The sequence below is a fragment of the Streptomyces mangrovi genome, from assembly GCF_900114215.1.
GTDB classification, from domain to species: Bacteria; Actinomycetota; Actinomycetes; order Streptomycetales; family Streptomycetaceae; genus Streptomyces; species Streptomyces barkulensis.
The window spans coordinates 1-56,408 of sequence record NZ_FOSG01000011.1 but is presented as its reverse complement, the minus strand read 5'-3'; the positions used below and the strand labels follow the sequence as shown (position 1 = coordinate 56,408).

At 73.3% G+C, this 56,408-nt stretch carries 52 protein-coding genes (1 of these 52 running past the window's edge); 25 read left to right on the top strand and 27 right to left on the bottom strand.

The features are described 5' to 3' along the window. A protein-coding gene (locus BM237_RS16805; RefSeq protein ID WP_093850493.1) for a DUF4139 domain-containing protein crosses the window boundary here: on the top strand, nt 1–87 show its 3' end. Its footprint begins 1,569 nt before the window's first position; 87 of the gene's 1,656 nt are visible here — the last part of the coding sequence; its start codon lies off the left edge, out of view; its stop codon occupies nt 85–87. Between the two features lie 100 nt (nt 88–187). After that, a complete protein-coding gene (locus tag BM237_RS16800) occupies nt 188–469 on the top strand; it encodes a Thoeris anti-defense Tad2 family protein (protein ID WP_093850492.1) in 282 nt (93 codons plus the stop codon). Between the two features lie 44 nt (nt 470–513). Here BM237_RS16800 and BM237_RS16795 read toward each other — a convergent pair whose 3' ends face one another. Beyond that, nucleotides 514–1,815 (bottom strand): alpha/beta fold hydrolase, encoded by a 1,302-nt coding sequence (locus tag BM237_RS16795; protein WP_093850491.1) that lies wholly within the window; start codon nt 1,813–1,815, stop codon nt 514–516. A 171-nt stretch (nt 1,816–1,986) separates the two neighbouring features. Further along, complete coding sequence (locus BM237_RS16790) at nt 1,987–2,727, bottom strand: SDR family NAD(P)-dependent oxidoreductase (RefSeq protein ID WP_175541043.1); 741 nt, start codon at nt 2,725–2,727, stop codon at nt 1,987–1,989. A gap of 159 nt (nt 2,728–2,886) precedes the next feature. Here BM237_RS16790 and BM237_RS16785 point away from each other — a divergent pair, with 159 nt between their 5' ends. Both BM237_RS16785 and BM237_RS16780 read left to right on the top strand, forming a co-directional pair. After that, nucleotides 2,887–3,066: a hypothetical protein gene (locus BM237_RS16785; RefSeq protein WP_342746242.1), complete on the top strand. Its 180-nt coding sequence runs from the start codon at nt 2,887–2,889 to the stop codon at nt 3,064–3,066. Between the two features lie 157 nt (nt 3,067–3,223). Next, a complete protein-coding gene (locus BM237_RS16780; RefSeq protein WP_093850489.1) occupies nt 3,224–4,714 on the top strand; it encodes an MFS transporter in 1,491 nt (496 codons plus the stop codon). 78 nt (nt 4,715–4,792) lie between these two features. Here the strand turns inward: BM237_RS16780 and BM237_RS16775 are convergent, their stop codons facing one another. Beyond that, nucleotides 4,793–5,770, bottom strand: coding sequence for a TIGR03557 family F420-dependent LLM class oxidoreductase (locus BM237_RS16775; RefSeq protein ID WP_093850488.1), 978 nt, complete (start codon nt 5,768–5,770; stop codon nt 4,793–4,795). Between the two features lie 201 nt (nt 5,771–5,971). Then, entirely contained in the window at nt 5,972–6,427 is a 456-nt protein-coding gene (locus tag BM237_RS16770; RefSeq protein WP_093850487.1) for a tellurite resistance TerB family protein, read from the bottom strand. 714 nt (nt 6,428–7,141) lie between these two features. Between BM237_RS16770 and BM237_RS16765 the strand changes: the two genes are divergently transcribed. From BM237_RS16765 to BM237_RS16740, 6 genes are all read left to right on the top strand, one after another. Beyond that, nucleotides 7,142–8,581, top strand: coding sequence for a glycoside hydrolase family 10 protein (locus tag BM237_RS16765; RefSeq protein ID WP_425443703.1), 1,440 nt, complete (start codon nt 7,142–7,144; stop codon nt 8,579–8,581). Nucleotides 8,582–8,807: 226 nt separating this feature from the next. After that, entirely contained in the window at nt 8,808–9,284 is a 477-nt protein-coding gene (locus BM237_RS16760) for a VOC family protein (RefSeq protein WP_093850486.1), read from the top strand. A 363-nt stretch (nt 9,285–9,647) separates the two neighbouring features. Further along, nucleotides 9,648–10,079, top strand: a complete 432-nt coding sequence (locus BM237_RS16755) for a hypothetical protein (RefSeq protein WP_093850485.1) — start codon at nt 9,648–9,650, stop codon at nt 10,077–10,079. 113 nt (nt 10,080–10,192) lie between these two features. Beyond that, nucleotides 10,193–10,687, top strand: coding sequence for a hypothetical protein (locus tag BM237_RS16750; RefSeq protein ID WP_093850484.1), 495 nt, complete (start codon nt 10,193–10,195; stop codon nt 10,685–10,687). Nucleotides 10,688–10,807: 120 nt separating this feature from the next. Next, nucleotides 10,808–11,548: a DsbA family protein gene (locus BM237_RS16745; protein WP_425443702.1), complete on the top strand. Its 741-nt coding sequence runs from the start codon at nt 10,808–10,810 to the stop codon at nt 11,546–11,548. Beyond that, the gene (locus BM237_RS16740; protein ID WP_093850482.1) at nt 11,545–12,441 is read left to right on the top strand and encodes a cytochrome c biogenesis CcdA family protein; all 897 of its coding nucleotides are present in this window, start codon (nt 11,545–11,547) and stop codon (nt 12,439–12,441) included. The genes BM237_RS16745 and BM237_RS16740 overlap by 4 nt, the downstream gene beginning before the upstream one ends. Nucleotides 12,442–12,487: 46 nt before the next feature. On the opposite strand, the gene BM237_RS16735 is transcribed toward BM237_RS16740, so the two are convergent. The 4 genes from BM237_RS16735 to BM237_RS16720 all read right to left on the bottom strand — a co-directional run bounded on the left by BM237_RS16735 (nt 12,488) and on the right by BM237_RS16720 (nt 15,796). After that, nucleotides 12,488–13,078 (bottom strand): tyrosine-type recombinase/integrase, encoded by a 591-nt coding sequence (locus BM237_RS16735; RefSeq protein ID WP_093850481.1) that lies wholly within the window; start codon nt 13,076–13,078, stop codon nt 12,488–12,490. 128 nt (nt 13,079–13,206) lie between these two features. Next, complete coding sequence (locus BM237_RS16730) at nt 13,207–13,872, bottom strand: helix-turn-helix domain-containing protein (RefSeq protein WP_245793676.1); 666 nt, start codon at nt 13,870–13,872, stop codon at nt 13,207–13,209. A 151-nt stretch (nt 13,873–14,023) separates the two neighbouring features. Continuing rightward, on the bottom strand, nt 14,024–15,076 hold the full coding sequence (locus BM237_RS16725) for an NAD(P)-dependent alcohol dehydrogenase (protein WP_093850610.1): 1,053 nt from the start codon (nt 15,074–15,076) through the stop codon (nt 14,024–14,026). 153 nt (nt 15,077–15,229) lie between these two features. Then, nucleotides 15,230–15,796 (bottom strand): rhodanese-like domain-containing protein, encoded by a 567-nt coding sequence (locus BM237_RS16720; protein WP_093850480.1) that lies wholly within the window; start codon nt 15,794–15,796, stop codon nt 15,230–15,232. Nucleotides 15,797–15,877: 81 nt separating this feature from the next. On the opposite strand from BM237_RS16720, the gene BM237_RS16715 reads away from it, so the two are divergent. Then, entirely contained in the window at nt 15,878–16,168 is a 291-nt protein-coding gene (locus BM237_RS16715) for a metal-sensitive transcriptional regulator (protein WP_093850479.1), read from the top strand. A gap of 63 nt (nt 16,169–16,231) precedes the next feature. Here BM237_RS16715 and BM237_RS16710 read toward each other — a convergent pair whose 3' ends face one another. Next, on the bottom strand, nt 16,232–16,591 hold the full coding sequence (locus tag BM237_RS16710; RefSeq protein ID WP_093850478.1) for a rhodanese-like domain-containing protein: 360 nt from the start codon (nt 16,589–16,591) through the stop codon (nt 16,232–16,234). A 64-nt stretch (nt 16,592–16,655) separates the two neighbouring features. Beyond that, entirely contained in the window at nt 16,656–18,026 is a 1,371-nt protein-coding gene (locus BM237_RS16705; RefSeq protein ID WP_093850477.1) for an MBL fold metallo-hydrolase, read from the bottom strand. A 185-nt stretch (nt 18,027–18,211) separates the two neighbouring features. Here BM237_RS16705 and BM237_RS16700 point away from each other — a divergent pair, with 185 nt between their 5' ends. Continuing rightward, complete coding sequence (locus BM237_RS16700) at nt 18,212–18,607, top strand: DUF302 domain-containing protein (protein ID WP_093850476.1); 396 nt, start codon at nt 18,212–18,214, stop codon at nt 18,605–18,607. Nucleotides 18,608–18,665: 58 nt separating this feature from the next. Here BM237_RS16700 and BM237_RS16695 read toward each other — a convergent pair whose 3' ends face one another. Continuing rightward, entirely contained in the window at nt 18,666–19,844 is a 1,179-nt protein-coding gene (locus BM237_RS16695; protein WP_093850475.1) for a lactonase family protein, read from the bottom strand. 143 nt (nt 19,845–19,987) lie between these two features. Between BM237_RS16695 and BM237_RS16690 the strand changes: the two genes are divergently transcribed. The 3 genes from BM237_RS16690 (at nt 19,988) to BM237_RS16680 (ending at nt 23,214) form a co-directional block, all read left to right on the top strand. Further along, complete coding sequence (locus BM237_RS16690; protein WP_093850474.1) at nt 19,988–20,665, top strand: hypothetical protein; 678 nt, start codon at nt 19,988–19,990, stop codon at nt 20,663–20,665. Nucleotides 20,666–20,824: 159 nt separating this feature from the next. Next, nucleotides 20,825–21,733, top strand: a complete 909-nt coding sequence (locus BM237_RS16685) for a hypothetical protein (protein ID WP_093850473.1) — start codon at nt 20,825–20,827, stop codon at nt 21,731–21,733. A gap of 851 nt (nt 21,734–22,584) precedes the next feature. Next, nucleotides 22,585–23,214 carry a histidine phosphatase family protein gene (locus BM237_RS16680; RefSeq protein ID WP_093850609.1) on the top strand — a complete coding sequence of 210 codons (630 nt, stop codon included), beginning with the start codon at nt 22,585–22,587 and terminating at the stop codon, nt 23,212–23,214. 72 nt (nt 23,215–23,286) lie between these two features. Here BM237_RS16680 and BM237_RS16675 read toward each other — a convergent pair whose 3' ends face one another. The 3 genes from BM237_RS16675 to BM237_RS16665 all read right to left on the bottom strand — a co-directional run bounded on the left by BM237_RS16675 (nt 23,287) and on the right by BM237_RS16665 (nt 28,439). Beyond that, a complete protein-coding gene (locus tag BM237_RS16675) occupies nt 23,287–23,805 on the bottom strand; it encodes an HAD domain-containing protein (protein WP_093850472.1) in 519 nt (172 codons plus the stop codon). A gap of 169 nt (nt 23,806–23,974) precedes the next feature. Then, on the bottom strand, nt 23,975–27,160 hold the full coding sequence (locus tag BM237_RS16670; RefSeq protein WP_093850471.1) for a glycoside hydrolase family 3 N-terminal domain-containing protein: 3,186 nt from the start codon (nt 27,158–27,160) through the stop codon (nt 23,975–23,977). A 277-nt stretch (nt 27,161–27,437) separates the two neighbouring features. Continuing rightward, nucleotides 27,438–28,439: a Gfo/Idh/MocA family protein gene (locus tag BM237_RS16665; protein ID WP_093850470.1), complete on the bottom strand. Its 1,002-nt coding sequence runs from the start codon at nt 28,437–28,439 to the stop codon at nt 27,438–27,440. Nucleotides 28,440–28,707: 268 nt separating this feature from the next. Between BM237_RS16665 and BM237_RS29590 the strand changes: the two genes are divergently transcribed. The 4 genes from BM237_RS29590 to BM237_RS16645 all read left to right on the top strand — a co-directional run bounded on the left by BM237_RS29590 (nt 28,708) and on the right by BM237_RS16645 (nt 31,453). Further along, nucleotides 28,708–29,052, top strand: coding sequence for a DUF1232 domain-containing protein (locus BM237_RS29590; RefSeq protein WP_107415236.1), 345 nt, complete (start codon nt 28,708–28,710; stop codon nt 29,050–29,052). Nucleotides 29,053–29,202: 150 nt separating this feature from the next. Then, nucleotides 29,203–29,958, top strand: coding sequence for a LamB/YcsF family protein (locus BM237_RS16655; protein ID WP_093850608.1), 756 nt, complete (start codon nt 29,203–29,205; stop codon nt 29,956–29,958). Between the two features lie 20 nt (nt 29,959–29,978). Beyond that, nucleotides 29,979–30,578 carry a 5-oxoprolinase subunit B family protein gene (locus BM237_RS16650; protein WP_093850469.1) on the top strand — a complete coding sequence of 200 codons (600 nt, stop codon included), beginning with the start codon at nt 29,979–29,981 and terminating at the stop codon, nt 30,576–30,578. Continuing rightward, nucleotides 30,575–31,453 (top strand): 5-oxoprolinase subunit C family protein, encoded by an 879-nt coding sequence (locus BM237_RS16645; RefSeq protein WP_093850468.1) that lies wholly within the window; start codon nt 30,575–30,577, stop codon nt 31,451–31,453. Before BM237_RS16650 ends, BM237_RS16645 begins: the two co-directional genes overlap by 4 nt. Before the next feature lie 66 nt (nt 31,454–31,519). Here BM237_RS16645 and BM237_RS16640 read toward each other — a convergent pair whose 3' ends face one another. The 4 genes from BM237_RS16640 to BM237_RS16625 all read right to left on the bottom strand — a co-directional run bounded on the left by BM237_RS16640 (nt 31,520) and on the right by BM237_RS16625 (nt 39,470). Continuing rightward, nucleotides 31,520–31,807: a hypothetical protein gene (locus BM237_RS16640; protein ID WP_175541039.1), complete on the bottom strand. Its 288-nt coding sequence runs from the start codon at nt 31,805–31,807 to the stop codon at nt 31,520–31,522. Between the two features lie 110 nt (nt 31,808–31,917). Continuing rightward, a complete protein-coding gene (locus BM237_RS16635; protein ID WP_093850467.1) occupies nt 31,918–34,476 on the bottom strand; it encodes a SpoIIE family protein phosphatase in 2,559 nt (852 codons plus the stop codon). 47 nt (nt 34,477–34,523) lie between these two features. Beyond that, a complete protein-coding gene (locus BM237_RS16630; RefSeq protein WP_093850607.1) occupies nt 34,524–38,564 on the bottom strand; it encodes a hybrid sensor histidine kinase/response regulator in 4,041 nt (1,346 codons plus the stop codon). A gap of 285 nt (nt 38,565–38,849) precedes the next feature. Then, on the bottom strand, nt 38,850–39,470 hold the full coding sequence (locus tag BM237_RS16625; protein WP_093850466.1) for a dihydrofolate reductase family protein: 621 nt from the start codon (nt 39,468–39,470) through the stop codon (nt 38,850–38,852). Nucleotides 39,471–39,615: 145 nt separating this feature from the next. Here BM237_RS16625 and BM237_RS16620 point away from each other — a divergent pair, with 145 nt between their 5' ends. Further along, nucleotides 39,616–41,151, top strand: coding sequence for an ATP-dependent DNA ligase (locus BM237_RS16620; RefSeq protein ID WP_093850465.1), 1,536 nt, complete (start codon nt 39,616–39,618; stop codon nt 41,149–41,151). Nucleotides 41,152–41,251: 100 nt separating this feature from the next. Continuing rightward, a complete protein-coding gene (locus BM237_RS16615) occupies nt 41,252–41,707 on the top strand; it encodes a DnaJ family domain-containing protein (RefSeq protein WP_093850464.1) in 456 nt (151 codons plus the stop codon). Between the two features lie 98 nt (nt 41,708–41,805). Here BM237_RS16615 and BM237_RS16610 read toward each other — a convergent pair whose 3' ends face one another. The 4 genes from BM237_RS16610 to BM237_RS16595 form a co-directional block, all read right to left on the bottom strand. Then, nucleotides 41,806–43,266, bottom strand: a complete 1,461-nt coding sequence (locus BM237_RS16610) for a GH1 family beta-glucosidase (protein ID WP_093850463.1) — start codon at nt 43,264–43,266, stop codon at nt 41,806–41,808. A gap of 103 nt (nt 43,267–43,369) precedes the next feature. Further along, on the bottom strand, nt 43,370–44,296 hold the full coding sequence (locus tag BM237_RS16605) for a carbohydrate ABC transporter permease (protein ID WP_093850462.1): 927 nt from the start codon (nt 44,294–44,296) through the stop codon (nt 43,370–43,372). An 18-nt stretch (nt 44,297–44,314) separates the two neighbouring features. After that, nucleotides 44,315–45,331, bottom strand: a complete 1,017-nt coding sequence (locus BM237_RS16600; RefSeq protein ID WP_093850461.1) for a carbohydrate ABC transporter permease — start codon at nt 45,329–45,331, stop codon at nt 44,315–44,317. Between the two features lie 136 nt (nt 45,332–45,467). Beyond that, nucleotides 45,468–46,766, bottom strand: a complete 1,299-nt coding sequence (locus BM237_RS16595) for an ABC transporter substrate-binding protein (RefSeq protein ID WP_093850460.1) — start codon at nt 46,764–46,766, stop codon at nt 45,468–45,470. Between the two features lie 285 nt (nt 46,767–47,051). Between BM237_RS16595 and BM237_RS16590 the strand changes: the two genes are divergently transcribed. Both BM237_RS16590 and BM237_RS16585 read left to right on the top strand, forming a co-directional pair. Beyond that, nucleotides 47,052–48,068, top strand: a complete 1,017-nt coding sequence (locus tag BM237_RS16590; RefSeq protein WP_093850459.1) for a LacI family DNA-binding transcriptional regulator — start codon at nt 47,052–47,054, stop codon at nt 48,066–48,068. A gap of 226 nt (nt 48,069–48,294) precedes the next feature. Next, nucleotides 48,295–49,110, top strand: coding sequence for an SAM-dependent methyltransferase (locus BM237_RS16585; RefSeq protein ID WP_093850606.1), 816 nt, complete (start codon nt 48,295–48,297; stop codon nt 49,108–49,110). Between the two features lie 99 nt (nt 49,111–49,209). Here the strand turns inward: BM237_RS16585 and BM237_RS16580 are convergent, their stop codons facing one another. From BM237_RS16580 to BM237_RS16570, 3 genes are all read right to left on the bottom strand, one after another. Next, nucleotides 49,210–50,115 (bottom strand): Sco1979 family transcriptional regulator, encoded by a 906-nt coding sequence (locus BM237_RS16580; RefSeq protein ID WP_093850458.1) that lies wholly within the window; start codon nt 50,113–50,115, stop codon nt 49,210–49,212. A 135-nt stretch (nt 50,116–50,250) separates the two neighbouring features. Further along, nucleotides 50,251–50,484 carry a DUF397 domain-containing protein gene (locus BM237_RS16575; RefSeq protein WP_093850457.1) on the bottom strand — a complete coding sequence of 78 codons (234 nt, stop codon included), beginning with the start codon at nt 50,482–50,484 and terminating at the stop codon, nt 50,251–50,253. 304 nt (nt 50,485–50,788) lie between these two features. Further along, entirely contained in the window at nt 50,789–51,889 is a 1,101-nt protein-coding gene (locus tag BM237_RS16570) for a GDSL-type esterase/lipase family protein (RefSeq protein ID WP_245793675.1), read from the bottom strand. Between the two features lie 462 nt (nt 51,890–52,351). On the opposite strand from BM237_RS16570, the gene BM237_RS16565 reads away from it, so the two are divergent. Both BM237_RS16565 and BM237_RS16560 read left to right on the top strand, forming a co-directional pair. After that, on the top strand, nt 52,352–54,055 hold the full coding sequence (locus tag BM237_RS16565) for an ATP-binding SpoIIE family protein phosphatase (protein ID WP_093850456.1): 1,704 nt from the start codon (nt 52,352–52,354) through the stop codon (nt 54,053–54,055). A 58-nt stretch (nt 54,056–54,113) separates the two neighbouring features. After that, on the top strand, nt 54,114–54,509 hold the full coding sequence (locus BM237_RS16560; RefSeq protein ID WP_093850455.1) for a hypothetical protein: 396 nt from the start codon (nt 54,114–54,116) through the stop codon (nt 54,507–54,509). A 47-nt stretch (nt 54,510–54,556) separates the two neighbouring features. On the opposite strand, the gene BM237_RS16555 is transcribed toward BM237_RS16560, so the two are convergent. Then, a complete protein-coding gene (locus BM237_RS16555) occupies nt 54,557–55,657 on the bottom strand; it encodes a polysaccharide deacetylase family protein (protein WP_093850454.1) in 1,101 nt (366 codons plus the stop codon). Between the two features lie 185 nt (nt 55,658–55,842). Beyond that, a partial coding sequence (locus BM237_RS16550) for a GMC oxidoreductase (protein WP_139238122.1) occupies nt 55,843–56,408 on the bottom strand: 566 nt, incomplete at its 5' end.

Here is a 56,408-nt window from a genome sequence, read left to right as displayed (position 1 = left end):
TACACGCTCCGTCTGGCTCCCGGCGAGAGGCGCGAGATCACGCTGGAGTACGAACTCACGGCCTCGGACGGCGTCGTGGGACTGTGACGGCTGTGAGGCTGTGATGGATTCGACGGACGGGTCTTCCCATAGCGCATCCGGCATCCGGTGTTCAAGAGCCTCCCTGGTGGTCCGCTAGGTTCGCCGTATGGACTTCTCCGCAGCCCTGGAGCTTCTGAGGGACGGCCGCCGTATGGCGCGCCGCGGCTGGATCCAGCCGGGCAAGTACGTCTACCTGGAACCGGAGTCGGTCTGCGTCGGCCCCGACGGGCGGAGCCGGCCGCTCGCCGCTCACCTGCGGTTCGTCACCGCCGACGGCACCGTGCAGGCCGGGGTGCAGCCGTCGCACGCCGGGCTGCTGGCCGACGACTGGTACGACGTCGACGCACCGGAGGAGGCCGGCGGGCACCGAGCCGACGGCGGGGGCTGAGCGGCTCCGCTGTACGGAGGCCGGCCTCCGGCCGGGGGCGGCCGTCAGATCTCGCCGCGCACCATGGCCAGCAGCCGGTTGTGGACGGCGGGGTCCACCCGTACGCCGTCGTGCGCGTGGGCGTTGGTGATCCAGGGGCGCAGGCCGCGTACGGCGGCGGCGGTACGCAGGGAGTGCTCGCGGTCGACGTACAGGTCGTCGTGGTAGACGGCCGCCGCCACCGGCACCCGGTTGGCGGCCAGGCGGTCGGCGTCGTACAGCGCGGGCCAGTCGGTGCGCCCGGCGAGCAGGTGGGCGGCCTTCGCCAGCGGCTCCAGCGCCGGGTCCTCCTCGAAGTGCCAGGGGTAGACCATCTCCCCGGTGAAGCGCAGCGGCCCGCCGCGCAAGGCGTCGAAGGCGGGGAACTCCTCCCGGACCCGGTGCGCGGACCAGGCGGTGGGCCGGCCGCCCTGGGCGTAGATGGCCTCGTGCAGGGCGGCGTACAGGGGGCGTTCGGCGTAGGAGACGGCGGCCTCGACGCCGCGCAGGAAGGTGTCGGACAGCTCCGGCCCGCGCACACCGGGCACGAACGCGGTCTCCAGCAGGTAGTGCAGGGAGTCGAAGGAGGAGACTCCGCCGAAGACGGTGCCCAGGGTCTGGAAGCGGCGCACGGTCAGCCGTTCGCCGGTGGGCAGCCGTACGTCCTCGCCCTCCAGGTGCCCGGCCACGGCGTCGGCCAGGCGCTGGTCGCCGGGGTAGCGGTCGAAGTAGCGCTCGTTGTGGTCCGCCACACGGGCGTAGGCGGCGCGGTAGACGTCGTCGGCGTGCGCGGTCAGGGAGGGCAGGCCGCCGGTGATCATCACCTTCTCCAGTCCCTCGGGCGCCAGGGACAGGTAGGTCAGGGCGCAGAAACCGCCGAAGCTCTGGCCGAGCACCGTCCAGGGGCGGTCCTGCTCCCCGTCGGCGGCGAGATGACGGCGCAGCAGTTCGGCGTCGCGGACGATGGAGTCGGCGCGGAAGTGCGCCAGGTGGGCCGCGGTCGCGGCGGCGCCGGGGAGGGCCGCGAGGGTGCGGCGGTCGGCCGGGGTGCTGCGGCCGGTGCCGCGCTGGTCCATCAGGACGACGCGGTGGTCGCGCAGCGCCTCGCGCAGCCAGGCGCCTGAGGCGTTCGGCCGTTCGGCCCGGTGGCCGGGGCCGCCCTGGAGCCACAGCAGCCGGGGCAGGTCCTCCCCCTCCCGCCCGGCGGCGGTCACCTCGCGGGCGAACAGGGTGATCTCCGGGCCGTCCGGGCGGGCGTGGTCCAGGGGTACCCGGAGGATGTGGTCGGCGCAGACGAGCCCGTTGTGGCGGTAGACGGCCGTGTCCATGGTGCTTGAGGCTCCTCGTGCCGGGGTCGGGGGTGCCGGGGCGTGTGCCGGGCGGCGTCGTTCGCACCGTACGCGGCGCACGCCCCCTCCGGGGGCACGGGCCCCTGCGAGCCGGGCGTACGCCGGGCGGCCCGACCGGTTCCGCGTGTCCGGGCGAACGGGCCGCGCCGCTCAGGTCCGCAGGTGGGAGGCCCCGTTCAGGTCCAGTACGGCGCCCGCGCTCCACTGGGCCCGCGGGGAGGCCAGCCACAGCACCGCCGCGGCCACCTCCTCGGGCGTGGCCACCCGCCCGTACGGGCTCTGCGCGCGGATGGCCTCTCCTTCGGGGCCGGTCAGGCGGTGGGTGACGCGTTCGGTGTCGATGAAGCCCGGCGCCACCGAGGTGACGGCGATGCCGTACGGGGCGAGGGCGACGGCCAGGGACTGGCCCAGCGCGTGGACGGCGGCCTTGGTGGCGCCGTAGGCGGGGTGGTCGGGCTCGCCCCGGAACGCCCCGCGCGAGCCGACGTTGACGATCCGGCCGCCGGTGCCCTGGCCGATCATGTGGCGGGCGGCGGCGTGGCTGAGGTTCGCCGTGCCGAGCAGGTTGACGTCCACGTGCCGCCGCCAGGACTCGCACCAGTCGTCGTACCCCGTGGTCGCGGGCGGGTGGGGGGTGTTGACGGCCGCGTTGTTCACCAGGACGTCCAGGCCGCCCAGGGCCTCGGCCGCCGCGTCCGCCAGCTCCGCGGTCTGCCGCGGGTCGGCCAGGTCCGCGCCGAGCAGGACGTGCCCGTCGCCGGGCAGGGAGGCCAAGGTGGCCTCGGCGTCCTGGCGGCGGCTGCCGTGGTGCACGGCCACCGTGTCCCCGTTGGCGGCGAACGCCCGCGCCACTGCCCGGCCCAACCCCCGGGACGCGCCGCTGACCAGCACGCGCCGGCCGCTGCCGGGGAACGCGGTGCTGTCCGCGGCCGCCCGGTCGGCGGCGGATGTCTCGGGTCCGTCGGGGTGCTGCACGCGGGGCTCCTCGGTGGGTCGGGGGTGTGGCCGTCGGGCCGTCGGGCGCCCACACCCTAATAACGCCGCCGTCTGGTGCCCCTGCTGGGGCGCCGTGCCCGCGCCATGCACGACTTCCTGCGGGACCGGGCCGCCCACGGCGTCCAGCCGTGGGCGAGGCTGTGGGGCGAGGGCCACGGGGAGACGTGGCGGCGCGACGCCGAGTACGTCGAGCGGCGCGAGGGGCTGTGGCTGGACGCCCTGCTCGGCGGTTGAGGCCGCCGGAGGGCCGGGCTGCGGGGGCGCCCGCGCCACAGCCCGGCCGTCCCCGTGTGCCATCCCCGCACGGGCGCGTGTGCAGCACCCGGCGCAGGGAAACCGTGAGGAGCGCGCCGAGGCGCACCCCCTCGGCACGGCACCGAAGGGAGAGGCGATGGCGACTGGCAGCCCCGTGGAATCGTCGGCCGGTACGGGCACGGTCACGACGTCCGTACCGGCCCGGCTCGACCGCCTGCCGTGGTCGCGCTGGCACTGGATGATCGTGATCGGGCTCGGCACGGTGTGGATCCTCGACGGCCTGGAGGTCACGGTCGTCGGCAACATCGCCGGGCGGCTGGCGGAGGAGGGCAGCGGACTGCCCATCACCTCCGCCGAGGTGACCGGCATCGCCGCGGCCCTGTACGTGGCCGGCGCCTGTTCGGGGGCGCTGTTCTTCGGCTGGCTGACCGACCGCTACGGCCGCAAGAAGCTCTTCATCATCACCCTGGCCGTCTATCTGGGCGCCACCGCGCTGACCGCGCTGTCCTTCTCCAGTTGGTGGTTCTTCGCCTGCCGCTTCCTGACGGGCTTCGGCATCGGCGGCGAGTACGCGGCCATCAACTCCGCGATCGACGAGCTGATCCCCTCCAAGTACCGCGGCCGCATCGATCTGATCATCAACGGCAGCTTCTGGCTGGGCGCGGTGGGCGGTTCGCTGCTGTCCATCGTGATGCTGGACACCGACGTCTTCGCCCTCGACGTCGGCTGGCGGCTGACCTTCGCGCTCGGCGTCGTCTTCGGCCTGGCCATCCTGCTGGTGCGCCGCCATGTGCCCGAGAGCCCGCGGTGGCAGTTCATCCACGGGCAGGGCGACGAGGCCGAGAAGCTGGTGAGCGAGGTCGAGGAGGGCATCCGCGCCGAGAAGGGCGCCGAACTGCCGCCGCCGGCCGGTGAGATCACCATCCACACGCGCCGCAGCATCGGCTTCGGGACGATCGCCCGCACGGTCTTCTCCCACTACCGCAAGCGGGCGGTGCTGGGGCTGTCGCTCTTCATCGGCCAGGCGTTCCTCTACAACGCCATCACCTTCGGCTTCGGCGCGATCCTGACCACGTTCTTCGACGTGGGCACCGGCTCGACCGGCTACTACTTCGCCGTCATCGCCGCCGGCAACTTCTTCGGCCCGCTGCTGCTGGGCAGGTTCTTCGACACCGTCGGCCGCCGCGTGATGATCTCCGGCACGTACATCCTCTCCGGCCTGCTGCTCTTCGCGACCGCCTGGCTGTTCGACGGCGGCCATCTGAGCGCCACCACGCTGACGGCCTGCTGGTGCGTGGTGCTGTTCTTCGCCTCGGCCGGGGCCAGTTCGGCCTATCTGACGGTCAGCGAGGTCTTCCCGATGGAGACGCGCGCGATGGCGATCGCCTTCTTCTACGCCATCGGTACGGCCGCCGGCGGCATCAGCGGCCCGCTGATCTTCGCCGAGCTCACCGAGTCCGGCGTCGTCGCGGACACCGCACTCGCCTTCCAGATCGGCGCCGGGCTGATGACCCTGGCCGGGCTGGTGGCCGTCCTCCTGGCGGTGCCCGCCGAGCGGCGCGCGCTGGAGGACATCGCCGTGCCGCTGTCGGCGCAGGTGACGCCCGCCCCGGGCAAGCGCGAGTGACCCCGGCCCCCCTGAACGGCGGAGGGGTGCTGCGGCGGTACCGCCGCAGCACCCCTCCGCCGTTCAGGGGGGCGCCGCTCAGGAGTCGGCCGGGCGCGGCGACAGTGCGCGGATGCGCTGGTCCAGCTCACCGCTGTAGAACTCCAGGAAGCCGTCCGGGTCGGGGCCGGCGTTCATCAGCACCAGCCGGTCGAAGCCCGCGTCCACGTACCGCTGCGCCATCTCCACGAACCCGGCCGGGTCCGGGCCGCAGGCGAAGTTGGCGAGGATGTCCTCCTCGCGGACGGTGGTGGTGGCGGCCGCGAAGTTGACCGGGTTGGGCAGCTCGCTCATGACCTTCCAGCCGGTGACGGCCCACCGTGTGGTCTCCAGGACGGCCCGGGCCGCGGTGTGCTCGTCGGGAGCCCAGGCCACGGGCACCTCGGCGTAGGCGGGGCCGGAACCGCCGGCGTCGTGGTAGTGGCGCAGGATCTCGGGCTTGGCCTCGGTCGCGAACAGCCCGTCGCCGAGCTCGGCGGCGATCCGCGCCGACGGGCGGCCGCTGGCGGCCACCGCGATCAGCGGAAGCTCCTCGGGGAGGTCGAAGACCCGCGCGTCCTCCAGGTGCAGGTGCTTGCCCTCGTAGGACCGGTATCCGCCGCGCCACAGCAGCCGGATGATCTCCAGCGCCTCGCGGAACATCTCGTGGCGCGCGGCGACGGCGGGGAAGCCCCGGCCGACGACGTGCTCGTTGAGCCGCTCGCCGGCGCCGACGCCGAGGACGAACCGGCCCTCCGAGAGCAGGGCGAGCGTCGCGGCGGCCTGGGCGATGATCGCCGGGTGGTACCGCACGGTCGGGCAGGTCACGCCGGTGGCCAGCCCGATGCGCTCGGTCCTCGCCGCGATGGTGCCCAGGACCGTCCAGGCGAACGGCGAGTGGCCCTGGTTGTCCAGCCACGGGTGGTAGTGGTCGCTGATCTCGACGAAGTCGAAACCGGCCTGCTCCGCGCGGACCGCCTGCCGGACGAGTTCGGCGGGCCCGAACGCCTCCGCCGCCAGTTTGTAGCCGATCTGCATCTGTCCCTCTGTCCCTCGCCGTACGTCGCCGTACGTGGTGCCGTTCGGTTGCCGCTCGCGGCGGGTTCCCGCAGTACGCGGCGCGAAACGGCGCGGTGGGCCATGTGGACGAGGGACGGCGGTGGGAGAGGACCGGGCATGGAAGCACGGGGTGCGGGGGCGCGGGGGTGTGATGAGGTGCGGGCCCCCGCGCTCACCGGTTCACAGGTCGAACTCGTGCGGGGGCAGGTCCAGTGCCCGGCAGACCTCACGGACCACGGCCCGTTCGGCGAGGTCGAAGCGGCCGTCGGCGCCTGCGATGACGATGCCGATCTGGACGACGGCGCGCGCCTCCAGCGGCTTTCTCCTGACCCCGGCGATCTCCCGGAGGGCGTCGGCCCTGCCGCTCTCGCGGTCGGCGGCGATCGCGTCCAGCCGGCCCTCGAAGAGGCCTTGCAACTCGTCGGCGGGGAAGTTCTTCAGTACTTCGTTGTTGGCGATCAGATAGGCGACACGGCGCCGCTCGGCCGGGTCGACCGTGCCGTCGGCCGCGGCGACGAGTGCGCACATCGCCATGGACGCGTCGCGGAACGCGCCGCCTCTGAGCTCGTTCCTCCTCTCCTCCAGCTGGGCCTGCATCGTCTGTGCGGATTCCTTGAGGCGGTTCCACAGTGCCACGGGCACACTCCGTACGTCGCTCGAGAGGTCCTGGCCGTGCGCCGTCCGGACCGTCCGCCCGGCGGGGCGGCGCGGAGCCGCGGCCGTCCGCGCGCCGTTCGGCTCCGGGGGAAGGATAGAAGTGCCCCACCGGCTCCGGTGACATCGCCCCTGGCCGGAGAGGCGAATACGCCGAACGGGTGATGCGCCGTCACAGTGCCCGTGGAAGCTGTCCGCTGGAGGTCGGCCCGGGAAGGCGGACGCGGATCGCTTTTCCACGGCCAACCGGGTGTGAGCGGCGGATCGCCGGGCACGCGCACGGTACGGCCGCGCCCGCGACGCCCCTCCCCCTCGTCGCGGCGCGGCCTTGTGCTGCCCGGGGCCGGGGCTCATGACCGTGCGGTGGACGACCTCTTGTTCCATCCGGAAAAAGACCGAAACTTTCGACCGGGAACATGCCCCGATCGATCCATTCCCCCCTTCGCATACTCCAACAACCATGCCAGGGAGGGGGGCTGGACCTCGATAGCATCCGAAATTTTTCCGGAAGGAAGCATTGACGCTGACTCGTGGTCAGCGCATACTCCACTTCGATCGTTGCTGATCGCCATGGACCTGTCACCGGCCTCGCGCCGGTCGGCGGGGCCAGGAGCCGCGAACGGCACACCCACCGGCCCGACGGCGTCCCGTCCTGCCCCGGCAGGACGAAGGCGGGCCACGGACGAAGGGACCGCAGTGATCGACACCCCCCGCACCTCCCACGAACCCAGAACACCAGGCCGGCGCGGCCGCTCCGCGCTGCGCAACGCGCTGGTCGTGGGTGCCACTCTGGCGCTGGCGGCCGCAGGCACCGTCACCGCTCTGACCGGCACCGCCTCCGCCGCCTCCACCCTGGCCGGGGCAGCGGCCGAGCAGGGCCGCTACTTCGGCACCGCGATCGCCGCCGGCCGGATGGGCGAGTCGGACTACATGAGCGTCCTGAACCGCGAGTTCGACTCGATCACCGCCGAGAACGCGATGAAGTGGGACGCTCTGCAGCCCTCCCGCAACTCGTTCAACTTCTCCACCGCCGACCGGATCGCCAACCACGCCCGCAGCCAGGGCATGAAGCTGCGCGGCCACACCCTGGTGTGGCACTCCCAGCTGCCGAGCTGGGTGACCAGCCTGTCCACGAACGACCTGCGCTCGACGATGAACAACCACATCAACCGGGTGATGGGCCAGTACAAGGGCCAGGTCCACTCCTGGGACGTGGTCAACGAGGCGTTCGAGGACGGCTCCAGCGGCGCGCGCCGCAACTCCGTCTTCCAGCAGCGCCTGGGCAACGGCTTCATCGAGGAGGCCTTCCGCACCGCCCGGGCCGCCGACCCGGACGCCAAGCTCTGCTACAACGACTACAACACCGACAACTGGAACCACGCCAAGACCCAGGCCGTGTACAACATGGTCAGGGACTTCAAGTCGCGCGGCGTGCCCATCGACTGCGTCGGCTTCCAGGCCCACTTCAACAGCGGCAACCCGGTGCCCAGCAACTACCACACCACCCTGCAGAACTTCGCCGACCTCGGCGTCGACGTCCAGATCACCGAGCTCGACATCGCCGGCTCCGGCTCCTCCCAGGCCGAGCAGTTCAAGGGCGTCACCCAGGCCTGCCTGGCCGTCTCGCGCTGCACCGGCATCACCGTCTGGGGCGTGACCGACAAGTACTCCTGGCGCTCCTCCGACACCCCGCTGCTCTTCGACGGCAACTACAACAAGAAGCCCGCCTACCAGGGCGTCATGGAGGCCCTCGGCGGCTCCGACGGCGGCGGGACCACGGGAGGCACCGACGGCGGCACGGACGGCGGGACCACCGGTGGCGGCGACACGGCCTCCTGCACCGTCACCTACGAGCAGACCGAACGATGGGGCGACCGCTTCAACGGCAGGGTGACCGTCAGGGCCGGCAGCGCCCCGATCACCAACTGGTCCACGACGGTGACCGTCTCCTCGCCCCAGAAGATCTCCGCCACCTGGAACGGCACCCCGAGCTGGGACTCCAGCGGCAACGTCATGACCATGCGGCCCAGCGGGAACGGCACCCTGGCGGCCGGCTCCTCCACCAGCTTCGGCTTCACGGTGATGGCCAACGGCAACTGGAACGCGCCCCGGCTCGGTTCCTGCACCGCCTCCTGACCCCGGTCACGGCGGCTCCCGCACACACTCCCTCCCCCCACAACCGGTGGCGCGGCGGTCTTCGGACCGCCGCGCCACCGGCGCGTCGGCATCCTTCCGTCTCCTTCCGCCCCCGCCCGATGCGCCGCCCGTCCGGATCCACCGGGCGGGCGGCGATGAGTTCCGGCGGCCCGGCCGGTCCACCCATCGGAAGGCGTTCGGCATCCGCACACCAGGAGGGCATGCCATGCAGAAGCAGAAGATCGCGACCTGTCTGTGGTTCGACGGCCGGGCCGAGGAGGCCGCCCGGTACTACACCTCTCTCTTCCCCGACTCCCGGATCACGGACGTCCAGCACTACGGCGAGGCCGGGCCGGGCGAGCCGGGATCGGTCATGACCGTCACCTTCGAGCTCGCGGGACGCGAGTTCATCGCGCTCAACGGCGGCCCGGAGTTCACCTTCAGCGAGGCGATCTCGCTCTCGGTGGACTGCGCCGACCAGGCGGAGGTGGACGAGCTGTGGGCCGGTCTCACCGACGGCGGCGAAGAGAGCGTGTGCGGCTGGCTCAAGGACCGCTACGGCCTGTCGTGGCAGATCGTCCCGCGGGAGCTGCCCGAGCTGCTGAGCCACCCCGACCCGACGGTGTCCCAGCAGGTCATGAAGGCCATGCTGGGCATGAGGAAGATCGACGTCCAGGCCCTGCGGGAGGCCGCCGGAAAGTGACGCCCGGCGCCCCGTCCCGGCCCGGTCGGCCCCGACCGGAGCGGATCAGAGGGGGGCGGCTCGGACGGGGGCGGCTCGGACGGGGGCGGGGGCGCTCCATGCGCACCAGAGCATCGATCGAGCGGGCCTGCTCGCCCCCCGGGGCCGACCGCACGTGACGGGCCCCTCTGGACATTCATACCCCTAGGGGTATAGAAACGGAGGTGGTGTCCGCGCCCCGGCCTCTCCCGCCCCACCCGCCCCGCGGAAGGAGGGAAGACCCACGGCCGACACCGTCCTGTACGCTGCCGAGCGTCCCCGGTCACCCGGTGGACCGCATGTTTCACGCCGACCGGGCCCTGCGGGAGAGGGGGAGCACAAGCGATGCACGTCTTCCGCCGCCTCCCCGGCCTCTCCCCGTGGGCCGTCTGCGCCCTGGCCCTCACGGCCCTGCTGACGGTGCTCTGCGTCCCGGCGTCGGCCTCCTCGGCCCATCAGGACCGCGCTCTCACCCCCGCCGGGTCCGCACTCCTCGCGGAGGGGTCCCACGCCTCAGGGACGCCCGCGTACGCCGACCGGGTGATGGCGGTGGTGACCGCGCCCACGGCGGGCGACGGTGACTCCCCCTCGTGCTCCGGCGACGAGGGCGCGCCGGCGGTCGTTCCCGCCACAGGCGCGGGAGACCCCGTGGCGGCGCCCGAGGTCCACGGGCGCCCCGTGTCCGCGGACCCCGGCATCCACGGCGCCCGGGCTCCCACCGGCCGGGCCGGGCCCGTCACGCACGACCCGCACGCCTTCACCGTCCTGAGGATCTAGACCTGTCCGGGGCCGCCTTCCGCGGCTCCCGCCGTCGCCATCGTTCACACGCGGTCCGCACACGGACCTTCCGGTCCCCCGGTTCCGCGTCACGACAGGACAGGATCTCCCTCATGCTCTCCTCCCTTCCGCGCACCCTGCGCACGGTCGGCATCGCCCTCGCGGCGTGGACCCCGCTGCGCTGGGGCGCCGCGGCGGGCGGCGCCGCCCTGACCGCCCTGCTGGTCGGCCTCCCCGCCGCCGTCATCCCCAACCCGCTCTTCTCCCGGATGACCCCGACGCTGTGGTGGAACTACCCGACGCTCGTCGCCACCGCCCTGCTGGCCGGCATCGTCCTCGCCACCTATGTCAGGGCCCCCGGCGCCCCCCGGGCCTCGCGCTCCGGCTCCATCGGCGGTGTGCTGTCCTTCCTGGCCGTGGGCTGCCCGGTGTGCAACAAGTTCGTCCTCATCGCCCTGGGCACCTCCGGCGCGCTCAGCGTCTGGGCCCCCATCCAGCCGTTCCTCGCCCTTGCCTCGGTCGCCCTGCTGGCCGTGGCGGCGGTGAAGCGGCTGACCGGTGAGATCGCCTGCCGCGCTCCCGTGCAGGACGCGGCCCCCGCGGCCTGACCGCTTCTCCCCGCAGGGCTTCCGGCAGACCTCTTCCTCCTGCCCTTCTCCCCTGCTTTCCGCCACTCCTTCCCGTTCCTCCCCTCTCCCTGTTCTTCCTGGAGCTTTGCCATGCCCGCCATGTCCAGCACGTCCACACGCCGCAAGCGCGGCGTCCTGGCCGCCGTCGCCGTTCTCGTCCTCGCACTCGTCCTGGGCCTGGTGTCGGCCCTGGGCACAGCCCCCGGCTCCGGCGACGACGAGCCCGCGGCCCGGGTCGAGACCCCGCAGGACACCGCACCCCCCAACGAGGACCTCCTCGCCCTCGCCCGCCGCGACGACGGCGACCCGAACGCCATCGGCAGCACCGACGCCCCCGTGGTGCTGATCGAGTACGCCGACTTCCAGTGCCCGTTCTGCGGGAAGTTCGCCCGGGACACCGAGCCGGAACTGATCGAGAAGTACGTCGAGTCCGGCGTCCTGCGCATCGAGTGGCGCGACTTCCCGATCTTCGGCGAGGAGTCCGAGGCCGCCGCGCGGGCCGGGTACGCCGCCGGGCGGCAGGGCAGGTTCTGGGAGTTCCACAAGCTCGCCTTCGGCGAGGAGCGCAAGATGAACAGCGGCCACTTCGCCGGGGACGAGCTCGTGGAGATGGCCCGCGAGGCCGGGGTGAAGGACCTGGAGAAGTTCCGCTCCGACATGGACAGCGACGCCGCCGGCAAGGCGATCGAGCGCGACTCCCGGGAAGGCTACGAGCTGGGCGTCACCAGCACCCCGGCCTTCCTGGTCAACGACCGGCCCATCCTGGGCGCCCAGCCGACCGAGGTCTTCACCGACGCGATCGAGGACGCGAAGAAGGCTGCGGAGACACACGCCAAGTGAGCGACATCGGATATCTCGCCGCGTTCGCCGGCGGGCTGCTGGCCCTGCTCAGCCCGTGCAGCGCCCTGCTGCTGCCCGCCTTCTTCGCCTACTCCTTCAACAGCCCGGCCCGGCTGCTGGGCCGGACCGCGGTCTTCTACGGCGGCCTGTGCCTGACACTCGTCCCGCTGGGCGCCGCCGGCTCCTTCGCCAGCCGGCTGTTCTACGGCAACCGCGACCTGCTGGTCACCGTCGCGGGCTGGACGGTCATCGCGCTCGGCGTCGCTCAGATTCTGGGCCTGGGGTTCGCCTCGCGCCGGATGCAGACGGCCGCGGCCGGCATCCGGCCCTCCTCGCCCCTGTCGGTCCTGGCCCTGGGCGCGGTGTACGGGCTGGCGGGCTTCTGCGCCGGCCCCATCCTGGGCAGCGTCCTGACCGTCGCCGCCGTCAGCGGCAGCCCCTGGTACGGCGGCGCCCTGCTGGCCGTCTACGCGCTGGGCATGGCCGTGCCGCTGTTCGTCCTGGCCCTGTTCTGGGAGCGCTTCGAGCTGGGGCGCAGGAAGTGGCTGCGCGGCCGCCCCCTGCGCGTCGGACGGTTCGAGACGCACAGCATCTCGCTGCTGTCCGGACTGTTCTTCATCCTGCTGGGCGCCGTCTTCCTGGTCTTCGACGGCTCCTCCGCGCTGCCCGCGCTGCTCGACGTCGACCAGGAGTTCGCCCTGCAGCGGTGGGTGACGGAATGGGGCGGCGGCATCCCCGACGCGGCCGTGCTGGCCGGGATCGCCGCCCTGGCGGCCGCCGTCCTGCTGCTTCGGGCATGGCGCTCCCCCCGGCAGAGCGGCGACAGCGGCGAGGGGGACGGCGGGGCGGCCGGCGCGGAACGGAGGCGGGAGACCACCGGCCGGACCGACTGACGCGGGCTTCCCTCCCCCGGATCCCGGGCCGCTGAGGGCCCGCGCGTCACGCCCCGGCGGTGGTCCAGGCACGGCGGAGCTGCTCGAAGCGGGTGGGCAGCGGGGGGCGCCGGCCGGCGTGGGCGGCGTTGGTGCGGTACACGAAGCGGCGCCAGGAGAGCACCAGGCCCTGCCGGGTGATGGGCAGCCCGGCCGCGACCGTCACCCCGTTGTCGTGCGTGTGGTGGACCGTCAGCAGCAGTGCCTCGGGGACCGAACCCTCCAGCTCGGCGCACAGGTCGGCGCGGACGTCCATCCAGCGGCGCAGTACCAGCACCGTGCCCGCGTCCAGGCCGTGCCGCCGCGGGACGCGGTGCTTGCCGTGCTCGACGTCCACCCGGCCCGCCCCCAGGTCCAGCGACCGCACCGTGCACCGCAGCAGGTCGCCGTAGCGTGCGCCGGAGGCCCGGGCCAGGCCGGTCACCACGGCCAGCCGCACCGTCTCCGGCTTCGCGCCCTCCTCCATGGCCTGGGAGGCCAGGGTCCGCCACACCCACTCGGCCTCCTCCAGCGACACCGGGGGCCTGGGGTAGCGGGCCTGTGCCGCCCTGCCGGGCTCCTCCGCCTGCTCCGCCTCTTCCGCCCGCCCGGTCGTCATGGTCTCCGTTCCGTCCGTACTGCTCGGATTCTCCAGAGTTTCGGATTCTCCAGAGTTATCGTACGCTTGGCACATTATTTTTGTCGATGACGGCGCCCCGCCCCGGCGGGACGGTCGCGTCCCGCCGGTCACTCCGTGTGGATGCGGCGCCCGGTGACGCGCTCGGCCCGGATGACCACCCACAGGTCGCGTTCCTCTCCCCCGGCCCAGGGCTCGCTGAGCTCCTGTCCGGCCAGATGGCGGGCCTCGTCCGCGCCGGCGGCCCGGGCCCGGCCCACGACCAGGACGCTCCAGCCGCGCCGGAAGGCGTCGTCCACGTAGTCGACCTCGAACGCCACCTCGTGCCCCACGGCCGCCGAGGGCGCGGAGCCGGGCTTGGTGCGGAAGGCGATCGCGCCGTCCGCGACCTGGTAGTTCACCGGGATGATGGCGGGCCCGTCGGCGGTGGTGACCGCGATGCGCCCCACGCCGTGCGTGGAGAGCCTGGCCCAGCACTCCTCCTCGTCGAGTTCGAGGTACCGGGGGCGGCCCGCGGGCCGCCCCCGCCCGGGCGGGGTGTTGGTGCCGCCGCCGCGCAGCCACTCCACGGAGGTCTCCAGGGCGGCGGCCAGCCTGAGCAGTCCCGGCCCGCTCGGGGCCGAGGGGTGCTCCTCCAGGTACTGCAGGTATCCCGGCGCCATGCCGGCCCGTACCGCGGCCTCCTCACGGGTGAGGCCCAGCCGCTCGCGCTGGAGGGCCACCCGCCGGCCGATGTCCCCGGTGTCCGGCAGCTCGTGGTGCTCCTTGTCGGGCACGGCCACCGCCTCCTTCCTCGAGCCCACCGCTGGTGCGGGCTCCGCCGTGGCGATCGGGTACCCGTGCACGGGTACCCGATCACGCCCCGCTCCATGGGGGCCGAAGGGGCACACTCGCGGACAGGGTCCGAGGCCGGGGCCGGCCGGCGGGTCAGGCCTCGGCGGTGGGCACCAGTACCGCCCGGCCGTCGACCCGGCCGTCGCGCAGCCGCTGGTAGACCTCGCCCGCCTCACCGAGCGGATGCACCTCCACATGCGGGCGGATCCGCCCGGCACGGGCGAGGGCGACGACCTCGGCCAGTTCCGGCCGGGTGCCCCAGTACGGGATCGACACCGCGGCCTCGAAGGGCACGGCCCCGAAGGTGACGGGCAGTGTGCCGCCCGCCAGTCCGACGACGGTGATGTCGGCCTCCACGGCGGCGCACGCGGCGGCGGTGGCCATCGTGGCATCGGCACCGACGCAGTCCAGCACCAGGGTGGCGCCGAGGCCGCCGGTCAGCGTGCGGATCCGGTCCGCGTCCCCCTCTCCGGCGGGCACGCAGTGGTCGGCGCCCGCCCCGGCGGCCAGGTCGAGCTTGTCCGGGGCGACATCGACGGCGATGACGTCGACCGGACTCAGCGCCTTGAGCAGCTGGACGGCCATGTGCCCCAGCCCGCCCACGCCGATCACCACCGCCGCCGTTCCCGGCACCAGCTTGTGCAGGGAGCGCTTGACGGCGTGGTAGGGCGTCAGGGCGGCGTCGGTCAGCGGGGCGGCGGTGCGCGGGTCCAGGTCGCCCAGTGGTACGAGGAGCCGGGCGGAGGGGACGAGCATGTACTCGGCCATGCCGCCGTCCAGGCCCAGTCCTCCGCCGGCGGCCCGGAGTTCGGCGGCCCGGTGACAGTAGTTCTCCGCCCCCCGGGCACAGGCGGGGCACACCCCGCAGCCCCAAGGTCCGTAGACCAGTACCGCGTCACCCTCGCGCAATCCGGCGTTCTGTGTGCCCGGCCCCAGGGTGTGCACCCAGCCGGAGGTCTCGTGACCCAGGGTGAAGGGCAGGTCATAGGGCATCGTTCCGGCGGGCCAGTCCATGACGTGCAGGTCGGAGTGGCACACCCCGGCACCCGCCACCTTCAGCAGGACCTCTCCCGGGCCGGGTTCCGGCACCGGGACCCGGGTCATCTCCGGGGGCTTCTGCCAGCCGGTGAGCCGCACCGCGGTCATCTCGGACATCCGCTTCCTCCCATCCGTACACGGCCTCGAAGCCGTCCCGCCCCGCGGTACCCCCGGAGTACCGGTGCGACACCACCGGGCCGCGGGGCGGGCCGGAACGTACGGGCGGAGGGCCGGGAACGCGGGGGACGCGGGGGACGCGCGTCAGCCGGCCAGGGCGGCCAGGGTGGCGTCCAGGTCGGCGGGCCGGGGGCGGTTGTGGGGCAGTTTGGCCAGTACGCGGGCCATGCCGCAGGTGTCGGTGAGGGCGGAGAGGACCAGGCCGCCGGCGATGCCCGCGGAGATCAGGCGCGCGGCCGGCCTGCGGCGGCCGGCGATCAGGCCCAGCAGGACCAGGGAACCGGCGGTGAGCCGGACCTGCCGCTCCATGGCCCAGGCGGTACGGGCGCCGGCGGGCCGGTGCAGGTCGTGGCCGCGCTCGGTCCAGGCGGTGGTGCCGCCCTCGAGGGTGGCAGCGGTGATGCCGTGCTCGGCCAGGACGGCGCAGGCGGTCGCCGAGCGGGCTCCGGAGGCGCACACCACCAGCAGGTCGCCGCGGGCGGAGGCGGTCCGCAGGGCTGGCAGTGCCTGCTGGAGGCGGTCCAGAGGGATGTTGTGAGCGCCGGGCAGGTGGCCGGACGCGTACTCGCCGGGGGTGCGCACGTCGACGACGGTCAGCTCGTGTATGCGGAAGCTGCTCTGTTCGACGGTGAGTGCGGGGGCGGTGGACATGTGTGAGATGTTTCCTTCCGAACGCGGGGGAGGACGACCCGGCAGGTAGGGTACCCGGCGGGGTATGAAAGGGGAGGTTCCGTGGAACTGGCGATGGCGGCCGAGGAACTGAGGACGGTGGTCAACCGGCTGCGCCGGGCGCAGGGCCAGATCGCCGGAGTGATCAAGATGATCGAGGAGGGGCGGGACTGCGAGGAGGTCGTCACACAGCTCGCGGCGGCCTCCCGGGCGCTGGACAAGGCCGGTTTCGCGGTCATCGCCACCGGTCTGCAGCACTGCCTGACCGACAGCCCCGACGGCGACCCCGCCGCCGCCCTCGACCGCGAGCAGATGCGGGCCCGACTGGAGAAGCTCTTCCTCTCCCTGGCCTGATCCCCGGGGCCTCGCGGGTCCCGGCCGCGGGACCCGCGAGGGATCACAACGGGGCCGGGAGGGTCACGCGACGGTGCCGGGGCGTCCGCGCCCGTCGCGCACGGGCAGGCCCTGCCTCTCCCAGGCGGCCATGCCTCCGGTGACGTCCACCGCCTCCACACCGCGCTCGGCCAGCAGCCTGGCGGCCCTCTGCGAGCGGTTGCCGGAACGGCAGACGGCCACCACGGGCTTACCGGTCAGATGACCGGGCAGCTGCGCGCCCTCGACCAGGCGGGACAGCGGCAGGTGGACGGCGTGCGGGGCGTGGCCGGCCTTCCACTCGGCGTCCTCGCGCACGTCCAGCAGGACGGCGTCTCCCTCGGCCGTACGCCGGTCGGCCTCGGCCGGGTCGACGCGGCCGGGACCGCGGCGGAACAGGGACATGGTGCTCTCCTCTGGTGGATGGTGCGGGTGGGGGCGGGCCGGGCCGACAGCGCGGAAGGGGTTCTCAGGCCTCAGGCCGTACGACGGTCAGCCCGGCCTGCTCGGCCGCGTCGAAGGGATCGTCCACGGCGACCACCTCGCGGCCGGCCGCGTCCAGCATCGAGGCGGCGATCGTCGCGCGCATCCCGCTGGCGCAGTGGACCCAGACGGTCCCGTCGGGCACCTCGGCGACGCGCTCGTGGAGCTGGTGGACGGGGATGTGGGCCGACCCCTCGACATAGCCGTTCGCGCGCTCGGAGTCGCGGCGTACGTCGAGCACCACCACCTCCTCGCCGCGCTCGCGGACGCCGGACAGCTCGGCGAAGGCCGCCCGGGGGAAGGAGCGCGGCTCCTCGCCGTGGCCGAGCCAGTCCGCGGGGCCGCCGGTGGCGGCCGCGGCGGGGCGGTCGATGCCCACCCTGGCCAGCTCCCGCTGGGCGTCGGCGAGCTGTTCGAAGCTCTCGGCCAGCAGTGTGACCGGCTTGCCCCAGGGGATCAGCCAGGCCAGGTAGGTGGCGAGCTTGCCGTCGGCCTCGAAGTTGTACGCGCCCGCCACATGGCCCTCGGCGAACGCCACACGGCTGCGCAGGTCCACCACCCACTCCCCCGCGGCCAGCCGGGCGGCGATCTCCTCCGCGTCCGCGCGCCGGGGCGGGGTGAGGTCGATCGGTTCCGGTCCGGCGGAGTTCACCGGCCCCATGTGGGCGTAGTACGCGGGGATGTCGTCCAGGCCGGCGAGCAGGTCGGCGACGAACTCGTCGACATCCTTGACCAGCGCGTCGTTGGACTCGCGCTCCTTGCCGATGGTGGTGGAGTCGCCCTCGGCCTGGGTGGAGGAGCAGAAGCTGCCGAAGCCGTGGGTCGGCATCACGGGCACGTCGTCTTCCAGCTCGTCGGCCAGTCGGCGGGCGGAGGCGTGCTGGGCGCGGGCCAGTGCGCGTGTCATGCGGGGCTCGACCAGGTCCGGCCTTCCGACGGCGCCGATCAGCAGCGAGCCGCCGGTGAAGACGGCGACCGCGCGCCCGTCCTCCTCCAGTACGTAGGAGGTGTGGTGCGGGGTGTGGCCGGGGGTGGCCAGCGCGCGCAGCGTCAGCCCCTCCTCTATTCCGGCGGTGTCGCCGTCGGCCACCGGCGTGCGGGGGTACGACACACGGGCGCCGGCCGGCACCAGGTACTCCGCGCCCGTCACACGGGCCAGCTCCAGCCCGCCGGTGACGTAGTCGTTGTGCACATGGGTCTCGGCGACGAGGGCGATCCGCACCCCCCGCCGGGCCGCCAGTGCGAGCATCCGGTCGATGTCCCGCGGCGGATCCACCACGACGGCCGCCGACCGGCCCCCGGCCAGGTAGCCACGATTGCCCAGTCCCTGGATCTCCACGGTGTCGACGAAGAACACGGTGTCGCTCCTTCCGGATCGCTCTGCCCCCGGGGATGTGATCACCACCGTAACATATACCCAGGGGGGTATTTCAGGGATCGAGACGCCGCGTAGCCCCTCACCCGGCGGGTACCCGCCGGGGCGAGCGGAAACGGACGCCGCGCACCGGCCCGTGACACCACCGAGCACAGGAGAGTTATGACGTGAGCTACGACCGCACCGTCCGGGTGGACACCGACTTCGACACCACCGTGGCCGCAGTGCGTGACGCACTGGCCGAACAGGGCTTCGGCGTCCTCACCGAGATCGACGTCACCGCCACCCTGAAGAAGAAGCTCGACCAGGACATCGAGGACTACCTGATCCTGGGTGCCTGCAATCCGCAACTGGCCCACCGTGCGCTGGAGAGCGACCGCAACATCGGACTGCTGCTCCCGTGCAACGTGGTCGTGCGCCGCGACGGCGGCCAGACGGTCGTCCAGGCCCTCGACCCCGGCACCATGGTGACCCTCACCGGGCTGCCCGCCATGGAGCCCGTCGCCTCCGAGGCCACCCGGCGGCTGGACGCGGCCCTGGCCGCCCTGGGCTCCCGGGACTGAATCACGCTTGTCGGTCCGAGCCCCGCCCGGAGCCGCCGCGGCTCCGGGCGGGGCTCCCTCACCGGCCTCGTCCCGCGGGCAGCACGCACACCGCCCGGTCGAAGGCGAGCGGTTTCCCGGCCGGCGCGAGGGAACCGCTCACCGGGTCCCGGCGCAGGAGCGCGACCGTGCCGGAGTCCTGGTTGGCCGTGTACAGCAGGCGCCGGCCCGTCCCGAGGGCACCGAAGGCGATGTGCCGGGGCGACCTCCCACCACAGGGGTGGTGGGAGACCGGACGCGGGCGGATCCCGCCGGACATGCCCGTGGCGAGAACGGCGACGAGGTCGTGGCCCCGGTTGGACGCGTACACGAACCGGCCGTCCGCCGAGACCAGCACCTCGGCGGCGGTGGTGCCCGCCGGATCGGCGCCCCGGGGCAGGATCGGCACGGTGGTGACGGGCGTGAGCGTGCCCCGGGCGGGGTCGTACGCGCAGGAGGTGAGCGTGGAGTCCAGTTCGCCCAGTACGTACACGGTACGCCCGCAGGGGTGGAAGGCCAGGTGGCGCGGGCCGGACCCGGGCGCCATCCGCACCTCGGCGCCGCCCGTCAGCAGACCGCGCCGGGCGTCGAAGCGGTGGACCCGGACGGTGTCGGTGCCCAGGTCGGCGGTGAGCAGCCGCTCCCCGGTGGGGTCGGGCAGCACCATGTGGGCGTGCGGCCCGTCCTGCCGCTCGGGGTCGGGGCCGGAGCCGTTGTAGCGCACCACCTGGACCAACTCCCCCGGCGCACCGTCGGGTCGCAGCTCGACGACACCGACCGTGCCGGACGTGTAGTCGGCGGTGAACAGATGGCGTCCGCCGGGGTGGAGGGCGAGGTGGCAGGGGTGGGCGCCGCCGCTGGGCGACTGTCCCAGGAAGCCCCGTACGGCGCCGTCCGGGGAGAGCGCGTAGGCCGACACCCGACCCTTCTCCACCTCGTTGACGGCGTACAGGACGCGGCCCGTCGCCGACAACGCCAGGAAGGAGGGATCCTCGGCGGGGACCACCGACTCCAGCCGCAGGGCGCCGGTGTACGGGTCCGCGCTCGCCACCCCGATGCCGTGACCGGGGGCGCCGCCGGTGTAGGCGCCCAGGTAGACCCGTAACCGCCGCCCCTCCCCGCCCCTCGGCCGCGCGGCGGCGTCCGGTGCGTACGCCAGGGCCGCGGCGGCCGCGCCCGCCAGGGCCGTACGCCGTGTCGGGTGGTGCTGTCCGTTCATCGGTTCCTCCGGTTTGGGATCGATTCCACTGGGCGTCCGTCAAGGATCACCGCCCCTCCCCTTCCGGGGAAGCCCTCCCCGGAAGGGGAGGGGGGTCCGCCGGGCGAGTGGCGGGGTGCGGACGGCGGCGCGATGCTGGAGGCATGAGCGGACACCGGCGGGGAGCCCGCCTGCTCCCCCTCACCATGACCTCCGCGGCCTCCGCGCTCTACGCGTTCCGGCTCCGCCCCCGGCTGCTGACCTGGGGCGCGACCGAGGAGGAGACCGCGAGCACCTACCCCGGCGACGCCCTCGTCCCCGACGCCACCAGCACCTCCACGATGGCCACCACCCTCCCGGCGCCGCCCGAGGATGTCTGGGCCTGGCTGGCCCAGATGGGAGGCGACCGCGGCGGCTGGTACAGCTGGGACAGCCTGGACCACTACGGCGAGCCGAGCGCGGACCGCCTCGTGCCCGAATGGCAGGGCCTGGCGGAGGGGCAGCGGCTGCTCGCGACGCGCGACGGCCGCGCCTGGTTCACCGTGGCCCTGCTGGAACCGAACAGGACCCTGGTGCTGCGCTCGGACCTGGAGCTGCCGTCCGGCCGCTCCTTCGACGTGCCGACCGCCGCACCGCCCCGGGCGCACATGGACGGCATCTGGGCCTTCCATCTGCGACCGGCCCCGGCGGGCGGGACGCGCCTGGTGGTCCGCACCCGCGGCCGGAGCCGGCCGCGGGGCATCACCAAGCCGTTCGACCTGCTGATGGGTGAGCCGGCGCACTTCATCATGCAGGTGCGCCAGTTCCAGAACCTGCGGGCCCGCGTCGGCGCGGGAGCCTGACACCCGCCGCGGGCCCGGGCGATCGGCCTCCCGCGCCATCTCCTCTCCCCCTTCAACTCCTTTCCGCGGACGGCGAGTTGCCGTAGGGTGCCGGACGACCGCATGGGAGCGCTCCCAGAGCGGTTCGGCAGTCCCCGACCCACCCGAGGGAGAATCCCCATGCGCTCCTTACCCCGCTCGCCTCGTCCGCCCCACCGCCGGCCCCGTGCCTCCCGGCGGCTGTCCGGACTGCTCGGCGCCCTCGCCCTGGCCGCCGTCACCACCCTCACCGCCACCGGCGGCGCGGCGTCCGTCCCCCACCCCGCCCACGACCGGCCCGGCGACCGTCCGCCGCACCACGGCTGCGTCCCCTCCCCCGCCCTGCTGTTCTGCGAGGACTTCGAGGACCTGCCGCGCGGCGCGGGCACCAGCCTGGACTGGGGCGTGGACACCCGGCACGGCACCCTGACCGTGGAGCGCTCCACCGGACGCGACCGCCGCCACACCGGAAGGCACCGGCCGGGTCAGGTGCTGCACCTGCGCACCGAGGGCAACGGCCACGCCTTCCTGGAGGTCGACGACTTCGACGCCCCCGGAAACAGCTTCTTCGGCCGGATGCGGGTCCGTGTGGACGCCTTCCCCACCGCCCCGGACTGGGCCCACTTCACCCTGGTCGAGGCCACCGGCCGCGGCGACGGCAGCGTGGTGCGGCCCATCGGCGGCCAGTACGTGCCGACCGTCGGCGGCGGGACGCAGCTGTGGGGCGTGGGCTCCGACGGCGGACCGACGGGCGACTGGACCGACTGGCGCGAGTCCGCCCCCGCCGAGGCCGGGAAGTGGACGTGCCTGGAGTGGGAGACGGACGCGGACGACAACCGCGTCTCGGTCTGGATCGACGGCGAGCCCAAGCCGGACCTGACCGTCACCACCACCCGCCACGGCGGCAACCCGGTCGACTTCGTCCTCCCCGACGTCGACACCGTCCGCATCGGCTGGCAGCTCTACCAGGGCGACCCCACCCCCGGCTCCTACGACCTGCTCCTGGACGACCTGGCCCTGTCCACCGAGCGCGTGGGCTGCGGGCGCTGACGGCGGTTCGGAACCGTGCGCTCACCGATGTCGAGGAACCCGGTCCCGACTGCCCGGGTTCCTCGACATCGGACTGTGAGATCAACGGCAGTGGTCGGCGCCGGTCTGCACGGCGCCGGAACAGCCGGCCCGTCCGGCCGTTCGCCTCCATCCCGCGTCCCGAGCGGCGCATGTGCGCACGCTCACGATCGCGTCGACCGCCGCGCCCGAGGTCACCCGTTGAACTCCCACCACATGGGCTTCAGCTCGGGGAGCGGGCCCGGGCCCGGCGGCTTGAGCGCCTTTCCTCCGACCTCGGGTTCGGCCCGTACGATGCGGTGTCGCCCAGGGCGAGCCGTCGCCGCCTCCCCTGCCACTTGGCGCGCCGTCCGGGCCGCTGTCCTCCGCCGCGAGTACGAGGCGGACTTTCCCTCGGACTCTTCTCTGCTTCGCTGTACGCGACCCCCGGGCCGCTGTTTTCCGGATGTGGTTCCGATTCGCCGTTTACTCGCGGACTCCGTGGCGTCCTGCGCTCTGCGACGGCAGGGCCGACAGAGAATCCCTTCGGGATAAGGCGTTGCGCGTGCCAGGTTCAGACAACCCGGACGACTGCATCTGGCATTGTTCAAGCTTCCCCCCTTGAACGCCTGGGACATTCACAGTACTCCGCCTTTTCAGGGAGCAACAGGCTTGCAGCGGTCGCGGACAGCAGCACGGCGCCTCCTTCGGAAGACGGGCGGGAGAAGGCGTGACGCGAGGCGCGGACCGGCCCGTGAGGCGGTGACTGCGCACTGCGCGACCCACTCCTGGAGAATCGTTCTTGATCGCGGACGATGTCTCCCTCGGTGACCGCCTGTCAGAAGGGCTTCTCGATGCGCAGCGTTTATGCGATCGCCCACCCGGAAGCAACGCACCATGTGGAGAAAGTGGTCGGCGGATGGCACGACTCGTGTCTCACGCCCGCGGGCATGCGCGCGGCGGCCTCCATCGCCCAGACGCTACGGGCCCGAATTCCTGAAGGGGCCGAGGTGGAGGTGGTCTCCTCGGACCTGCTGCGCGCCCGGCAGACAGCCGACCGCGTGGCCGAAACGCTGGGTGTGGAAGCGCTGTTGGACCGCAGGCTGCGGGAGAAATCCTACGGGGAGGCCGAGGGGAGGCCGCAGGAGTGGCTGGACCGGCGGTTCGTCCCGCCGCCGGCCGCCGGGGACCGGATGGGCCACCACGAGGGCGTACGGGGAGCCGAGACCAGGGCGGAGTGCGCACGGCGCGTCTACGCGGCCGTGGACGAGCTCCTGCGGCGCCCGTGCGGGCACCAGATCGTCGTCACGCACGGTTTCGCCCTGACGTTCGTCGTGGCGTTCTGGATCGGGATGCCGTTCGAGTCGCTGGGCTCCGTCAGTTTCCGGGCTCCGTCCGGCAGCATCACCGTCCTCCGCGAGGACGACTTCTTCCACAATCGCCAGGTCGTCAGCCTCGGCGACACCGGCCACCTCGGGCTGTGAACGGAACGTCCTTCCATGGTGGGCGTACAGGCCGCCCCGGTCACTCCGGCGCGGCGCGACGGCCGCCCCACCTCAGGCGGCATCGGCGCGGAGCCAGGCGGCGAGTGCGGTGAAGTCCTCGTCGGTGAACCCCCTGGCCGGGTCGACGCGGTGGAGCAGCGCCGGCGCCCGATGCTGCGCGTCGACCCAGAGACGGTCCATGGCGCCGATCTCGTCGTCGACCCAGACGAACGGGCGGTGACCGGCCCACTCGACGAGATGAGGGGTCTTCCAGTGCAGGCCCCGCGGCCCATGGCCGGCGGAGGCGTCCGGCCACCTCACCACGGGCAGCCTCGGCAGCCCGATACGCGGGGCGACGGCCTCGTTGGCGTCGTCCATCCAGGTCGTGGCCCACACCAGGTCGCAGCCCAGCGCCGCCAGACGCGGCCCGACGGCGGGGTCGAGCCGCTCCAGCAGCGGGTTTCCCGGCCCGCCGGACGCCGCGGGGCCGGGCACGGGCGTTCGCCGGGGCCGGTGGGGCGGCACACCGAACGGGATGAGCGGTCCGTCGACGTCGAGGAAGAGGATGGTGCGCTGCGCCGGGCCGGTCATGACAGCACGGTAGTCCTTCGCCGCGGGCAGCCGGCCCGGCCTGCCTGCGCCGTGAGAGGCGTCCGGAGCCCGCCGGCGGCTGAGAAGCCCAGGGAAAGCGGCGGTCCGCCGGGCGCCCCGTTGGAGACGGGGCGCCCGGCGGACCGGTTCGGGTGAGTGGGCGGGCGGGTCAGCGGGCCAGTCGGTGGGCCTCGGCCAGGTGGCGGATCGCCTTGGCGTAGTCGCCGGAGGCCAGGGCGTGGTCGGCGTCCGCGGTGCGGGACACCGCGCGCTCCGGGGCTCCGTCACCGGCCTTCAGCAGTGCGGTCTGGGCGATGTCCCGGGCGACCGAGGCGAGTTCGTCCGCCTGGAGGTAGGACTCGGCCCTCGACTTCTCCAGCAGGGCGGCGGCCCGGGTCAGATGCCTCAGGACCGCGTCCGTGCCGCGGACCGTGCCGTCGGCCTTCCAGTGCCGGTTCTTGAGGGCGAGGCGGACGTGGACGGCCGCGACGCGGGAGGCGATGTCGCGGCGGTCCCGCAGCTCCTCTCGGACATCCTCCAGCCGGTCGCGGGCGCTGTCGGTGCGCAGGCCCCAGCCGTACGGGTAGAGCGGGTCGTAGGAGGCGTCGCCGACGTTGACCGGGACCTGGGCCGCCGAGCGCGGCCAGCTCACCGGCAGGCGGCCGGTGAAGGGCCGCTCGCCGAAGAGGGTGTCGGCCACGCCGGTGCCCTCGGTGCCCGGCAGCCAGGAGGCCACCAGGGCGTCGATGTCGCCGAGTCGGTCGGTGATGATCTGCGGGCGGCCGGAGACGAGCAGCACCGCGCACTCCATGGCGCCGCAGACGGTGTCGACCGCCTTCCCGTCCGCCTCGGACAGCTGGAGGTCGTGGCCGTTGCCGACGTCACCGACGCCCTCGGCGTACGGGGTCTCGCCGACCACCACGATGCCCACCCGGTGCCCGTCGGTGGGCTCGGAGGCGTCCTCGCTGAAGGTGACGGAGGCGTCCGGGGCGACCTGGCGGATGCCCTCGACGATGGTGGTGCCCTCGGTGATGTCGCCGGAGGAGCCCTGCCAGGAGATGGTCCAGCCGCCGGCCTGGTTGCCGATGTCGTCGGCGTTGGAGCCGGCGACGTAGATCTTCTCGTCACCGCTCAGCGGCAGCAGGTTCCCGTCGTTCTTCAGCAGCACCTGGGAGTCGGCGGCGGCCTCGCGGGCCAGCTCCCGGTGGGGGCCGGAGCCGACGGAGTCCAGGTGGGTGCGGTCGGCGTAGGGCTTCTCGAACAGGCCGAGCTGGAACTTCTTGGTGAGGATGCGGGTCACCGCGTCGTCGATCCGCGCCATGGGCACGGCGCCGGAGTCGACCTGCTCACGCAGGGTGGTGGTGAAGCCCTTGTAGTCGTACGGGACCATGATCATGTCGAGTCCGGCGTTGACGGAGGTCCGTACGTCGGAGGCGTAGTCACCGGGGATCTGGTCGATGGCCTGCCAGTCGCTGATGACGAATCCGTCGAAGCCGAGGTCGCCCTTGAGGACGTCCGTGATCAGGTCGGCGTGGGCGTGCATCTTGACCGGGCCCTGGTCGTCGCCGAGGAAGTCGACGCTGGAGAAGGACGGCATGACGGTGCCCACTCCCTCGTCGACCGCTTCCACGAAGGGGGCGATGTGGACGGTTTCCAGCTCCTCGCGCGTCGTCCTCGTGACGCCCTGGTCGATGGTGTAGGTGCCGGTGGTGGAGGAGCCGAACTCGGTGCCGCCGTCGCCGACGTAGTGCTTGGCGGTGGCCAGCACCCGGTCGGCGTCCTTCAGGTCCCGGCCGTCGGCGCGGCCCTGGTAGCCCTCGACGGCCGTGGCCAGGCGGGTGACCAGCGCCGGGTCCTCGCCGAACGCCTCGTACGCCCGCCCCCAGCGCTCGTCGCGGCTGACGCACAGGCAGGGGCTGAAGTTCCAGGGGACGCCGGTGGCGCGGACCTCCTTGGCGGTGGCGTGGGCGGTGTCCTCGACCAGCTTCGGGTCGCGGGCGGCGCCGAGGCCGGTGTTGTGCGGGAAGACGGTGGCGCCGACGACGTTGTTGTGGCCGTGGACGGCGTCGACGCCGTAGATCAGCGGGATCTGCAGCCGGGTCTGCCGGGCCCGCAGCTGGAACCCGTCGATCATGTCGGCCCAGGCCTCGGGGGTGTTGGGGGCGGGGTTGGAGCCTCCGCCGGACAGCAGTGAGCCCAGTTCGTAGGAGGCGATGTGGTCCTGGGCCTCCAGGGCCCCGCGCTCGGCCTGGGTCATCTGGCCGATCTTCTCGTCCACCGTCATCCGGGACAGCAGGTCCTTCACGCGCTTGTCCACCGGGAGCCGGGGGTTCTGGTACGGCAGGCCGTGCGCGTCGATGACGACGGTGGGCGGGTCGTCGGGGGCGCGTGCGCCGTCGGCGGAGAGGGTGATGGGGATGGTCTTGGCGGTGGCGGGCTCCGCGCTGCGCCTGGTGTCGACGGTGAAGGTCTTCGCCGTGCCGGAGGGGGTGCCCGCGGGGAAGGTGAGGGTGCCCTCGACCGGGGTGTAGTCCTCGCCGGGCTCCGCGGTGCCCTCGCCGGTGGCGTAGGTGACGGTGACGGGTTCGGCCAGCGGCACGCCGCCGGTGGTGCCCACCGACACCTCCACGGTGGCGGTGCCACCGTGCTCGACGGTGTGGACGGGCCGGTCGGTGGCGACGCGGGCCCGCACCCCGCCCACGCCGTACAGCTCCACCTGGTCGAACTCCAGGGCGCCGGAGGCGGTGGGCAGGTTGACGGCGTAGCCCCACATCCGGGTCAGGTCCAGCACGCCGTCGTCCGGGGCGCCGGCGGGCTGGTGGTCGGGGCGGCGGACGAAGTCCTCGAAGGGGGTGCGGACCTGCTTCCAGCCGTCGGTGTCGTCGGTGAAGTAGCCGGCCCACAGCTCGGCCTGACCGGCGTTCGGGCCGCCGTCCTTGACCTCGAACTGGACGCGCTCCCCGCTGCCGGTGCCCTTCACCCAGAAGGAGAAGCCCTCGTGGCCGCTCCAGTCCTCGGCGCCGGTCAGGGCGTGGTCGAAGCCGCCCCAGGCGGTGATGTCGTACTCCACGCGCATGGCGCGGTTGAAGGCGTTGGCGCCCGGGCGGGCCTCGGCGGCCACCTGGCTGAGTGCGGGGGTGTCCTCGGGGGTGCTGCCGTAGGTGCCGATCGGGCCGGGCACCGCGCTGTCGAAGTCGTCCAGGACGCGGTCCTGCGCGGCGGCCGACGCGGTGGGGGTCAGACCGGAGGCGAGCAGGGCGAGGAGAGCTCCGAGGGCCGCGGCGGCCGTTCTTCCGCGCCGCCTTCGCCGGCCCCCTCCCCCGGGTCCCGTTCCTGTGTGCGGTGGCTGTCCCATGGCGGCTCCCTCGGGGGCGGTCGAAGTTTTCAGCACTTGAACACACGGAGGCGCAGGCGCACCGTCATGCGCACGGCGCTGATCCTGTATGCGACCGGATGGACCGTCAATACCCTTGATTCGTAAACCTCTTGGAGACGTGAGCCCTTCCGGCACTCCCTCCGACCGAGGAATGAGAGCGCTCTCGGCATCGTGGCAGATGAGGGGTCCGCAGGGCGCTCGCAACAGCCCCGCGGGCCCCTGGCACGCCATCGCACGCCGGATGCCCGGCGAACGGTCAGTCGTCGCCCGGGTAACGGACCCCGACGCGCTCGCGGACGGCGTCCAGCGTCGCCATCACCGCCAGCGTCCCGTCCAGCGGCACCAGCGGGGACTCCGTCTCCTTCTCCCGCAGGCAGCGCATCACCTCGGCCGCCTCGGGCCCGTAGCCGGTGCCGCCCTCCGCCTGCGGCACCCGGACCTCCTCGGCCTCACGCCCCTCCCGGTGCAGTACGAAGGACTCCGGGGCGAAGAAGCCGTGCGGCAGCTCGATGCGCCCCCTGGTGCCGCTGACGGCCGCCACGGTGGGGCTGGCGGAGGCGATGGAGCACGAGAGGGTGGCGACGGCTCCGCTGTCGTGACCCAGCAGGACGCCGGTGGTCTCGTCCACGCCCTCGGGCGTCAGATGGGCCCAGGCGGCTACGGAGGAGGGCTCGCCGAGGACGAGATGGGCGAAGGAGACCGGATAGACACCCAGGTCCAGCAGGGCGCCGCCGCCCAGCCGGGGGTCGCGCAGGCGGTGCGAGGCGTCCGCGGGGGCGACGATGCCGAAGTCGGCGTGGACCGAGCGCACCTCGCCGATCGCGCCGTCGGCGACGAGGTCGAGCATGCGGCGGACCACCGGGTTGCAGTAGGTCCACATGGCCTCCATCAGGAAGACGCCCCTGCGGCGCGCAAGTTCGACCATCTCCCGCGCCTGGGCGAGGTTGAGGGTGAGCGGCTTCTCGCACAGCACCGCCTTGCCCGCCTCCAGGCAGACGGTGGCGGCCTCCAGGTGCGCCGAGTGGGGCGTGGCGACGTAGACCACGTCCACGTCCGGGTCGGCGGCCAGCTCGGCCCAGCTTCCGTAGGCGCGCGGGGCGCCGTGCTCCTCGGCGAAGCGGCGGGCGGACTCCGGCGAGCGCGAGCCGACCGCGAGGAGCTCGCCGCCGGGCAGGGCCGCGAGGTCGCGGGCGAAGGCTCCGGCTATGCCGCCGGTGGCGAGGATGCCCCATCTGATCGTGTCGTCGGTGCGCGTCATGTGCGTGTGCTCCCCGGGTGCGGGCCGGTCTGGCGTGCGTGGGCGTGTCGGCGGTCACCCTACGGCGGGAGCGCGGGGCGCGGGCGGGCTGTCCGCATGGTGTACGCCGGCTGGGCGGGGAGCGGGGCGGCTGCCGCCGGGCGACCGGGCACCGCCTCTCCGGGCGGGAGGCCCCGCGCGTTTCCGCCCGGGGACGGTGAGCAGAAGAGGGGTGAGGACAGCCGTCCCGGCTCCGGGCCGCCTGCCGGGCGGCGAGCGAGGAGGTCCGTTGGAGACCTGGCAGGTCGTACTGATCGCCGTCGGCGCGGTGCTCGCCGCCGCGACGCTGGCCGTCGCCGCCGTCCTGCTGGTCAGGCTGGTGCGCGCCTATCTGCTCCTGCGCGGCGCGGACATCCCCGTGAGTGCCAGGGCCGCGTTCTGGGGAGCGCTGGTCTACACGGTCTTCCCCGTCGATCTGCTCCCGGACCCGGTGTACCTGGACGACGTCGGCCTGCTGCTCCTCGCCCTCCACCACCTGGGCGCGGTGGCCGGGCGGTACGGGCGGGCCGGCGGGGAGGCGGAGGCGAAGCCCCCGAAGGCTCCGGAGGTTCCCGGGGTTCACCGCCGGCGCTGACGGAGCCGGCGGACGCGTACGCGTCCGTCCCCGTTCCCGAATTACTCTCATGGCATGACACAGCGGGACGAGTGGGCGGTGGATCCGGTGACTCCGGTGGGTCCGGTGGGTCCGGTGGGTCCGGTGGGTCCGGTGGACGACACGGCCCCGGTGATCGATCTCAACGCCGATCTGGGCGAGGGCTTCGGACGGTGGGAGCTCACCCACGACGAGGCGCTGCTCTCGGTCGTCAGCAGCGCCAACGTCGCGTGCGGCTTCCACGCCGGGGACCCCTCCACCATGCGCCGGGTGTGCGCGCAGGCGGCCGAGCGGGGGGTGGCGATCGGCGCCCAGGTCGCCTACCGCGATCTGGCGGGTTTCGGGCGGCGGCCGATGGAGGTCCCCGAGGACGAGCTGGCCGACGAGATCGCCTACCAGATCGGCGCCCTGCGGGTGTTCGCCGAGTCCGCCGGGGCGCGGGTGGCGTACGTCAAACCGCACGGGGCGCTCTACAACCGCGCGGTGCACGACGAGGGCCAGGCGCGGGCGGTGGTGTCCGGGGTGCTGCTGGCGGGCGGGGAGCTGCCGGTGCTGGGGCTGCCCGGGTCGCTGCTGCTGGGGGCCGCCGAGGAGGCCGGGCTGCCCGCCGTCGCCGAGGCGTTCGCCGACCGCGGCTACACCGCGCGGGGCACGCTGGTGCCCAGGCGGGAGCCGGGTGCGGTGATCCACGAGCCGGACACCGTGGTCTCCCAGGCGCTGGGCATCGCGCTGCGCGGGAGTGTGGCCACCGGCGACGGCGGGGAGGTGGCCGCCGGCGCCAGGTCGCTGTGCGTGCACGGCGACACCCCGGGCGCCGTCGCGCTCGCCCGGCGGGTGCGGCAGGCCCTCGCGGAGGCCGGGGTGCGCATCGAGGCGTTCACGCCGTGAGGGTGACGAGGGTGCTGCCCATGGGCAGGCGCGCCCTGCTGCTGGAGGTGGGGGGCACCGGGCGGGCCCAGGCCCTCCACGCCGAGCTGGTGCGGCTGCGGGAGGCCGGTGAGCTGCCCGAGGTGGAGGAGATCGTCCCGGCGGCGGCCACCGTCCTGCTGGACGGGGTGGAGGAGCCGGGGGCGCTGGCGCGGTGGCTGCAAGGCAGGGAGTTCCCCGGCGCCGCCCCGGCGGGCACCGCCGCGGTGGTGCTGCCGGTGCGCTACGACGGCCCCGATCTGGCCGGGGTGGCGGCGCTGTGGGGGGTGGACGAGGAGGAGGCGGTCGCGATCCACACGCGCACCGAGTTCCGGGTCGCCTTCTGCGGATTCGCCCCCGGGTTCGGCTATCTCACCGGGCTGCCCGGGGAGTTGGGCGTGCCCCGCCGTGCCGTCCCCCGCACCTCGGTGCCGCCGGGCTCGGTGGGGCTGGCCGGGGCGTACACGGGGGTGTATCCGCGTACCTCGCCCGGCGGCTGGCAGCTGATCGGCCGGACGGACGCGGTGCTGTGGGACGTGTGCCGGGAGCCGGCCGCGCTGCTGGCCCCGGGCACCCGGGTGCGGTTCGAGGCGGTGACATGACGGGCGCGGGCGTACTGGAGATCCTGCGGCCGGGTGCGCTGACCACCGTGCAGGATCTGGGCCGGGTGGGCCTGGCGCATCTGGGGGTGCCGCGTTCGGGGGCGCTGGACTCCCCCGCCCACCGGCTCGCCAACCGTCTGGTGGGCAACGCGCCCGGCGCCGCGACGCTGGAGACCACCCTCACCGGGTGCGCGGTGTGCCCGGACCGGGCCGTGGTGGCGGCGGTGACCGGTGCTCCGTGCCCGGTGCGGATCGACGGCCGTCCGGCGCCGTGGGGTGCGGCGGTACGGGTGCCGGGCGGGGCGGTGTTGGAGGTCGGCGCCGCGCGGGCCGGGGTGCGCGGCTATCTGGCCGTGGCCGGCGGCGTCGGCGTCGAGCCGGTGCTCGGCAGCCGGTCCACCGATCTGCTGTCCGGGCTCGGCCCGGCGCCGCTGTCGGCGGGGGCGCGGCTGCCGGTGGGGCCGGCGTCGGGGCCCGTGCCCTGGGCGGACGCGGTCGCCTCCGCCGCTCCGGGGCCGCCGTCGGGCGAGCTGGTGCTGCCGCTGGTGCCCGGGCCGCGCGACGACTGGTTCACCCCGGGCGCGCTGCGCGCGCTGGCCCGGGGGATCTACCGGGTGTCCGCCGAGAGCAACCGCGTCGGGCTGCGGACCGAGGGGCCCGCCCTGGAGCGGGCGGTGCGCGGTGAGCTGCCCAGCGAGGGGATGGTGGCGGGCGCGGTGCAGGTGCCGCCGGGCGGCGAGCCGATCGTCTTCCTCGCCGACCATCCGACCACGGGGGGCTATCCGGTGGTCGGCGTGGTGCCGCGGGAGGCGCTGGCGGCGGCGGCGCAGGCGGTGCCGGGGCTGAGGGTGCGCTTCGTCCCGCTGCGGCGCTGAGCGCGCCGGGCGCACCGGGCCGCTCCCGGTGCGCCCCGCCCGCGCCGGGCCCGCCCGCGCCGGGGCTCAGCTTCCGCGCTTCCGGCCGGAGCCGGAGGCGTCCTCCTCCGCCCGCCGCGCCTTGCGGGAGGCATCCTCCTCGGCCTCGACGCCCTTGAGCGGTTCGCCCTCGACGGTGCCGCCGCCGGAGAAGCCCTCCGCGGCGCTCGCCGTACCGGGGACGGTGCGGTGCTCCATCCGCGTCTCCTGGCCGGAGTGGGCTCCGGGGCCCCGGTCGGCCGGGTCGGTGCGACGCCCGGCACCGTGGCCGTGCTCGCCCTCGCCCTGCTCCTGGTGCCTGTTCGTCTCGCCCATGGCCATCCGTCCTCACCGTGTGTCGCGTTCGGGTGCACGGCGCAGGTACCCGGTGCGCGGGAGCGGAAACGGCGGGCCGGCCGGAGTGGTCCGGCAGGAGCGGGGCCGGGTCAGCGCATCCGGACGCCGACGACACAGGTGTCGTCGTCGGTGTCGGAGTTGCTGTAGGTCAGCAGGCGGTCGAGCTGCTTGTCCAGGGTGGCGCCGAAGTCCCGGGCGAGGGCCATGAGCTGGTCCAGGGACTCCTGCAGGGAGCGGTCCCGGCGCTCGATGAGGCCGTCGGTGTACATCAGCAGCATGTCGCCGGTCTCCAGCACCAGTTTCTCCTCCTCGTACCCGGCCTCCGCGATGGCGCCGAGCAGGAGTCCGCCGACCAGCGGCAGCGTGGTCGCCTCCCCCCGGCGCACCAGGACCGGCGGCGGGTGGCCCGCGCGGGCCCAGCGCAGTGTCCGGGTGTCCGGGTCGTACAGGCCGCAGACGGCGGTGGCGGTGACGTTCTCGGTGAGGTGGTGGGCGACGGTGTTGAGCCAGGCCAGTATCTGCGCGGGGCCGGCTCCGGTGGTGGCCAGACCGCGCAGCGCGTTGCGCAGGACGACCATGCCGGTGGCCGCCTCGATGCCGTGGCCCGCCACGTCGCCGACGGAGAGCAGCACCTGGCCGGACGGCAGGACGACGGCGTCGTACCAGTCGCCGCCGACCAGATGGTCCTTCTCGGCGGGGCGGTAGCGCACCGCGATGTCCAGCCCTCCGGCGTCGATGGGGCCCCGGGTGGGCGGCATGATGGCGCGCTGGAGCTGAAGCGTCATGCGGTTGCGCTCGGCGGCCTGCTGCTCGGTCTGGGCGAGCTGGTCGCGGGTGGCGCCCAGCGCGACCTCCGTCCAGTGCTGTGCGGAGACGTCCTGGTAGGCGCCGCGCACCGCGACCAGCCGGCCCCCCTCGTCGAGGGCCGGCTCGGCGACCACGCGGATGTGGCGCACGATTCCGTCGGTCCGCTGGAGGCGGAAGGCCGTGGAGGCGGGGCGGCGGTGGTGCAGCAGAGTACGCAGGAAGCGCCCGATGGCGGCCTCGTCGTCCGCGTGGGTGTGGGCAGGAAGCTGCTCCAGGGGGATCGGCGCGGCGGTGGGCGGCAGTCCGTGGAGGGCGAACAGCTGGCTGTTCCAGACGATCTCGCCGGTGACGAGGTTCTCCTCGAAACCGCCGATGCGGCCCAGGCGCTGGGCGTGCTGGAGCACGCTCGCCAGCCGTGCCGCCTCGTCCTGGACGCGCCAGATGAGCAGGACGTTCTCACCGTGGCGGCTGATGCTGACGGCCGCCTCCACCGTCAGCGGCACCTGGCCGACCAGGGCGCGCAGCACCATCCTTTCGGCCCGGAACGGCTCACCGGTGGCGTGGACGTGCTCGATCTTCTCGAACAGACCGCTCTCGCCCACCGCCATCGGGTAGGCCTCCAGCAGCAGCGATCCGGCGACGGCGCCGCGCGGACGGCCCACCGGATCGACGAAGTGGGCGCTGACGTGGTGGATGCGGAAGTCGGCGAGCCGGCCCTCGGCGTCCGGCTGGGGCACCAGCACCAGGGCCGGGTCCAGCAGGCCGTCGGCGAAGTCCACCAGTTCCGAGGCGCCCGGGTGCCGTGCCCGCAGGACCTCCTCCGCGTCCCCCGCCTCCGCGGCGCGGCTGTCCAGGGTGTGGGCGCACAGTTCGGCCAGGGCCTCGATCTGCCGCTGGACCTGCGGGGGCTGCGGTTCCAGCGGGCCGGGCCAGCAGATCTCCAGGACGCCCAGGATGCGGCCGCCGTTGTCGGCGGGGACCGTGACCCGGCAGCCCTCGGGCGCCTGCCTACGGCCCAGGGTGGGCAGCCCGGCCTCGGCGGGAGAGGCGAACCACACGGGCCGGCGCTCGGTGAGGGCCCGGCGGGCGAGGGTGGCCACCCCCGGCGGTACGTAGTGCCACCGCGCCGCCTCCTCGGCCGCGTAGCCCGCGCAGCCGGCCAGGGTGAGGGAGGCGTCGGTGCCGGCGGCCCAGATGGCCACCGCCACGGCGCCCAGCGGGGTCAGCGCGTGTTCCAGCAGGGACTCGGCGACCGCCTGGGTGTCGTCGGCGGCCAGTGCGCCGCTCTCCGCGGTGCGCAGCCGCACCGACAGCGAGGGGGTCTGCCCGCCGTCCTCGCCCCGGCCGCCGTCCTGGTCCTCCCGCCCCCCGCAGCCGCCCTCCCGGTCCCCGTGGCCGCCGTCTCCCGCCCTGGCCAGGAACTCGCGGGCCGCCTCGGTGACCCGGTCGTGGGCGGCCTGGTCGATGAGGTCGGCGGCCAGCTCCAGCCGGGAGAGGCCGGCCTGGTCGGCGAGGGTGTCCAGCTGTCTGGCGGCCTGCGCCGGGCCGCAGCCCAGCCGCTCGACCAGGATGCCCTTGGCCATCTCGATCAGGGCGCGGCCCTCGGCCGCCGCGTGGGCCTCGCGCACCTCGCGGCGCAGCCGCTCGACGGTGGCGGCCAGCCTGCCGACGCGGACGTCCGCGCCGTCGCGCGGTGGGGCGCCGTCATACACCCCGCGCTCGTACACCCGGCCTTCGTAGGGCTGCCGCACGGACGGCACCGGGGCCGCCGCGTCCCGTGCCGGGGCAGCGCTCGGCGGCCCGTCCTCGGGGACGGACTCGTCCGGCCGCTGGGTCTGCACTGAGCTGCTCCTCGGGGAGGTGGTCGGCTGGCGGGCGGGGCTTGTGACTACACGTCCAGGCAGCGGCGGATGCACGCGACGAGGTCGCGGGCGTCCAGCGGCTTGGTCACGTAGTCGGTCGCTCCGGCGGCGATGCTCTTCTCCCGGTCTCCGGGCATCGCCTTGGCCGTCACCGCGATGATGGGCAGACCGGCGTGGTCGGGCATGGCACGGATCGCCGCCGTCGCGGCGTAACCGTCCATCTCCGGCATCATCACGTCCATCAGCACCACGTCGACGCCGGGGTGGCCGGTGAGGGTCTCGATGCCCTTGCGTCCGTTGTCGGCGTGCAGGACGTGCATTCCGTGGAGTTCCAGGATGCCGGTGAGTGCGTAGACGTTGCGCGCGTCGTCGTCGACGACCAGCACCGTGCGGCCCGCCAGCGAGCCGTCCGCCTCCTCGGGCGGGGCCGCCGGCTCGGCACTCTCCTCGGCGCGCACCAGCGGGAGCACGTCGCCCGGCTCCTCGGCGGTCAGGTGCAGTGCGATGCGCTCGCGCAGCTCGTCCAGGCTGGAGAGCAGTTCCATCGGCCGGCTGTCGGCGCGGGAGCGCAGGGCGCGTTCCCGCTCCGGGTCCGGGCGCCGGTTGTCGTGCGCGAGGACCGGGACCCGGCGCAGGGCCGCGTCGCCGTCCATGGCCTCGAGGAAGCCCATGGCCGTCCCGTCGGGCATGTCGAGCTGGAGCACCACGCAGTGACAGGCCTCCGCGGCGAGCGCGGCGGCGGCCTCCTGCGCCCCGACCGCGGTGACGACCTCCACGGGGCCGCGCGGGTCGCCCATGTCCCCGGTGCCCTCGGCCAGGTCCGCCACGGCGTTCTCCGCCACCAGGGAGAGCAGGCCGCGGGGGCGGTCCTCGATCACCAGCAGTCGCCGCTTCCGCGGCCGCTGCGGCTCGGCGGGCGGCTCCTGGGCGGCGGCGGGCCCGGGTGTCTCCCCCCGGGCTCCGGCCTGGTGGGAGGCGGCGTTCGGCGCGGCGGTGAAGTCGGGCCGTGCCACGGGCAGGTAGAGGGTGAAGGTGCTGCCCTGCCCGGGGGAGCTCTCGGCGGTGATGGCGCCGCCCAGCAGGTAGGCGATCTCGCGGCTGATGGACAGGCCCAGACCGGTGCCGCCGTACTTGCGGCTGGTGGTCCCGTCGGCCTGCTGGAAGGCGCCGAAGATGGTCTCCAGCTGCTGCTCGGGAATGCCGATGCCGGTGTCCTCCACCCGGAAGGCGACGGCCGAGCCGTGCAGCCGGACGGTGGGGGGCAGCTCGTCCGGGGCGACCGGTTCGATCCTCAGGGCCACGCCGCCGGACTCGGTGAACTTCACCGCGTTGGACAGCAGGTTGCGCAGCACCTGCCGCAGCCGGGAGTCGTCGGTGAACAGGTCGACGGGGACGCCGGGCGCGGTGGTGATCGTGAAGCCGAGGCTTTTCTGGGTGGTGAGGGGCCGGAAGGTGGCCTCGACGTAGTCCAGCAGGCCGCGCAGGGGTACGCGTTCGGGGTTGACGTCCATCTTGCCGGCCTCGACCTTGGACAGGTCCAGGATGTCGTTGATCAGCTGGAGCAGGTCGGATCCGGCGGAGTGGATGATGCCCGCGTACTCGACCTGCTTGGGGGTGAGGTTGCGGGTCGGGTTCTGCGCCAGGAGCTGGGCGAGGATCAGCAGGCTGTTGAGCGGGGTGCGCAGCTCGTGGCTCATGTTGGCCAGGAACTCCGACTTGTACTTCGAGGCCAGTGCCAGCTGCTGGGCGCGGTCCTCCAGCTCCTGCCGCGCCTGCTCGATCTCCAGGTTCTTGGTCTCGATGTCGCGGTTCTGGGAGGCCAGGAGGGCGGCCTTCTCCTCCAGTTCGGCGTTGGAGCGCTGGAGTTCGTCCTGCTGGACCTGGAGTTCCTCGGAGCGCTCCTGGAGCTCGGCGGCCAGGCGCTGGGACTCGGCCAGCAGCTCGTCGGTGCGGGCGTTGGCGACGATGGTGTTGACGTTGACGCCGACGGTCTCCATCAGCCGGCCCAGGAAGTCCTGGTGGAGTGCGGTGAAGGGGGTGACCGAGGCCAGTTCGATGACGCCGAGCACCTGGTCCTCCGCCGTGATCGGCAGGACGATCAGACCGGCGGGCTCGGTGGCGCCCAGGCCGGAGGAGACGGTGACGTAGCCGGGCGGCAGGTCGTCGACGGTGATGGTGCGGCGGCTGCGGGCGGCCTGGCCGACCAGGGACTGGCCGAGCCTGAAGCGCGGCGGCTCGGCGCCGCCGGCCGCGGGGTGGCCGTAGGAGCCGACCAGGCTCAGCTCGGTGCCCTCGTCGTCGTCCTCGGCGAGGTAGAAGGCGCCGTACTGGGCGCCGACGAGCGGGGTGAGCTCGTCCATGATCAGTTCTGCGACGACGGCGAGGTCGCGGTGGCCCTGCATCAGGCCCGAGATGCGGGCCAGGTTGGTCTTGAGCCAGTCCTGTTCCTGGTTGGCCCGGGTGGTCTCGCGCAGGGACTGCACCATGAAGTTGACGTTGTCCTTGAGGTCGGCGACCTCTCCGGAGGCGTCCACGGTGATCGAGCGGGTCAGGTCGCCCTCGGCGACGGCGCCGGTGACCTCGGCGATGGCGCGGACCTGGCGGGTGAGGTTCCCGGCCAGCTCGTTGACGTTCTCCGTCAGGCGCTTCCAGGTGCCGGAGACGCCCTCGACCTCGGCCTGGCCGCCCAGGCGTCCTTCGCTGCCGACCTCGCGGGCCACCCTGGTGACCTCCGCGGCGAAGGCGGAGAGCTGGTCGACCATCGTGTTGATGGTCGTCTTCAGTTCCAGGATCTCCCCGCGCGCGTCGACGTCGATCTTGCGGGTGAGGTCGCCGCGCGCGACGGCGGTGGTGACCTGGGCGATGTTGCGGACCTGCCCGGTCAGGTTGTTCGCCATCGAGTTGACGTTGTCGGTCAGGTCCTTCCAGGTGCCCGCCACGCCCGGCACCCGGGCCTGGCCGCCGAGGATGCCCTCGGTGCCCACCTCGCGCGCCACCCGCGTGACCTCGTCGGCGAACGCCGAGAGCGTGTCGACCATCGTGTTGATGACGTCGGCGAGGGCGGCGACCTCGCCCTTGGCCTCGACGGTGATCTTCTGCGACAGGTCGCCGCGCGCGACGGCGGTGGCGACCTGGGCGATGGAGCGCACCTGACCGGTCAGGTTGGAGGCCATCACGTTGACGGAGTCGGTCAGGTCCTTCCAGGTGCCGGAGGCTCCGCGCACCGCGGCCTGGCCGCCGAGCTTGCCCTCGGTGCCCACCTCGCGCGCCACCCGCGTGACCTCGTCGGCGAACGCCGAGAGCTGGTCGACCATCGTGTTGATGGTCTCCTTCAGCTCCAGGATCTCCCCGCGCGCGTCCACCCGGATCTTCTGGGAGAGATCGCCCTCGGCGACCGCGGTGGCGACCTGGGCGATGGAGCGCACCTGGCCGGTCAGGTTCCCGGCCATGAAGTTGACCGAGTCGGTCAGGTCGCGCCAGGTGCCGGAGACGCCCTTGACGTCCGCCTGGCCGCCGAGCTTGCCCTCGGTGCCCACCTCGCGCGCCACCCGCGTGACCTCGTCGGCGAAGCCCGAGAGCTGGTCGACCATCGTGTTGATGGTCTCCTTCAGCTCCAGGATCTCCCCACGGGCGTCCACCCGGATCTTCTGGGAGAGGTCGCCCTTGGCGACCGCGGTGGTCACCTGGGCGATGGAGCGCACCTGGGTGGTGAGGTTGCCCGCCATGAAGTTGACCGAGTCGGTCAGGTCGCGCCAGGCTCCGCCGGCGCCGGGCACCTGGGCCTGGCCGCCCAGGCGTCCCTCGCTGCCGACCTCGCGGGAGACGCGGGTCACCTCGGAGGTGAACAGCGACAGCTGGTCCACCATGCCGTTGAAGACCGTGGCGATCTCGCCGAGGACTCCGTCGGCGCCGTCCGGCAGCCGGGTGCCGAAGTCGCCGTCCCGGACGGCCGTCAGGCCGGCCAGGAGCTGCCTCAGCTCCCGCTCCCCCGCCTCGCCGTCACTCCGGCCGCGGTTGTTCCCGCCGTGTTCCGCCGGGCGCGGCTCGCCAACCGTGGTGTCAGCCATGTCCGCCATCGCTCCGCTCGTCCGCCACCGGATTCGTCACGTGCCGTGCTCCTCCGGTCGCACCCGGACGGGCAGGCGGTGTTCACACCACGTTCACAGGCCGTCACGCTTGTCATCCGACAAACGTGCGGACACGGCGAGATTACCCCACCGCGGGACGGTCACCGAATCTCCGCCTTTGCGAACAGCGGCGGACATGTCAGAGGTTGAGCGTTCATGCGCCGCGGGCCGGCGAAAGGCCGCCGGCCCCAAAGCGACGGCATCACCCCCGGCCCAGGGTCCGGCTCACTCCTCCAGGTCGAACGAGCCGTGGCCCGGCCGCCCCGCCACCCGGTAGGTGCCGATCGCCACCCCGATGGAGGTCGTCCTGCCTCCCGTCCGCTCCAGTGCGGTCGGCACGGCGCCGCCGTCGAACAGGCGCTTGCCGCCGCCCAGGATCACCGGATAGGTCAGCAGGCGGTACTCGTCGATCAGGCCGTGCGCCATCAGGCTCCGCGCCAGGTTCCCGCTGCCGTGGATCTGCAGCTCGCCCTCCAGCCGCTCCCTGAGGGCCGCGACCTCCCGCACCGCGTCGCCCTCCAGCAGCGTGGAATTGTGCCACCCGACACTGTCCAGCGTCCGGGAGGCGACGTACTTGGGCAGGGCGTTGAGCCTGCTCGCGACCGGGTTGTCCGGGTCGGTGACCCGCGGCCAGTAGGCGGCGAAGATCTGGTACGTCCTGCGGCCCAGCAGGAAGGCCTCCGCGGACCGGAAGCCCTCCGCGACGAACCGCCCCATGTCCTCGTCGGCGTACGGGACCAGCCAGCCGCCGTGCTCGAACCCGCCCTCGCGGTCCTCGTCCGGGGCTCCGGGCGCCTGGACGACCCCGTCCAGTGTCAGGAACTGCGTCAGTGTCACCTTCGCCATCGTCCTCTTCCTCTCCAGTCGGCCTCACGGGCCAGGCCTCACGGGTTCGGACCCGCCGGTGCGCCGGAAGTCATCGGTCCCGGCACCTCTCTTCTTCCGCGCTCCGTTCGGTACCGGTGACGGCCGTCCGGGCGAGGATGGGGAGATGCTGCTGGCCGAAGTCGCCCAGGTCTCCCACCGGATCGCGCGGACCCCGTCGCGCACGGGGAAGGTCGCCCTGCTCGCCGGGCTGTTCCGCGAGGCCGGGCCCGAGGACGCCCCGGTCGTCATCACCTACCTGGCGGGCAGGATCCCCCAGCGCAGGACGGGGATCGGCTGGAAGACGCTGAGCCGGACCGTCCCGCCGGCGGCCGCGCCGTCGCTGTCGGTGGCCGACGTGCACCGCACTCTGGGTGCGATCGCCGCCGTCTCGGGCCGGGGCGCGCAGGCCGAGCGCGGACGGCTGCTGCACGGGCTGCTGTCCGCCGCCACCGGCGAGGAGCAGCGCTTCCTCGTCCGGCTGATCGGCGGCGAGCTGCGACAGGGTGCCCTGGACGCGTTCGCCGTCGAGGGCCTGGCGGCGGCGGTGGACGCGGAGCCGGCCGGGGTGCGGCGGGCGGTGATGGTCGGCGGGTCGCTGGGGCAGGTGGCCCGAGCCCTGCTCGCCCGCGGCCCCGGCGCGCTGTCCGACTTCCGCCTCGACGTGGGGCGGCCGGTGCTGCCGATGCTCGCGCAGACCGCCGGGAGCGTGGACGAGGCGCTGGACCGGCTCGGGCCGTGCGCGGTGGAGGAGAAGCTCGACGGCATCCGCGTCCAGGTGCACCGCGACGGTCCGGCGGTGCGGGTCTTCACCCGCACCCTGGACGAGATCACCGACCGGCTCCCGGAGGTGGCGGCCGCCGCCCGGGAGCTGCGGGCCGGGCGGGCGGTCCTCGACGGCGAGGTCATCGCCCTGGGCGAGGACGGCCGGCCCCGGCCCTTCCAGGAGGTCGCCGGCCGGGTCGGGTCGCGGCTGGACGTGGAGCGGGCGCGGGCGTCGCTGCCGCTGTCGCCCGTCTTCTTCGACCTGCTGTCCGTCGACGGCCGCGATCTGCTGGAGCTGCCGGTCGCCGACCGGTACGCGGAGCTGGCCCGGGTGGTGCCCGAGCCGATGCGGGTGCTGCGCACGGTCGTCGAGGACCCGCGGGACGAGCGAACCCGCGCCGCGGCGCGGGAGTTCGCCGACGAGGTGCTGGCGCGCGGCCACGAGGGCGTGATGCTCAAGGCGCTGGACTCCGCGTACGGCGCGGGGCGGCGCGGCGCTTCCTGGCTGAAGGTGAAGCCTGTGCACACCCTCGATCTGGTGGTGCTGGCCGCCGAGTGGGGGCACGGGCGGCGCGCGGGGAAACTGTCCAACCTCCACCTGGGCGCGCGCCGCCAGGACGGCTCCTTCGCGATGCTCGGCAAGACCTTCAAGGGGCTGACCGACGCCCTGCTGGCCTGGCAGACCGCACGGCTGCGCGAACTGGCCGTGGACGACGACGGGCTCACGGTGACGGTGCGGCCGGAGCTGGTGGTGGAGATCGCCTTCGACGGAGTGCAGCGCTCCTCCCGCTACCCGGAGGGCGTCACGCTGCGGTTCGCCCGGGTGCTGCGTTACCGGGGGGACAAGACGGCGGCGGAGGCGGACACCGTGGAGGCGGTGCTCGCCCTGGCCGGGTGAGCGCTCCCGCCCCGCGGGGCGGGCTCGCGCGTAATCTGGGCCGTACGAGCCCCCTCCGCGAGAGCCCGCCATCGCAGCCGCACTCAGGGAGGACCGCACCGTGACCGAACGCAAACCGCCCGGGATCGACTTCGAGACATGGGCCGACCGGCAGATCCGCGAGGCGGCCGAGCGCGGCGAGTTCGACGCCCTGCCGGGCATGGGCCGACCGCTGCCCGACCTGGACCGGCCCTACGACGACCTGTGGTGGGTCAGGAAGAAGATGAGCCGCGAGGGGCTGTCCTACCTGCCGCCCGCGCTCGCCCTGCGCAAGGAGGCGGAGGACGCCCTGGCCGCCGCCCGCCGGGCCCGCTCGGAGCCGGAGGTGCGGCGGATCGTGGCGGGGGTCAACGAGAGGATCCGCGCGGCGCTGCGGATGCCGCCGCCCGGTCCCCCGCTGGGCCTGGAGCCCTTCGACGCCGACGAGGTCGTACGGGAGTGGCGCGAGGGACCTGGAGAGCGCGGGGGACGCGGGGAGCCGGACGGCCGCGGGGACGGCGGGCGGCAGGGCGCCTGACCTGCCGGTAGCGGCCGGCCGCGGGCCCGGCCGACGGATCGGAGCCGGGCCCGCGGCCGGGGTCTCGGGGTCTCGGGGCCCTGGGGCCTCAGGCGCGGTCAGGCGCCCGTGCCGGGCTCCGGCGGCAGGGCGCCGTCGCGGACCACCTGCGCGTACCAGAGGGCGCTGGCCTTGGGGACGCGCCTGCCGGTCGCGTAGTCCACGTACACCGCGCCGAAGCGCTTGCTGTAGCCGTATCCCCACTCGAAGTTGTCCAGCAGGGACCACAGGAAGTAGCCGCGCACGTCCGCCCCGGCCTCGATGGCCCGGTGCACCGCCGCCAGATGGCCGTGGAGGTAGGAGATCCGCTGCGGGTCCAGCACGCGGCCCTCGGGATCGACGTAGTCGTCGAAGGCCGCGCCGTTCTCGGTGATGACCACCGGCATGCCGGGGAAGTCGTCCCGGACCCGCAGCAGCAGGTCGTACATGCCGGTGGGGTCGATCGTCCAGCCCATGGCGGTGGTCTCGCCGGGCGTGCGGTGGAAGGCGACGTCGTCGCCGCCCGGCCAGGGGCTGTGCTCGCTCGCGCCGTGCCCGTCGGCGTTGTGGGTTCCGGGGCCGGAGGCGGCGGAGACGAGGGTGGGGCTGTAGTAGTTGACGCCCAGGAAGTCCAGCGGCTGGTGGATGTCCGCCAGGTCCCCGTCCCGTACGAACGACCAGTCCGTCAGGTGCGCGGTGTCCCGCAGGACGTCCTCCGGGTACTCACCGCGCAGCATCGGGCCGGTGAAGACCCGGTTGGCGACGCCGTCGATGCGGCGTGCGGCGTCGGTGTCGGCGGGGTCGCCGGTCAGGGACCGCACATGGTGGAGGTTGAGCGTGACGGAGGTCTGCGCGCCGTCGGGGAGGGCGGCGCGCAGGGCCTGGGTGCCCAGTCCGTGGGCGAGGTTGAGGTGGTGGGCGGCGCGCAGGGCGCCCGCCTGGTCGGTGCGGCCGGGGGCGTGGACGCCCGAACCGTAGCCGAGGAAGGCCGAGCACCAGGGCTCGTTGAGGGTGGTCCAGGTGCCCACCCGGTCACCGAGCGCGCCGGCGACCAGGGAGGCGTACTCGGCGAACCGCTCGGCGGTGGCGCGCTCCGGCCAGCCGCCCGCGTCCTCCAGTTCCTGGGGCAGGTCCCAGTGGTAGAGGGTGACGACGGGCTGGATGCCCTTGTCCAGCAGCCCGTCCACCAGGCGGCTGTAGAAGTCCAGTCCCTCGCGGGAGGCGGGGCCGCTGCCGGTGGGCTGGACGCGCGGCCAGGAGACGGAGAACCGGTAGGCGCCCACACCGAGGTCGGCCATGATCTCCAGGTCCTCGCGCCAGCGGTGGTAGTGGTCGCAGGCGATGTCCCCGGTGTCGCCGTTGCGCGTCCTGCCGGGGGTGCGGGAGAAGGTGTCCCAGATGGAGGGGGTGCGGCCGCCCTCGGCGGCGGCGCCCTCGATCTGGTAGGCGGCGGTCGCGGTGCCCCACAGGAAGCCAGGCGGGAACACCCGGGCGCTCCGGGTCGCCGGGGCGGGTTCGGCTGTACGGGATGCGGTGGCCACGAAGGTCCTTCCGGATCGGTGGTGTCGAGAGGGTGGGATCGGGTGTGGGGTCGGGGCGGGAGGGGCCCGGAGCGCGGGGCGTCCGGGTCTTCCTGGCGGGGCGTCAGCCCTTGACCGCGCCCTGCATGATGCCGCCGACGATCTGCTTGCCGAAGACGACGAACATCGCCAGCAGCGGCAGGGTGCCCAGCAGCGCGCCGGCCATGATGAGCGACTGGTCGCGCACGTATCCCGCGCTGAGCTGGGTCAGGGCGACGGGGATCGTGGGGTTGGTCATGTCGAGCACGATGAACGGCCAGAAGAAGTCGTTCCAGGCGTGCACGAAGGTGATCATGAAGACCACCGCCATCGCGGGACGGGCGACCGGCAGGACGACGCTCCAGAAGATCCGCAGACTGTGCGCGCCGTCCACGCGGCCGGCCTCGATGAGCTCGTCGGGCAGCGCCTCCAGCAGGTACTGCCGCATGAAGAACACGCCGACGGCGCTGACCAGGGTGGGGAAGATGACCGCGGGCAGCTTCTGTCCCCAGCCCAGCTCGGTCATCATCATGAACAGCGGCACCACGCTCAGTTGCGGCGGCACCATCATCGTGCCGATGACCAGCATCAGCAGGATGTTGCGGCCGCGGAAGCGCAGTTTGGCGAAGGCGAAGCCGGCCAGGGTGGCGAACAGGACGGTGGACAGGGCGATCGTCATGGCGACGATGAGGCTGTTGACCAGCGCCGTGCCCATCGCCGCGTCCTCCCAGGCGGCCGAGAGGTTCTTCAGCAGGTTGGGGCCGGGGAGGAAGGGCGGCGGGGTCTGGGAGACCCGGGTGTTGTCGGTGGAGGCCGCCACCATCGTCCAGTACAGCGGGAACAGGGAGAGCAGCGCGGCCAGGCCGAGCAGCGCGTAGGCGACGGGCCCGGCCTTCCGCTGCTGTCCGGCCTTCGGGCGCAGGGACAGGCGGGGCCGGCGGCTCGTGGGCGCGACGGTGTCCGCGAGCGGCTCGGGTACGTCCGCCCGGGGGCGGGCGGTGTCGGTGGTCATGGGATTACCGCTCCCTGGTCAGGACGTGCGGGACTTGACGCGCTTGACGACGCGCTGCAGGACGAAGGCGAGGATGAGTAGGAGGAACATCGCCCAGGCGACCGTGGCGGCCCGCCCCATCTCGTAGTTCTTCCAGCCCTCCTCGTACAGCAGCAGGCCGAGCGTCTGGTACTGGTTGTCCGCTCCTCCGCTGACGCCGTTCGGCCCCTGGCCGAAGATCAGCGGTTCGCCGAAGAGCTGGGTGGCTCCGATGGTGGACAGCACGATGGTGAAGACGATCGTGGAGCGGATGCCGGGGATGGTGACCTTGGTGAACTGCTGCCAGCGCGAGGCGCCGTCGATGGCCGCCGCCTCGTACCGCTCCTGCGGAATGGCCTGCATCGCGGCCAGGTACAGCAGGGCGTTGTAGCCGGTCCAGCGCCAGATCACGATGGAGGAGATCGCGAACTGGGCGGGCCACTTGCTGTTCTCCCAGTCGACGTTGTCGACTCCGAACAGGCTCAGGAACCAGTTGATCATTCCGAAGTCGCGCTCGAAGAGCATGGTGAACACCAGCGCGGCGGCGCCGATCGAGGTCGCGTAGGGCGTCAGGGCCGCGACCCGGAAGAACGCCGAGCCCTTCAGCTTGTAGTTGAGCAGGTGCGCCAGGCCGAGGGCCATCAGCAGCTGCGGGACGGTGGAGATCACGCCGATGGTGAAGGTGTTCGCCAGCGCGTTCCAGAAGCGGTCGTCCTGCCAGAGCTGCGAGTAGTTCCCGAAGCCCTCCCACTCCATGATGTCCATGGTCGCCAGCTCCACGTCGTGGAGGGAGATCCAGGCCGTGTAGAGCAGCGGGTAGAGGCTGAACGCGCCGAAGACGACGAAGAAGGGGGCGACGAAGGCGTAGGGGGCCGCCTTGATGTCGAAGCGGTGCAGGAGGGTGCTCCACGGCCGCCGGGGACGCGCCCCGTTCCGGCCGTCGGGGCTCTCCTTGGTGGGGCCGGCCGGTCCGCTCTGCGGCCCGCCGAGGCCGGATGCCGGGGTGGAGGTGGCCACGGGGGGCTTCCTTCCTGGGAGTGCGTGGTGGGAGGAGGGTGAGGACTGGGAGGACGGGGGACGGTGGGGCCAAAGGCCCCGGCGGCCGCGCGGGGAGGCGGTGGCCGCCGGGGACTTCGGAGAGGGGAGGGCCGGGTCAGTCGACGGCCTTCCTGATGCGCTCGTCGGTGGTCTCCCACGCCTCGGCCGGGCTCTTGCCCTGCTCGACGAGCTGGAGGCCCTGGGAGAAGGTGTCCTTGATGGTGCCGTCCTTGGGGCCGAGGACCTGCTCGTCGGGGATGTCCTGGGCCGCGGCGCCGAAGACCTCGCCGATCGGGGCGTTGTTGAAGTACTCGGACTTCGCCCCGGTGACCGCCGGGGACTTGAGAGCCTCCGCGGAGGAGGGGAAGTTGCCGATCTCCTTGAAGATGTGCTCCTGCTGCTCCGGCGCGGTCAGCCAGGCCACCAGCTTCCTGGCCTCCTCCTTCACCGGGCTGTCCTCCATGACCCCGAGGAAGGAGCCGCCCCAGTTGGCGCCCTTGGGGGCCTTGGCGACGTCCCACTTGCCCTTGTTGGCCTCGCCGGCCTTCTCGCTGATGTGGGCGAGCATCCACGCCGGGCAGACGGTGGTGGCGAAGCTGCTGTTGGCCAGGCCCGGGTCCCAGCCGGGCTGGAACTGGCGGAGTTTGGCCGTCAGGCCGTCCCGGGCCGCTCCGGTGGCCAGCTCCCAGGCATCCTTGATGACCGGGTTGTCCTGGTAGATCAGCTCCCCGTTCTTGTCGTAGAACTGCTCGGAGCTGCCGTAGATCATGGCGTTGAACAGGCCGCTGGCGCTGTCCAGATAGGCGGCGTCGCCCTTGAAGCCGTCCTTGAAGTCCTTGCCGACCTCGACGTACTTCGCCCAGTCGCCGTCCCAGAGCGCGGCGACCTCCTCGCGGTCGGTGGGCAGGCCCGCCTTCTCGAACATGTCCTTGCGGTAGCAGACCGCCATCGGGCCGATGTCCGTGCCCAGGCCGATCACCCTGCCGTCGCCGGTGGTGACCTGGCTCTGCTTCCAGGGCAGGAAGTGGTCGGTGCCGGGGACGCCGGAGAGGTCGGCGAACTTGTCGGCCCGGGTGTCGGCGAGCTCCTTGGCGCGGCCGACCTCTATGCCCTGGATGTCCTTGAGGCCGCTGCCGGCGGCCAGGCGGGTCTGCAGCGCGGTGTAGTACGTCTGCTCGTCACCGGCGATCTCGGCCTTGATGACGACGTCCGGGTTCTCCTCCATGTACTTCTCGAGGAGGCCGGTCTCCTTGATGCCCATGACGCCGAACAGACCCATGGTGATGACGGTCTTGCCGTCCTCGGTCTTTCCGTCGCTGTCACCGCCGCCCGAGCAGCCCGCCACGAGTGTGAGGGCGGCGACCGACGCGACGGCCACGACTCTTGTACCGAACAGCTTGCGGGCACTGCCCATGGCGTCCTCCTTGCGGGCGGCGACGGAAATCACCGCGGTGCGGCCCCGGCGGGCCGCACGGGCCCGACGGGTGGAATCGTTCCCACTCGAAGGTGGGAGCGTTCCCATCAGGTTGTGGAAGACTGTCCGCAGGAACGTTCGATGTCAAGGACGGGGACCGGATCCGTTATCCGCCGGGGCCCTCGGCGGGCACCGGTGCCGGCCGGCCGCCGTACGGCCGTCTGACACAATGCGCTGGTGAGCGCCGTGCGCGGCGCGGTGGAAGCAGAGGGAGGCGGGTACGCCATGGGGGCCACTCGGCGGCCGACCATCAAGACCGTGGCCGCCCGGGCCGGAGTGGGACGCACCACCGTCTCCCGGGTCCTCAACGGCTCCACCCTGGTCAGCGACGAGGCCAGAGCGGCGGTGCAGACGGCGATCGCCGAACTGGGCTACGTGCCCAGCTCCGTGGCGCGGTCGCTGGTGACCAGCAGGACCGACTCCATCGCCCTGGTCATACCCGAGTCGGAGAGCCGGCTGGGGTCGGAGCCCTACTTCTCCGCCGTGATCCGCGGTGTGAGCAACGGCCTGGCCGGCACCCAGATCCAGCTGCTGCTCACCCTGGTCCGCGACCAGCGGGAGATGGACCAGCTCACCCGCTTCCTCACCGCGCGCCGGGTGGACGGCGTACTGCTGGTCTCGGTGCACCGCGACGATCCGCTGCCGGGCCTGCTGGAGAAGCTCGGGCTGCCGACCGTCCTGGCCGGGCGCCGCTCCCCGGCCGAGCCGCTGCACCATGTGCACTCGGACAACATCGGAGGCGCGCGCGACGCGGTGCGCCACCTGATCGAGCGCGGGCGGGGCGAGATCGCGACCATCACCGGCCCGCCGGACATGGACGTGGCCGACAGCCGTCTGCGGGGCTGGCGGAAGGCTCTGGGCGAGGCCGGGCGGGAGGCCGGCGGGGAGCTGGTCGCCCCCGCCGACTTCACCGAGGAGGGCGGACGCCTCGCCATGCGCGAGCTGCTGGAGCGCCGCCCCGGGCTGGACGCGGTCTTCGCCGCCTCGGACGTGATGGCGGCGGGTGCCCTGGCCGAACTGCGCCGCCGGGGGCGGCGGGTGCCGGACGACGTGGCGGTGGTGGGCTTCGACGACTCGATCGTGGCCCGGCACACCGACCCGCCGCTGACCACCGTGCGGCAGCCGGTCGAAGAGATCGGACGGAGCATCACCGACCTGCTGCTGCGGGAGATCGGCGAGCCCGGCGGCGCGCGGCGGCACCTGCTGCTCCCCACCTCGCTCGTCGTCCGCGACTCCACCTGACGCCGTCCGCCCGCGGCTCCGCAGCGCTTCGCGCTTCCACCCAACCAGCTTGCGCGCAAAGGGGGTTGCTCCCGGCCGGGCCACCGGGGCGCACCGCGGAAAGCAGCCGGCGAGTGTTCGCCTTTCCGCGGCGGGGAGGGGGCGCGCCTGGCAGCATGGGTCCCCACTCGGCGGGTGCCGCCCCAGTCTCGACACATCTCCCAGGCGGAAGGTTGTGAAGGCCCGGATGAACCAGTCCAGGGAACCCCTCACCGGCAGGATCGACGTCACCGTCCCCACGGCCGCGCGCATGTACGACTACTACCTGGGCGGCAAGAACAACTACGCCGTCGACCGGGAGGCGGCCGACAAACTCCTGGAGGTCGTCCCCAGCACCCAGGCGCTGGCGCTCAACAACCGCCGCTTCCTGCAGCGCGTGGTGCGCGTCCTGGCCCAGGACTACGGGATCCGGCAGTTCATAGACCACGGCTCCGGCCTGCCCACCCAGGACAACGTCCACCAGATCGCGCAGCGGGTGGACCCCGACGCGCGCGTGGTCTACGTGGACAACGACCCGATCGTGCTGGCCCACGGCCGCGCGCTGCTGGCGGAGAACGAGAACACCACCGTCATCCAGGCGGACATGTGCGACACCGACGGCATCCTCGACCACCCGGACACCGCCCGGCTGATCGACTTCGACCGGCCCGTCGCCGCCCTGTTCAACTCCGTCTTCCACTGCGTCCCCGACTCCGCCGACCCGGCCGGCGTGGTCAAGCGGGTGGCCGAACGGCTGGCGCCGGGGAGCTTCTTCGTGATCTGCCAGCTGGTCAGTGAGGACGCCGAGACGCGCAGGTCCGTGACCGATTTCATGGACAGGAGCACCGGCGGCAACTGGGGCCGGGTCAGGGAGCCGCACGAGGTCGAGCGGTTCTTCGAGGGGCTGGAGATCCTCGAGCCCGGCCTGGTGGAGGTCTCCACCTGGCGTCCGGACTCGGACGTGGGGCCCAGGCAGCGCACCTGGGAGTGGCAGGAGTTCGGGGGCGTCGCCCGTATGCCCTGAGGACCGCCGCCGGACCGTGTGCGGGGCCGGGGCCGCTCTCCTCGAAGGGAGAGCGGCCCCGGCCCCGCACGGATGAACGGGCCGTTCCCGCCACCGTGTTCAGGCGAGTCCTTCCAGAAGTCCCTCCAGGAAGCCCACGCTGTCCACGGGGGTCTCGGCGACCGCGCAGAGCCGGTCCATGATGGACAGGTAGTGGTCGACGTCCTCCTCCTTGTCCAGGTAGAGCGCGCTGGTCAGCTGCTCCAGATAGACGACGTCGGGCAGATCCGGCTCGGGGAAGCGCAGTATCGTCACCGGGCCGCCCACCGCGGCCAGGCCGCCGGTCTCGAACGGCGCGACCTGCAGTGTGACGTTCGGCCGCCGCGCCGCCTCGATCAGACGGCGGAGCTGACCGCGCATCACCTCGGTGTCGCCGAGCGGGCGCCGCAGGGCGGCCTCGTCCAGGACCGCCCACAGGCGCGGGGCGTCCGACCGGGCGAGCAGGGCCTGCCGTTCCATGCGCAGCCGGACCCGCCGGTCGTTCTCCTGGGCGGAGGCATGGGGGTGGCACAGACGGGTCACCGCGTGGGCGTACTCCTCCGTCTGCAGCAGGCCGGGGATGAACTGCACCTCGTAGGTGCGGATGACCGAGGCGGCCTCCTCCAGGCCGAGATGCCGCTCGAACCACTCGGGGAGGACGTCGCTGTACCGGTGCCACCACCCACGGGTGTTCGTCTGGCGGGTCAGCGCGAGGAAGTCCGCCCGTTCGTCCTCGTCCAGCACCCCGTAGAGTGTGAGCAGGTCCGCGATGTCGCGCTCCTTGCACGCGCCCTGGCCCCGCTCCAGACGGCTGACCTTGGCGGTGGAGCCGCGGATCGCCTTGGCCGCCTCCTCCAGATCGATGCCGCGCTCCTTGCGCAGCCGCCGAAGCTGGGAGCCGACCACCAGACGCAGCACCGTCGGACTGCCCTTGGGATGCTCGATATAGCGCTTTATCGACAAGGAGTGGCTCGGTCCGGCGGCCATGATTGCTCTCCTGGGTGAAGGGACAGGCACTCAGTGTGCCACCGCCGCCGTCGCGCCGTACAGCGGTGCCGCCGGACCGCCGCCGGTTCGGCCGATCCCGCGGAAGCCTTCCCTCCGCCCCCGCCCGGCCTCGGCTCAGCCGACCATGTCGTCGAACTCGCCGTCCTTGGCGCCCTGGAGGAAGGCCGCCATCTCCTCACGGGTGTAGACGAGGGCGGGGCCTTCGGGGTGACGGGAGTTGCGCACGGCCACCGCGCCGTCCGGCAGCGGGGCGAGTTCGACGCAGTTGCCCATGCTGCTGCGGCGGCTCTTGCGCCACGCCGCACCCTCGAGCTCCGCGGCCTGCATGCCGTTGACGGTCTGCTGCATTGTCGCCCCTCACCGGCCGGGCCGTCCCCTCGGACCGGGCCCCGGCCATGACGTTCCGTTGTTCCGCGTATCGGCGTTGCCCTGGCTGCAATTACATCTGCAAGCGCAGATGTAATTGCAGCCAGGTGCGACAGTCGAGGATGGTAGTGCCTGCGGACCGGTTCCCGTGCCGGGTTCTCCGACGGACTCCGGGTGATCGGACGGGCCGCCGCCCGTCCGGCGGGTTCGGTGGGCGGCACTCAGCCGACCCGCCGGGTTCGTACGGGGGACGGCCCGTACGAACCCGGCCGCGGCCGGACAGCGGTCAGGCGGCGGTGGCGGTGCAGGTGACGGTCGCCGAGGCGGAGTCGGCCGACGCCACGAAGCCGAAGGACGCGCTGCCTCCGGCGGGGACCGTTCCGTTCCAGGCGGCGTTGCGCACGGTGGCGACGCCTTCGGCGCCGGCTTCGAGGGTTCCGTTCCAGGCCTGGGTGATGCGCCCGTCTCCGTCCGGGGCGATCCGGACCGTCCAGCCCGAGATCGGCCCGGTCCCGGTGTTGCTCACCGTCACCTCGCCCTGGTAACCGCCCTGCCAGCTCGACGCCACGCGGAGCGAGGCGGTGCAGGCGGCCTCGCCCTGGCCGGGGTCATCCGGGTCGCCGGGGTCACCGGAGCCGTCCTCTGCCAGCAGGTCGGCCAGGGGCGGGAACCAGCGGGCGGCGATCTTCTCGTCACCGGAGGCGTTGGGGTGCACACCGTCGTAGGTGTCGCTCCCGGTGCTGAAGCCCGTCCACTGGTCGACCGCGATCACCGGCGAGCCGGGGGTGCTCTCGGAACGGGCCCAGTCCGGGATCCGCTCGTTGAGCTCCACGACGCGCCGGGCGCACTCACCGCAGGTGGCGGGGTTCATCGGGATGATCTGCGCGACGAGGACCTTCATGCCCGGGTTGCTCGCCCGCATCTGGTCCACCAGGGTGCTGTAGGCGGCGAGGACGGCGTCCGGTGAGCGGTTGCTCCAGACGTCGTTGGTCCCGAAGTGCATGACAACGATGTCCGGCCGAGTGGCGGACAGCCAGCCCGGCAGCAGGTTCCGGCTCGCCACATCGGTCACCAGCGCGCCGCCGTGCCCCTCGTTGTCGCCGTCGTGCGGCTGCCCGCACCCCTGGGGGCCGAGCGTTCCGACGAAGTCGACGTCCGTGTGCCCCGCCTCCTGGAGGCGGTTCCACAGCAGCGAGCGCCAGCATCCCGGCGAGCCGGTGATGGAGTCGCCCAGCGGCATGATCCGCACCGGCTCCGCGGCGGCACCCGCCGGGGCCGCCGCGGCGGTGCCCGCTCCCGGCGGACCGAGGGATTCGAGGGGCCCGAGAAGCCCGAGCAGTACGGCCAGGGCGGTCAGGGCCGCCCGTAAGAGATGTCTGCTGCGCACAGTCGTCCTTCCGATGGAATGGGAGCGCTCCCAGCAAAGCCATCAAGCCACCGGGCCGGCAGTGCGTCAAGAACCGGGGTCCGGTGAATCACTCCTCCGCCCCCCCGAGGGCGCCCCGGGGACGGCTGACCTACCCTCGAAAGACAGGGTGGCGGCCCTCGCCGCGGAAGGGTCCGGAACTCCGGGAACTCCGGGAACTCCGGGAAAGCAGTCCACGGCCGACGGCCGTGTGCGATGATCGGCACCCGTCAACGGTCGCTGAGCCTCGGGGCGGGCCGACGGAAGCGGAACGAATGCCTCCGTCCGGCTCAACGCCCCTCTTCCCGACGAGCCGCCGCCCACGGCCTGGAAGACCCTTGAGGCACCAGTGGCGGGGTGCGAGTGGGGAGAGTCGTGACAGCGAACGGCAGCGGTGGCCACCGGCGGCATCGGCCCGTACGGAGCGGCCGGGCGCCCGTGCGCATGCGCCGCGCGACCGCCGCCCTGGCCCGCCCCCGCGCCTCCCGCAGCCGCCTGGCGTGGCTCAACCAGGCGAGCACCATGATCGGCACGACGCTCGACCTGGAGCGGACCGCGCAGGAACTGGCCGACTTCACCGTCCCCCGGCTGGCCGACGGCGCGGCCGTCGACCTGCTGGAGTCGGTGCTGCGCGGCGGGGGCGGCGAGCGGTGGACGGGACCGGAACCCCCGGTCACCCGGGCCGTCGCGGTGTCCTCGGTCGTCGAGATGGAGGATCTGGAGCCGGACAAGCCCGGCGAGCTCTCCGTCCACCCCCAGACGCTGCTCTCGGTCCACTGCCTGCGGGCCCAGGAGCCGGTCCTGCTGAGCCGGATGAGGCGCGACGACTACGTGCGGGTGGCCCCGACGCCCAGCGCGGCGGTCAAACTGCGCCAGGCGGGGGTGCACAGCTACATGGCCGTGCCGCTGACCGCCCGCGGTGTGCTGCTCGGGGTCGCCGACTTCGTCCGCGGCCCCGGCAGCCCCCCGTTCACCCGCGCCGACGTCGAACTGGCGACGGAGCTGGCCTCCAAGGCGGCGGTCTTCATCGACAACGCCCGCCTCTACGGGCGCGAGCGCGAGCACGTCCTCTCCCTCCAGCGCAGCCTGCTGCCCCGCGCCACGCCGAACACACCGGGTCTGGAGGTGCTCACCCACTACACGCCGAGCCTGGACCCCAGCGGAGTCGGCGGCGACTGGTTCGACGTGATCGCCCTGCCCGGCGGCCGGACGGCCCTGGTGGTGGGGGACGTCATGGGCCACGGGGTGCCCGCGGCGGCCACGATGGGGCGGCTGCGCACGGTCGGCCGTACGCTGCTGGCCCTGGACACCGCCCCCGACCGCGTACTGGCCCGGCTGGACCTGGCCGCCCGCGACCTGGAGGACGACCAGGTCGCCACCTGCCTGTGCGCCGTCTACGACCCGGCCACCGCGAGCTGCACCATCGCCGGCGCGGGGCACATGCCGCCGCTGCTGGTGGACGCCGACGGCACCGTCTCGCGGGTCGAGGTGCCCGCCGGGGCTCCGCTGGGTGCCGGGGTGATCCCCTACGACGCGGCCACCGTGCGGGTGCCGGCCGGGAGCCGTCTGGTGCTGTACACCGACGGTCTGGTCAAGACGCGCCGGGGGGACATCGAGGCGCAGCTGCGGCGGCTGACGAAGACCGCCCCGGAACTGGTGGACCGGCTGCTGGAGCACCGGAACCCGGACGGGATCGCTCCGGGGGGCGTGGAGCGCCTGGACGAGTCCGTCCTGCTGGTGGCCGCCGGCGGGAAGCTGCCGCCGGGCACCGATCTGTGCGTGTGGCCGCTGCCGCCGGACGGCACCGCCGCGTCCGTGGCCCGCTCCCTGGTCACCGAGCGGCTCGCCCTGTGGGGCCTGGAGGAGCTCTCCGACATCGCCGAGCTGGTCGTCAGCGAACTGGTCGGCAACGCCCTGCGGTACGGCGGCGGGCCCGGGCAGCTCCGTCTGATGCGGCACGAGAGGCTGACGCTGGAGGTGTCCGACACCGGCCCCGATCTGCCCCAGATCCAGCACGCGGAGCTCAGCGACGAGGGCGGGCGCGGCCTGCAGCTGGTCAACATGCTCAGCCGCAACTGGGGTTCGTGCCGCACGCCCGGTGGGAAGGTCGTCTGGGCGGAGCAGGACATCCCCCGCACCGTCTCCTGAGGAGCCCTTCCCGAGGGGGCGGGGCGGACGGGCGGGCCGGAGAAGGGCGGGAGCCGGCGTGGAGCAGGCGCGGTACGTGCGTTTCCAGGGTGCGGACCGGGGTGGACGGGACATCCACCCCGGCATCTTCGCACTGGTCAACAATCTGGGCCGGGCGGGCCGGCTGACCGCCGAGCAGGAGCTCTTCCGGCGGATCAACAACGCCTGGTACGACGCCAACTACACCAACCCCACCTCCGTGGACCCCACGGTCTACGACCCCGCGGTGAACCCGGGCGCGGTGGCGTGGTTCAAGTCCTCGGCCCGGCACCTGATCGAGCGCGTGGACGGCTATCTGGAGATCCTCGCCGCGCACGGCATCGCCTACCGGTGCCTTCGGTCCTCGGACCCCGGGCGGATCGTCTACGAGGACGACGACCAGGTCGTCGCCGTACCGCATCCCCGCTCGGGGTAGCGCACGGCCGGCCCGGTGGCCGGTCGGTACGTCAGCACGTCAGCACGTCAGTAGGGCCGTGCGGCCTCCTGGTGGTCGAAGGCGAGCCGGTGCGCCATCTCCCGGGGGAAGCTGACCGTCTCCGGGTCGCCGTCGGAGGTGTAGCGCTCGACCGTGCCGTCGTCCAGCTTGTCCAGCCAGGCCGAGGAGCTGTACGCGCCCTCGGCGGTGTCGGTCTCCTGGGAGCGGATGCGCGGGATGGCGCCGGGGTCGAGGTCGGAGGAGTAGGGCGAGGAGGCGGGGCGCCCGCCGGCGAGGTAGACGCCCTGGTGGCGGTAGCGCACGCCGCCGTACTCGCCGGTGAGGGCGAGCTTCCGGTCGCGGGGCATGGAGCCGTAGGGAAGCGCCATCGACACCACCGGCGAGTCGGGCAGCGCCTTGTCGATCAGCCACTGGTTGGAGGCGATGTCCCACTGGACCGTCGCGTCGTCGGCTTCCCCCAGGACGCTGTGCTTCAGGGTGTGGTTGCCGACCTCGAACCCGTGGTCGTCCAGCCACTTCAGCGTCTTGCGGCCGCCGGGTTCGCCGAACGGGTCGGCGTTGACGAAGAAGGTCGCCACGGGCCGGAAGCCCGGGTGGCGCCCGGCCACGTCCAGCAGGATGTCCACCGCGGTGCCGGGAGCGGGGCGGCCGTCCTCGCCGAGCCGGAACTGGCCGGGGGTGGAGTCGTCGAAGGTGAGCACCACCGGGTGCTTTCCGGCGGGTATGTCCATGTCCGCGCCGGTGAACTCCCGTGCGGTGACCGGTACGTAGCCCTCGCGCGCCAACCGCTCCAGCTCGGCGCGGAACTCCTGGGGGGTGCGGTCGTCGATGCTCTGGGGTTCGTCCGTGATCTGGTGGTACATGAGCACCGGTACGGCGCCCAGTTCGTTGGCCCGCACCGCCGCCGGGTCGCTCTCCCCGGGACCGCCCCCGGCATCTCCCCGCGGCCTGTCGGATCTGTCCCGCTGCGGGTTCTGGTGGGAGTCCTGCCGTGCGTTCCCCGGCGCCTTCGGCGCCCGGTCGTCGGGTGTGGCGGGGGTCTGGGAGCCGGCCGTCGCGGAACAGCCGGCGAGGACTACGGCGATCGCGGCCAGCGCCGCGCGGTCACCTCGGATGATGTGGCGCATGGTGCCCTCCGGGTGTCGGCAGGGGTGACGTCCGGCCGGTCGCCGGGCCGTCTCCCCCAGACTCCGGCAGCGCCGCGTTCTTCTCCTGTCACGCTCGGCCGATCGGCGGAGGGTGGGCCGATCGGCCGTCACACGCGCGGGGCCCCGCCGGGTTCCGGCCGGGCCCGGTGCCGGGTTCTCGCGGTTCACTCCCTGGGCGGGACCGGCGGCACGGGCAGGACCAGGGCCGCGTGGGCGTGCGCGGGGACGGCGGGGCTGCGGGGGGCGACCGGCCGCACGCGTACGTAGTCGGTGCCCTGCTCGGGGCGGGGGTCGGCCTCGCCCTTGTTGGGCCACAGGGACATCGCCCGCTCGGCCTGGGCGGTGATGGTCAGCGACGGGTTGACGCCGAGGTTGGCGGAGACGGCCGCGCCGTCGACGATCGAGATGCCCGGGTGTCCGTAGAGCCGGTGGTAGGGGTCGATGACGCCCTCGTCGGGCGAGGCGCCGATCGGGCAGCCGCCCAGGAAGTGCGCGGTCAGCGGTGTGCCCATCAGCTCGCCGAGGTTCGTGCCCGGGAAGCCGCCGATCTCCTCGGCGAGGAGTCTTGCGGCCTCGGCGCCCTCGGGGATGTGGTCGGGGTTGGGCGCGCCGTGGCCCTGCTTCGCCGTCAGCAGGCCCTTGCCCGGCCCCCTGGGCTTGAGGTAGGTGGTCAGGGAGTTGTCCAGGGACTGCATCACCAGGCCGATGATCGTCCGCTCCGACCACCGGT

Excerpts from the sequence above, each read along its gene's own strand:
- BM237_RS16640 (WP_175541039.1), bottom strand. The coding sequence starts at position 31,807 with ATGGGCGAGACGAACAGGCACCAGGAGCAGGGCGAGGGCGAGCACGGC.
- BM237_RS16555 (WP_093850454.1), bottom strand. The coding sequence starts at position 55,657 with ATGCGCCACATCATCCGAGGTGACCGCGCGGCGCTGGCCGCGATCGCC.
- BM237_RS16625 (WP_093850466.1), bottom strand. The coding sequence starts at position 39,470 with ATGGCGAAGGTGACACTGACGCAGTTCCTGACACTGGACGGGGTCGTC.
- BM237_RS16585 (WP_093850606.1), top strand. The coding sequence starts at position 48,295 with ATGAACCAGTCCAGGGAACCCCTCACCGGCAGGATCGACGTCACCGTC.
- BM237_RS16760 (WP_093850486.1), top strand. The coding sequence starts at position 8,808 with ATGCAGAAGCAGAAGATCGCGACCTGTCTGTGGTTCGACGGCCGGGCC.
- BM237_RS16750 (WP_093850484.1), top strand. The coding sequence starts at position 10,193 with ATGCTCTCCTCCCTTCCGCGCACCCTGCGCACGGTCGGCATCGCCCTC.
- BM237_RS16685 (WP_093850473.1), top strand. The coding sequence starts at position 20,825 with ATGCGCTCCTTACCCCGCTCGCCTCGTCCGCCCCACCGCCGGCCCCGT.
- BM237_RS16670 (WP_093850471.1), bottom strand. The coding sequence starts at position 27,160 with ATGGGACAGCCACCGCACACAGGAACGGGACCCGGGGGAGGGGGCCGG.
- BM237_RS16620 (WP_093850465.1), top strand. The coding sequence starts at position 39,616 with ATGCTGCTGGCCGAAGTCGCCCAGGTCTCCCACCGGATCGCGCGGACC.
- BM237_RS16710 (WP_093850478.1), bottom strand. The coding sequence starts at position 16,591 with ATGTCCCTGTTCCGCCGCGGTCCCGGCCGCGTCGACCCGGCCGAGGCC.
- BM237_RS16725 (WP_093850610.1), bottom strand. The coding sequence starts at position 15,076 with ATGACCGCGGTGCGGCTCACCGGCTGGCAGAAGCCCCCGGAGATGACC.
- BM237_RS16695 (WP_093850475.1), bottom strand. The coding sequence starts at position 19,844 with ATGAACGGACAGCACCACCCGACACGGCGTACGGCCCTGGCGGGCGCG.
- BM237_RS16665 (WP_093850470.1), bottom strand. The coding sequence starts at position 28,439 with ATGACGCGCACCGACGACACGATCAGATGGGGCATCCTCGCCACCGGC.
- BM237_RS16755 (WP_093850485.1), top strand. The coding sequence starts at position 9,648 with ATGCACGTCTTCCGCCGCCTCCCCGGCCTCTCCCCGTGGGCCGTCTGC.
- BM237_RS16675 (WP_093850472.1), bottom strand. The coding sequence starts at position 23,805 with ATGACCGGCCCGGCGCAGCGCACCATCCTCTTCCTCGACGTCGACGGA.
- BM237_RS16735 (WP_093850481.1), bottom strand. The coding sequence starts at position 13,078 with ATGACGACCGGGCGGGCGGAAGAGGCGGAGCAGGCGGAGGAGCCCGGC.
- BM237_RS16630 (WP_093850607.1), bottom strand. The coding sequence starts at position 38,564 with ATGGCTGACACCACGGTTGGCGAGCCGCGCCCGGCGGAACACGGCGGG.
- BM237_RS16775 (WP_093850488.1), bottom strand. The coding sequence starts at position 5,770 with ATGCAGATCGGCTACAAACTGGCGGCGGAGGCGTTCGGGCCCGCCGAA.
- BM237_RS16565 (WP_093850456.1), top strand. The coding sequence starts at position 52,352 with ATGCGCCGCGCGACCGCCGCCCTGGCCCGCCCCCGCGCCTCCCGCAGC.
- BM237_RS16590 (WP_093850459.1), top strand. The coding sequence starts at position 47,052 with ATGGGGGCCACTCGGCGGCCGACCATCAAGACCGTGGCCGCCCGGGCC.
- BM237_RS16800 (WP_093850492.1), top strand. The coding sequence starts at position 188 with ATGGACTTCTCCGCAGCCCTGGAGCTTCTGAGGGACGGCCGCCGTATG.
- BM237_RS16580 (WP_093850458.1), bottom strand. The coding sequence starts at position 50,115 with ATGGCCGCCGGACCGAGCCACTCCTTGTCGATAAAGCGCTATATCGAG.
- BM237_RS16780 (WP_093850489.1), top strand. The coding sequence starts at position 3,224 with ATGGCGACTGGCAGCCCCGTGGAATCGTCGGCCGGTACGGGCACGGTC.
- BM237_RS16605 (WP_093850462.1), bottom strand. The coding sequence starts at position 44,296 with ATGACCACCGACACCGCCCGCCCCCGGGCGGACGTACCCGAGCCGCTC.
- BM237_RS16795 (WP_093850491.1), bottom strand. The coding sequence starts at position 1,815 with ATGGACACGGCCGTCTACCGCCACAACGGGCTCGTCTGCGCCGACCAC.
- BM237_RS16650 (WP_093850469.1), top strand. The coding sequence starts at position 29,979 with ATGGGCAGGCGCGCCCTGCTGCTGGAGGTGGGGGGCACCGGGCGGGCC.
- BM237_RS16690 (WP_093850474.1), top strand. The coding sequence starts at position 19,988 with ATGAGCGGACACCGGCGGGGAGCCCGCCTGCTCCCCCTCACCATGACC.
- BM237_RS16745 (WP_425443702.1), top strand. The coding sequence starts at position 10,808 with ATGTCCAGCACGTCCACACGCCGCAAGCGCGGCGTCCTGGCCGCCGTC.
- BM237_RS16575 (WP_093850457.1), bottom strand. The coding sequence starts at position 50,484 with ATGCAGCAGACCGTCAACGGCATGCAGGCCGCGGAGCTCGAGGGTGCG.
- BM237_RS16680 (WP_093850609.1), top strand. The coding sequence starts at position 22,585 with ATGCGCAGCGTTTATGCGATCGCCCACCCGGAAGCAACGCACCATGTG.
- BM237_RS16720 (WP_093850480.1), bottom strand. The coding sequence starts at position 15,796 with ATGTCCACCGCCCCCGCACTCACCGTCGAACAGAGCAGCTTCCGCATA.
- BM237_RS16595 (WP_093850460.1), bottom strand. The coding sequence starts at position 46,766 with ATGGGCAGTGCCCGCAAGCTGTTCGGTACAAGAGTCGTGGCCGTCGCG.
- BM237_RS16645 (WP_093850468.1), top strand. The coding sequence starts at position 30,575 with ATGACGGGCGCGGGCGTACTGGAGATCCTGCGGCCGGGTGCGCTGACC.